This is a genomic window from Acinetobacter sp. XS-4, assembly GCF_023920705.1.
Lineage (GTDB): Bacteria > Pseudomonadota > Gammaproteobacteria > Pseudomonadales > Moraxellaceae > Acinetobacter.
The window spans coordinates 3,055,296-3,112,966 of sequence record NZ_CP094657.1 but is presented as its reverse complement, the minus strand read 5'-3'; the positions used below and the strand labels follow the sequence as shown (position 1 = coordinate 3,112,966).

Sequence of the window (57,671 nt, the reverse complement as noted above, 5' to 3'; positions counted from 1 at the left end):
TCTGAAAGCTGGTAATCAACGATTTGTAAATGGAAATAGTTCCCTTGCAAAAACCTTATCGCATCATGAACGTGCTGAACTGGCAAAGGATCAAAATCCGTTTGCGATTGTATTAGGTTGTTCAGATTCACGTGTTCCAGCAGAAATGGTATTTGATCAAGGTCTTGGTGACTTATTCGTGATTCGTGTTGCTGGTAATGTGGTTGCTCCTTCACAAGTCGGTAGTGTTGAGTTCGCGGCAGAGCGTTATGATTGTCCAGTTGTTGTTGTATTGGGGCATAGCCATTGTGGCGCTATTCAAGCAACAATTGATACGTTAATGAATCCTGATCACCCACCATCATCTAACTTAATGTCGATTGTGAACCGTGTTCGTCCGTCAGTTGAAATTTTAATGCAGACTGATTTAAAAAATGATTTGAAAAAACTTTCATGTCATGCGGTACGTTCAAACGTTTTTGCTTCGGTCAATCAATTACGTCATGGTTCGGCTGTGTTAGAGAGCCTAATTGCGAAAGGTGAGTTGATTGTTGTTGGTGCAGAATATTCACTAGAAACTGGTGAAGTAACCTTTTTTGATTTCTGATTATATTAAAAATAATGCTTAAAGATAAAAGGTGCCTACAGGGCACCTTTTATATATGGATAAGCTAAATTAAGTAATTTTGACTGTGCTTGAGCATTGGGATGAATCAAGTCATTTTGCATAAGCTGTTTTTGACCAGCGACTCCATCAAGAAAAAATGGTAGTAATTTCACCTGATATTTTTGGCTTGCAACTTTATAATTATTTTCAAAAGCTTTGCTATAGGCAGCCCCATAATTTGGCGGAATTTTCATGCCAAAAAGAATAACTTGGGCTTTTTGTTTCTGGCTTAATTGAATGAGCTGATCCAGATTTTTTTGAATCATTTGAGGTGGTTGACCACGCAAGCCATCATTTCCACCTAATTCAATCACGATCACATTTGGCTTATAAGTCTGTAATAACTTAGGTAATCGGGCTAAAGCACCGCTGGTTGTTTCTCCACTAACACTTGCATTGACCACTTTATGTTGTTTGGGATACTGTTGGTCTAAGCGTTTTTGCAGTAATTGTACCCAACCTTGTTTGGGATCAATTCCGTAACCGGCACTAATACTATCTCCTAAAATTAAAATAGTTTTCGCCGATACAAGCATAGGCAGCATACTTAATGAGATGAGCATGATGCTTTTAGAACCAATCAAAAAAGATTTAGACATTTGTACTTCGACCCTGATTCTGAATACATAGGACTTTTTACATCATGCCACAACCCATCATTGCTGCCCATCAAGTTACACAAACTATTCAGATTAACCAAAATCAGTTTACGATTTTAAAAGATATCGATTTAGAAATTTTTGAAGGGGAGCAGGTGGCAATCACTGGGCGTTCTGGCTCAGGTAAATCAACATTGTTGGGAATTTTGGCAACTTTAGATCAACCGTCTGAAGGCGAAGTTTGGTTGTGCGGTCAAGCTGTTCATCAGCTAACAGAGGAGCAACGCGCCCAAATCAGAATGCAGCATATTGGCTTCGTATTTCAGTCGTTTCAACTCTTGCCTCAGTTGAGTGCACTTGAAAATGTAATGTTGCCCTTACGATTACGTAAAGATTTTGATTATAAAACCGCCGAGAAAAAAGCTTTAGATTGGTTGCATCGAGTAGGTCTTAGTCGTCAAGTTGAACAAACACCTAAAGTCTTATCTGGAGGGGAGCAACAACGCGTGGCGATTGCACGAGCTCTTATTGCAGAACCACAGATTATTTTTGCGGATGAACCGACAGGAAACTTAGATGGTCAGACAGCACAAGAAATTGAAAGTTTGCTCTTTGATTTAAACCGAGAGTTAGGTACGACTCTGATTTTAGTGACCCATGATCGTAATTTGGCTGCTCTTTGTCAGCGCCATGTTGAGTTAGATGATGGCCGACTAAAGACAGTACAGGGTGGTTAAATTATGCGTAATCTTCTAAAACCACTTTTGCTACAAAGTTTTCGTACGGGTGGATTATATCTACTCATTATTGCTCTATCGCTTGCGATTAGTGCAACCACAGCCCTGAAATTTAGTAACGACCAAGTTAAAAATGCAGTTAGTCTGCAAGCTTCGCAAATGCTAGGTGCTGATTTAGTTTTGTCGAATAATGAACCTATTGAGCAGCCATGGAAAAGAACAGCAGAGCAGCTTGGTTTAAAGCAAACCAATGTCACTCTATTTAGTTCTATGGCTCATACTCAAGATCAGTTTGTCATGGTCAATGTAAAGGCAATAGAACCTGCGTTTCCACTCAGAGGTCAGCTTGAAATTGCGCCAAAAACTCAAGCGATTCAATCAGGTGAAGTCTGGCTAAGTCAAAGAGCAGCGGACTTACTGAAAGTAAAAAGGGGAGATACTGTTTCTATTGCTGACGGTACCTTTCGTTTTAGTGGCGTGATTGTGCGTGATTCAAATCAAGAACTCGGTTTTTCAGGTTTTTCTCCAACGGTTATTATTCATCAGGCCGATATTGCTAAAACTCATGCGATTCAAACTGGCAGTAGAATCGATTATCGACTGTTAATGTCTGGTCAACCTGAACAAGTTCAGGCATTTTCAAAGCAATTTAAGCAACAGCATCAACCTTCTAAAGAATCAGATGAAACGGCAGGCTTGCGTTTACGTGATGCGAGTGAATCGAACAGTAGGTTGTTACGTCCGCTTGAAAACCTAGATACTTTTTTGCAATTAGCCAATATTTTAACGATTTTGTTATGTGGGATTGCCATTGCTTTAACGAGTCAAAGATATGTTCAGCAGAACCAAGATCATATTGCACTTCTCAGATGCTTAGGAGCCAGTAAGTTCCAAATTTTATGGGCCTATATTGGATTGCTTTGTATTGTCAGTGCGATTTCAATTGTGATGGGCAGCCTTTTAGGGTTGATAATGGGTTATGGCTTGCTGCAACTTATGCTGCAATTGATTCCTCAATTAGAGTTAAATTTTTCGCTAATACCACTTTTACTTGGGCCTTTACCAATTGCTATTTTTACGAGTGTGATTGTGCTACTTGGTTTTATTTTGCCAAGTATTTGGGAGCTTTTAAATACACCTCCAATTCGGGTGATTCGAGAAGAAGCCAAATCTCGAAAATCATTATTCTTTATGTTTTTTGCTGGCATTAGTAGCCTGATTGTTTTTAGTTTGGTGTTGAGTGAAAACTTGATGCTCAGCATTATGGTTTTGGCTGCAATTATCGTTCTTTGTATTTTGCTCTATACCGTTGTTTGGTTCTTACTTCGTAGTTTAAAAAAGATGAAAAATCGTTTGTCTTTTTATATTCGCTCACCCTCGCAAAGTGCCTTACAAATTACTGCACTGGCTTTAGGCTTAAGCCTCATTACAGTGTTAAGCGTATTAAGAACAGATTTATTACAACGTTGGCAGCAACAGCTTCCTGAAGGAACGCCTAATCAATTTGTATATGGTTTACCTCCATTCGATTTAAAACCTTTTGAGCAACAATTAAAGCTACATGGTTGGCAAAGCACGCCGCTCTATCCAAATATCCGAGGTCGACTGATAGCAAAGAATGATGTCCCTTTTTCAGAAGAAGCCATAAAACAAAATAATTCTTTGCGCCGTGAGTTAAATCTAACGCAATCGAATCAATTGCCGAATGACAATGCCATTACAAAAGGACAAACCCAGTTTAATGGCGTGGGGCAAGTTTCAGTCGAAAATAAAACTGCCGAAAGTTTAGGAATCCAAATTGGAGACAAGCTGACCTTTAGCTTGCCTGAAGGTACATTACAAGCCAAAGTTGTGAATTTCAGGAGTGTAGAGTGGGAAAGCTTTAGCCCTAACTTTTTCTTTATTTTTTCACCGAAAACTTTAGATGAAAATGCTGGAAGTTATTTAGGCAGTTTTTATGTACCTAAGCAAGACCAACCCAAAATGATCAATATTATTCAGCAGTTCTCAAATACAGTATTTATTGATGTTGATCGAATTTTAGATGAAGTAAAACGCTTAATGAATGTCTTGGTCAAAATTGTGACTGTACTAGCAGCTTTAGTCGGGTTTTCAGGCGTATTAGTACTGATCGCATGTTTAAACCTATTAATGGACGAGCGACGCCGTGAGGTTGCTTTACTACGCTCATTTGGTTTATCTAAAAATAAAATGAAGCAGATGCTTAGTTTTGAAATTGGGTTTCTTGGTCTGTTAGCAGGCATAGTGGCCTGCTGTTTTGCGGAAGTGATTAGTGCGATTGCTAGTTATAAAATGAATATGGCAATACAGTGGCATTTTGAAATATGGCTGATTTTACCCCTTGGCATGATGTTCGTTTGCGCGCTGATTGGTCGTTATCGACTCGGTTACCTTTGCAACTTACCGCCTTTACAAAGCTTAAGGGAATTAAATCAGCTGTAACTTACGGAATAATTCCGGGGTTTTGGATGATGATTTCATGCCATAGTGGAAGTAAAGGTGAGTTAAGTTGTACACAGTACATATAAAAACCACCCGTAATGATTACTGCGCCTAATAAGCCTAAAATCTTGAGCACATTTTTAAACTTACTGACGTAGCTTAAGTACCACATCAGTGCTAGAAATGCTCCAATAACCATGCCGCCAATATGCGCGGCATTATTAATACCCGTTGCGACAAAACCAAAAATAAGGTTAATTGCCATAATCATTAACAGTGCTTTTTTATCGAGTATATAAGCTTGATGCGGAAGCGGTGGAAATAAGGAAAGTACTGTTAACGCAGCACCTAATCCCATCACGGCACCCGAAGCACCTGCACTGACATGGGGAAGTAAGCTCTGGTCGAAATGTTGCAGTAATTCATGTCCATTTTGAATGGTCATATAACTACTTAAAAGGCTCCCGAATAAACCAGCAAGTAAATACATGCCTATAAAATAGAAGCGACTAAATAGTGACTCGGCAACATTACCGAAAATATATAAGGCCCACATATTGAGCATGAGATGAACTAAACCAAAATGAAAAAACATGCTGGTAAATAGACGTTCGGGCTGCCCAGAAAAAGTAAGTGGTGTAAAATCAGCTCCCCAATGAATAGCATCTTTCATGGCTGGATCACTAATATCGACGCCAGATAGAATTTGCCAGACAAACAAACCTACATTGATTGCAATGAGCAGGGCGGTCAGCCACCAAGTTTGTACATTGAGTTTACGATTAATGTGCGGAGGCTGATATTGAGTCATGCTATGCTTTTGTTATATATGAACATGCTTTACAGCTTAACATGAAAAAAGTTGAATACAGGAGATCAGGACGAACATGAAAGCTTTTATTGTTCGCGTGTTGTTAATTTTTATTGGGGCGATTCTCCTTATTCAACTTTGGATTTTTTCGAGTTTGGTCTGGTGGCGGACACATGAAGTGGATACCACCATGTTCATGCGAATTGATTATTGGTCTGATACATCTGAGCCAATTGTCCATCAGTGGCTTGACTATGATGATATTAGCGACAATTTCAAACATGCGATTTTAGCGGGTGAAGATGCAAAGTTTATCCATCATCATGGTTTTGACTGGCAGGGTATCCGTTTTGCCCTTGAGCGAAATAATGAAGAGGGTGAAGTAGTTGCTGGCGGTTCTACGGTGTCTCAACAGCTTGCAAAGAACTTGTTTTTATACAATAAGCGTTCATTTATTCGTAAAGGTCAAGAAACAGTCGCGACTTGGATGATGGAACGGATGTGGTCAAAACGCAGAATTCTTGAGGTGTATATGAACTCGGTTGAATTCGGCAAAAATCTATATGGTGTTGAAGCAGCCGCTCATCATTATTATGGTAAAAGTGCTAAAAGCTTAACGCGTGAACAAGCCGCTTTCTTAGCCGCTTTATTGCCAGATCCGAAATATTATCAAGATCACCGTAACGATCATAAACTACAATATCGAAAACGCGTTATTTTACGTTATATGAATGGCACCCAGATTCCTGAATAATGCTGTTTTAAAGATGTGTTAATTTTTTAGTTTTTACCAAATTGTCATATTTTTGCAGCATACTGGTTTATAGAGATTTTGGCTGGATAGAGAATAGAGTTAGACATGAATACAGCGATTACAGCAACAACGACCCCAATAGAATACAGTTATAATGACCGTTATATAAATCGTGAATTGTCTATTCTTGATTTCCATTTGCGTGTATTGGAGCAAGCGGTAGACCCTTTACATCCATTGCTTGAGCGAATGAATTTCTTGCTCATTTTCTCGCGTAATCTCGATGAGTTTTTTGAAATTCGTGTTGCGGGGGTGATGGAGCAATTTTCTCTAGGCAATGAAAGTCGTAGCCCTGATGGTCTTACCCCAAGACAGGTTTTACAAAAAATCTCTGAAACTGCTCATGCTGCGATTGAGCGTCAATATCGGATTTTAAATGAGGAAATTTTACCTAAGTTACGTGAAGAAGATATTTGCTTCCTACGTCGTGGTGAGTTAACTCCAGCCCAATCTGCTTGGGTAAAAAAATATTTTCAAGAACAAGTCGCACCTGTCCTAACACCAATTAGTTTAGATCCAGCACATCCGTTTCCTCGACTTGTTAATAAAAGCTTGAATTTCATTATTACCCTTGAAGGTAAAGATGCTTTTGGTCGTCAAATTGATTTGGCTGTTGTGCCTGCACCACGTTCATTACCACGCGTTGTACGCCTACCAGACGAATTAACAGGTGGTAAAGAGCATCACGTGATGTTATCGGCAATTATTCATGAACATGTGTCTGATTTATTCCCCGGAATGACAGCAACTGGGTGTTACCAATTCCGTGTTACACGTAATGCAGACTTGGCACTGAATGAAGATGTTGAAGATTTAGCTAAAGCATTAAAAGGTGAGTTAAGTTCTCGACGTTTTGGTCGCGCAGTTCGCTTGGAAGTAACTCATAATTGTCCACAGCATATTTATGAGTATTTACTTGAAGAGTTCGATTTAACCGATGAGCAATTATATAAAGTTGATGGTCCAGTAAACTTAGCTCGTCTGGTTTCAAATTTTAAACGCCCTCATTTACGTTATGACTCGCATACACCCGTTGTACCTAAAGTGTTTAAAAAGACTGAGAGTATTTTCTCAGCAATGCAGAAGCAAGATATTTTACTGCATCATCCGTTTGAATCTTTTGCGCCAGTTATTCAATTGTTACGCGAATCTGCACGTGATCCGCAAGTATTAGCAATTAAACAGACGCTATATCGTAGTGGTGCTGATTCTGAAATTGTGCAAATTTTGGCTGAAGCTGCCCGTAATGGAAAAGAAGTGACAGCAGTCATTGAATTACGTGCGCGCTTTGATGAAGAATCAAATATTGAAGTAGCAAACGTTTTGCAAGAAGCGGGAGCTGTTGTTGTTTACGGTATCGTAGGTTATAAAACCCACGCCAAAATGATCATGGTGGTACGCCGTGAAAATAATAAACTGGTGCGTTACGTTCATTTAGGAACAGGTAATTACCATGCGATGAATGCCCGAATTTATACGGATTATGGTCTCATGACCACAGATAAAGATCTGTGTGAAGATGTACACCGTATATTCCAAGAGTTGACCGGTATGGGCAAAATGGCGAAATTGAAAAAGCTATTACATGCACCGTTTACCTTACATGCACAGCTCATTAACTTTATTGATGAAGAAATTGCCAATGCTAAAGCAGGACGTAAAGCTCAGATCATTGTTAAAGTAAATGCATTAACTGAAGTCCAGTTAATCAATAAATTGTATGAAGCTTCTCAGGCGGGTGTTCAGATAGACCTGATCATTCGTTCGATTTGCTGTTTACGTCCGGGTTTACCTAACTTGTCAGAGAATATTCGGGTGCGTTCAATTGTAGGACGTTTCCTAGAGCATACTCGCGTTTATTACTTCAGTAATAATGGTGATGCACGTATTTACTGTTCAAGTGCAGATTGGATGGATCGTAACTTATTTAATCGTGTTGAAGCATGTTTCCCTGTTGAAGACCCAGCGTTGAAAAAGCGTATTTACCAACAAGGTTTAGTGAACTACTTACAAGATAATCAACAGGCATGGCTATTACAAGGTGATGGTACTTGGATTCGTGCTGAGCCAGCAGAGGGCGAAAAATTACATAATTCGCAAAGAGCGTTATTGGAAATCATTAAATAATGAGTTCGTAAGATTAAATAAAAGCCGACATTTTGTCGGCTTTTTTAATTGACTGAAATTCAAAGTAATTTAGTTAGTTTTTCTAAATGGTTGCTGGATAAACGATAATAATTTGAAGCACCGCAATATGTTTTGAAAATATGTGATTTTTTACATAAAACATTGAATTTTAAAAATATACAAATCACGAGAAATCTACTTTAATACGCCGCATTAAATATACTTAACTTTGGTAAATGAATAAGATGCAATGCTTTATTAGAAGTTTACTTATTAAAATACTTTTGGGGATAATACCAGTGACCGCTTACGCAGATCAGAAGTGTTATGGAGATATTATCGTATTTCAAAGATTTGATGATCAAGCGATATATCCTTATTTTATAAATTCTTCTTATGATAAAGCTAACAAAAGTGGAGAGAAAAATAAAAAAATAATCATCCAAAAAAGAAAATCAAAACAAGATGAGTTTTCAGCTCAAAAGAAAATTGAAGATATCCGCACCAAGAAAGTAGAAGAAAAGAAAAATTTTGACAGTAAAAAGCAACTTGATGCAGCTGTCGCTAAAGAAATTTTGGAAAATGGTGAAAAGAAATGGATGGTACAAGTGGCGCTAGCAGCTAATCAAAATAAGGCAAGTACGGTTCAGTCGCAGTTAGAAGCAAAAGGCTACAAGGTTGTAACCAGTGCAACGACTAAAGGAATACGCGTCATGGTAGACCCTGCAAATGACTATGCCATAGCACAAATTATTAGAGAAAAAATTATTGCTGATAATAGTTTGAATATGTCATCTGCTTGGGTTTTTAAGTGGGCATCTTTAACGCCGCAATAAAAAAAGGAGTCCTAAGACTCCTTTTTTTATTCATGTATTCTTGTGGTGATTTTCTGCATAATTTGCAGTAACACATCGAACTCACTTTGCAATGGTGTACTTTTACGAGTCACTAGCGCTAAAGTACGGCTCGGTGCATCTTCAATTGGTTTTGCAGTAATCTGATCATTAAACTTGATCATACTATTTTCAATTGCAATTTCTGGTAAAAGCGTAAAGCCTAAATCAGAAGAAACCATTTCAACTAGCGTTGGTAAAGAACTTGCTTTTAAACGGTTGTCGTTTTTACGCTCACCGATAGGGCACGCACTTAAAACGTGGTCACGTAAACAGTGACCTTCTTCAAGCAAAATTAATCTTGATAAATCAAGATCATCTAGAGAGTTTGCTTGAAGAGCATTCGCATCTTGCTTACTACACACAAGATACAAATTTTCTTTCGAAATTTCAGCGACTTTTAGGCCTCTAGTGTCAAATGGTAGAGCCAGAACGATCATATCTAGATTACCGTGTTCTAAACGCTCTACAATTTTTTCACTTTGTGCTTCATGCAAATGCAGCTGAATTTTAGGCAACTGCTGATGCACTTCATCAAGTAACCGTGTCAGGATAAAAGGTGCAATTGTTGGAATAACACCCAAATGCAAATCACCCGTTAACGGCTCACTCATTTCACGGCTCAAACGCATTAAATCTTGAGCATCTGCTAGTAGTACACGGGCGCGAGCAACGACTTGTTCACCTAAAGGTGTTAAACGCACATTCTGACGATCACGTTCTACCAGAACGCCACCTAATAAACGTTCAAGCTCCATGATGCCGCCTGATAACGTTGATTGAGTGACAAAAGAGCGGCGTGCTGCTTCAGTAAAATGCAAAGTTTCCGACAACGTAACTAAATATGATAGCTGTCTTAGTGAGGGTAATGCAGCCATAGTGTCCTAGTCTGATGATTTAAAATGATGCGCAAATAAACCGCTAAGCTGTGGAATAAAATGTGCAGGGATATCATGCCCCATTCCATCAATTAATTCAAACTTAGCACCGGAAATTGCTTTTGCTACAGCCTTACCGTGGCTAGGTGGAAGTAAGCGATCGCGAGAGCCATGTAAGACTAAAGCGGGTTGCTTAATTTTACGGTCCAGTTGAAGTAAGGAGCCTGTACATAATATTGCTAAAAACTGCTGAAGTACACCAGCAGGGTAGTAGCTACGTTGATAAAGCTTACGCGCGGTTTGTATTGCTTCAATCTGGTTGATATAACCAGGTGAACCAATCAGTTGAAATAGTTTTAAACTATGATTAACAATACCTTCTTCGTCACGCGTCTCGGGTTTACCAATTAAACTCAAAAGTTGTTTCGGAAAAGGTGGTGGTAAAAAAGGCTGATTATTGCTTGTAAACATAAGCCCTAGTTTCTCAACCTTTTCTGGATATTTTGCTGCAAGAATTTGAGCAATCATTCCACCCATTGATGCACCAATCACATGCGCTTTGCTCACGCCTAAACGATCAATGAGCATAGATACATCGTCTGCCATATCATGCAGAGTATAGGGTGCGCCCTGATTAGTTAACCCTAGGGCAAAGCGACCCATCAATTTAACAGTATTTAAGCGTTTACCTTCATGGCGTACTTTTGAAGAAAGTCCAATATCACGGTTATCAAAACGAATAACACGAAATCCTTGATCAATCAGCGATTTACAGAAAAAATCTGGCCAGAAAAGCATTTGGGCACCAAGGCCCATAATTAGCAAAATGGTTGGATGTTCTGGCTTTCCACCTACTTCTACATGTAACTCAATTCCATTGCCTAAGTTGACTTTGGTTTCTTGCATGAAAGATGTGTATGGTGAAATGTTAAACTGTAAGGCGCTATTCATGTTATTCATTCCTTAAAGGAATACTCTCTAACTGAGTATTCCTGATACAAACCTTATGCTTGGGCTGGAATAAGATCTGGAACAAGCTTAGTTAAAGTTAAGCGTTGTTTACCTGCGGTTGCACCTAACAATACAAAACCACGCAATGTTCCTTCATTGTCAATTGCTTTGGCAAGCATACCATCGTCGAATTCTTCTGTTTCCCAGTTCACTTCTACATCAACTGGAGCAGGCAAAACTGTGAGTGGAGCTGCTGGCGTTTTTACTGCAACTGGCATAGCAGGGTAGTGCACAGCAGTTTGTTGTCCACTAAGTGTTTTTGCGAGGGCACGAGCCTGCTGCATAATCGGCATTACATATGGAAGTAAAGTACCGTTTACTTCTGCGCAGTCCCCAATTGCGTAGATGTCTGCTTGGTTTGTTTCCAGTAAACCATTGGTAATAATTCCACGGCTCGTTTGAATATCCGCACTTTTAGCAAGTGAAATATTTGGCTGTAAACCAATCGCAGAAAGAACAAGGTCCGCAACCAATGTTTGTCCGTTTGCGAGTGTTATCGCATAGTCTTCGCCATTATTAATTTTGCTTACTTTTTCAACCGTGGTTCCGAGTGCAAACTTTACTCCAGCTTCCTCAAGATTTTGCTGAAAAGCAGAAGCAATATGTCCTGGAAGTAAACGGCCTAATGGTTGAGGAGCTAAATCAATCACTGTGATGTCATATTCACTATGCAGTAAGTCGTTGGCAAATTCACAACCAATTAAACCAGCACCTAAAATAACAACACGTTTGTCTTTGCGCTGAGCTAGATTTTCACGGAAAGCGCGGTAATCAATCAATGAGTTCACGACATGAATGTCATCGCTACCATCACCTGCAATTGCAAGGCGAATTGGGTTAGCACCTACGGCTAAAATCAGTTTTGAATAGGGTTGCTTTGACGTTACACCATCTTTTTCTAGAATAAGCTCATGATGCTCAGCTAAAATCTCTTTTACAAAAGTAAAAGGCTCAATACGCATATTGAGTTGAGTACCCATTTTAGCAGCATCACCTAATGGAATCTGCTCTGGTGCTTTTTTACCTGCAAATGCATTTGATAATGTTGGCTTTGCATAGTTCACTGCATCATCCGCACAAATCATCACAAGTTCTTGCTCTGGGCTAAGCTTACGGAACTCACGTGCTAAGGTATAACCCGCCATGCCTGATCCGATAATGACGATAGGATGCATTTTTTTCTCCAGAGTTAGAATTTTATTTAATACGGTGATTGGTAATATTCGTAAAAAAGACCATGTCTATCATGGCCTTTTACTTTACGTTCTTAGATTTCGATCATTTCGAAGTCAGCTTTTGAAACGCCGCAATCAGGGCAAGTCCAGTCATCAGGAATATCTTCCCATTTTGTTCCAGCTGCAATGCCGTCTTGTGGCCAACCTTCCGCTTCGTCATAAATCCATCCACAAACGATACATTGATATTTTTTCATGAGACTCTCCGCACTGATAAGTTTGCTCAAAGCTGCCTTTCAGTAAAACTATTCCATCTATTAATAATGTAACTACGATCCGGTCAATAATAACCAATGTGCCTTTGATCGGATATCAAATTTTTACGCAGTTCTACATTCAAAGTAAAGTAAATAACGGAGTTTAATCATTCGTAAGCAAAGATGAATGGCAGGTTAGGACAAATAACTGGTTATTTAGGCAAAACTTGGCCATAAACGAATAATAACTAATGCATTCTTATAATTAATTTTATTTTTTAAAATATCATGAAATAAAGAGTCCTCATCATTTAAAAGATTCATCTCATATGAAAGCTAAATAACAACAAACTATGACGCTACAGAATGTCATGATTAAAACCGAAAATTAAAATTTGCTGTCATTTCAGACGGTATAAATCAGGGAAGTGAAAAATGGAAAATTTAGTATATGAAGTTGAAATTGATGCTCCTATAGAAAAAGTGTGGGACATACTTTGGAATGGCGAGACATATAACGCATGGACGAAATTCTTTGCACCAGATTCGTCCATGCGTACTGACTGGCAAATAGGTGGAAAAACTTATTTTCTTGATGGTGAGGGAAATGGGATGGTTTCTACCATTGAACAAATGCAAAAACCGGAAATATTGATTTTTAAACATTTAGGCATGATTAAGGAGGGTAAAGAAGATTTAGAAAGTGAAGAGGTTAAAGGTTGGAGCGGTTCCTTAGAAAAATATTTTCTAAACCAAAAAGATAATATAACCACTTTAAAAGTTGAATTGGCCACCTTGCCCGAATATATGGGTATGTTGAAAAGTGGCTTCGTTCAAGGTTTCGATGTGGTTAAAAAAATGGCAGAAGCCAAATAGAGCTTCTTTTATTCACGTATAAACCAGTTTTTCAATAATCAAACGATGTAAGTTTAGGCCAAATATTTTTTATAAATTTTTATAATCAGATCATTAATTCGAGAAGGATAGGCTAAGCGATGATGTCCACCTTCAAAAGTTTCAATATTCATATAAGGAGCAAGTTTTTCTTGAACCTGATACATATCAAGTTGCTCATCTCCTAATTCTAAATAGGCCATTTTAGGATTAGAGAGTATGAGTTCTTCTTCAGAAAGCTGAGGGTAGTCTGCCCGAAAATTAGGCGTAAGACTTGGATTTGCCACAATCACAGCTAATTTATGTTGAGCGGCGGTTTTTAGAGCCCAATAGCCTCCAATGCTATGACCCACCAATAAATCTGGTTTGATCGTCTGAATAGCCTGATGGTAAAAGTACTCAACAGATGCATAACTTAAGTTACGATAATCGACGTCAATACAAAATTTTTCAGGATGTAAAATGGCATGGAACTTTGTTGATTCACGGGAAGAATCCAAGCCATGTAAAAATAGAATTTTCATTATTTACGACACAATCTCATTGATAAAATAAAAGGCAAATAGGGCCTTTCGAATATCGAGGTTATTTGGATTTTTTTATATTTTACTAAATGCTTTAAAAAATGATCTTAGCGATTGGTCTAAGTCACTTTGTCTTTAAAAAGTGGTGTTTTGTTTTATAAAATTGTCTTTTTTCAATTTTGTTTGATTGAAATCATTCGAAAAACTCCCGTAATCTGTTAGGATATAGCACTTAATTTTTACTTAATCGAGGCAGAGATGACGCAACAAAACGCTCAATCGACTTCTGAACCAACTATTTCCGAAAACGATTTAATTGCACAGCGTCATGCCAAATTAAAGCAAATCCAAGATGTTGCGAAGGAAACTGGAAAGAGTCCTTGGCCGAATACGTTTAAGCGTGAACATTACGCTGCTGATCTACAAGAACAATTTAAAGATCAGTCGAAAGAACAAATTGAAAGCGCTGAGCATGTCTATGTGAAAATTGCTGGTCGTGTCATGTTAAACCGTGGTTCTTTCATGGTTATTCAAGATATGACAGGCCGTATTCAGTTATATGTTGACCGTAAAGGTTTACCAAAAGATATTCTTGAGACTATTAAAGGTTTAGATCTTGGTGACATTATTGCTGCCGAAGGTTATATCGGACGTTCAGGAAAAGGTGACTTATATGTTCACCTTGAAGCTTTTGAACTTCTTACAAAATCTCTTCGTCCGTTACCAGATAAATTTCATGGCTTAAATGACACAGAAGTTAAGTATCGTAAACGTTATCTTGACTTAATTGTGAATGAAGAAACACGTAAAACTTTTGAAATCCGTGCCAAAGTTGTTGCAGGTATTCGAGCATTCTTAAACAATGAACGTTTCATGGAAGTTGAAACGCCAATGATGCATGTGATTCCGGGTGGTGCATCTGCACGTCCGTTTGAAACACATCACAATGCTTTAGATATGCCGTTATTTTTGCGTATTGCACCTGAACTTTATTTAAAGCGTTTGGTTGTTGGTGGTTTTGAACGTGTGTTTGAAATTAACCGTAACTTCCGTAATGAAGGTGTTTCAACACGTCACAACCCTGAATTTACAATGATCGAGTTTTATCAAGCTTACGCTGATTATAAAGACTTGATGGAATTAACTGAAAACATGCTTGAAAAGTTGGCCTTGGATATTTTAGGTACAACTGATGTGCCTTACCAAGGTGAAGTATTTAGCTTCAAAGGACCATTCAAGAAAATCTCTATGTCTGATGCGATTTTAGAGAATAACCCACAATTTACACCTGAAAATGTTGGTGACCGTGAGTTCCTTGCTCAATTTATTCGTGAAGAATTAAAAGAACAAGTTAAGCCTGGTTTTGGTTTAGGTAAGCTTCAAACGATTGTATTTGAAGAAACTGTTGAAACTAAACTTCGTCAGCCAACATTTATTACTGAATACCCAGCTGAAACATCTCCACTCGCTCGCCGTAATGATGACAATCCACATATTACTGATCGTTTTGAGTTTTTCATCGGTGGCCGTGAATTGGCAAATGGTTTCAGCGAGTTAAACGATCCAATTGATCAAGCTGAACGTTTCCAAGCTCAGGTTGCAGAGAAAGATGCTGGTGATGATGAAGCAATGCATTATGATGCAGAGTTCGTTGAAGCGCTTGAGTATGGTTTACCACCTACAGCTGGTGAAGGTATCGGTATTGACCGTTTAGTAATGTTATTTGCTGATGCACCAAGTATTCGCGATGTAATTTTATTCCCGCACATGCGTCGTAAAGAAGGTTAATGCTCTAAAGACAAAAAAGGCAGTATTTATACTGCCTTTTTTATTACTTTTATATCTCAAAAACTTACCTATCTATACTAATCTTAAGATAGCGTTAAAAAATGTAATTGCACAGTTTAACAATTGCAAAGTTGTGATAAAAAATTTAAGGTGTTGCTTATAAATAACTTTGAGAATTGGCTGGCATGTTTCTAAGAAAAACACTTTCAATTGCAATATTGGCAACTGCTTCATCCGCTATTTTTGCACAAGGTTTAGTGCTAAATAATGAGGACTTACGTACAGACTTAAATTGGTTGAATCAACAAGGTGTTATCAAGATTAGCACCTCAACTTGGCCGTTAAGTGGTGATGAAATCCAAAGAGCACTCTCTCAAGCACAAGTGACGCATCCAGCTCAACAAAAAGTTATTAATTCAGTTCTTGATGCATTAAAAGCAGATAACAATACGGTTAAAGTGGGTGCTTTTGCTGAAACCGATAGCAAAAATATTCCGCAAGCATTTGGTGATAACCAAAAAGCTCAATATCAAGGTTCTTTAGAGTTTAATGCAGGTGGTGAAAACTGGGATGCAAAAATCCGAGTAAATGCAGAAAAAGACCCACAAATTGATAATGGTCAAGATGTGAATGTTGAAGGCTCATATGTTGCTGGTAAACTTTGGAATCAGTGGGTTGTTGCGGGTCAAATTCCAACATGGTGGGGGCCTGGCCATGATGGTAGCTTAATTCGTGGTGATGCTAGTCGCCCAGTTTATGGTGTAACGGCTCAACGTGCTGTACAAAATGCCTTTGATACAAAATGGTTATCTTGGATTGGGCCTTGGCAATATCAAGCTTTTGCTGGTCAATTAGATGACTATAAATCAGTTCCAGATGCTAAGTTAATTGGCTTGCGTGTAACTGCACAACCATTACCATATATTGAGTTAGGCGCATCGCGTGCGATTCAATGGGGTGGTGATGGACGTCCTGAAAGTTTTAGTTCTTTATGGGATGCATTTGTCGGCAATAAAGATAATGGCGGAACGGGTGAGCCAGATCCATCAAACCAAATTGCTGGCTTTGATGGTCGCTTATTATTACAACCACTATTCCAAGTTCCAGTTAGCATCTATGGACAATATGTAGGTGAAGATGAAGCAGGCGGTTTGCCTTCTAAGAAAATGTACTTAGCAGGTGTGGACTATTCATCTAGCTACAATAACTTGCCTTATCAACTTTATGCAGAATGGGCAGATACACGTACTAATGGTGATGTAAGAGGTATCTCTTATGCTCATTCAACTTATAAAGATGGTTATTACCAACATGGTTACCCATTAGGTCACGCGATGGGTGGTGATGGGCAAATGTATTCAGTGGGTGGTGATATTCGCTTTGATGTCATGAACCGTTTAAGTGGTCGTGCAATGGTGGTTAAGGTTAATCAATCTAACTTGGCAATCAATAAAGCGTTCCCTAAAGATGATGAAATTAAAGCCCTTGATTTAACTTGGACACATTACATCAAACCTGATCTTCCATTAAAAATTAATGGTTGGGTAAGTGATTCTGATCTAGAAGGTAATGATGCAGGTGCATCTATTGGGATTGAAATTCCATTAGAACGTAAAATGTTCGGTTTCTAAGTTAGAACATGTTTTGGAAAAGAGAAGCTATAAATGCTTCTCTTTTTTTATGGTTTTTAGAGAAATCTAAAGAGCAGATCATGATTTGCTTAAGTTGGCTACACAAGCTACGATTGCTAAGTTGTGCAAGTGAATCAACATATTATATGTATATGATGAAATCGAATATCAATATGAAAAAACAAGCAAAAGAAATCGGTTTTAAATCACTATAATGCATAACTAATGCTATAAGCCATATAAAGGCTTGTGGTTGGATTATCTATTATGAAAAATTGGAGTTGTTATGGCACTCGTTCCTCCACATGGTCTTCTACGTGGTGGTTTAATACCACTTCTAGATTTTATGGGCAAAATGGATAGAGAAGGACGTGTTCATGACTGAATCAAGACTCACACATCTCAAGCAACTTGAAGCTGAAAGTATTCATATTATCCGTGAAGTTGCTGCTGAATTTGAAAATCCGGTTATGCTTTACTCAATTGGTAAAGACTCTGCGGTAATGCTTCATCTTGCGTTAAAAGCATTTTATCCAGCTAAACTTCCATTCCCATTATTGCATGTAGATACTGGGTGGAAATTTAAAGAGATGATTTCATTTCGCGATAACATGGCAAAAACACATGGCTTCGATTTAATCGTTCATCAGAACAAAGAAGGTCGTGAAGCTGGAATTAATCCATTCGATCATGGTAGTTCGAAATATACAGATATTATGAAAACCCAAGCTTTAAAACAGGCTTTGGATAAATATCAATTTGATGCTGCTTTTGGTGGTGCACGTCGTGATGAGGAAAAATCACGCGCGAAAGAACGTGTTTATTCATTCCGTGATAGTAAACACCGTTGGGATCCTAAAAACCAGCGTCCTGAACTTTGGAATCTTTACAATGGTAAAGTGAACAAAGGTGAAAGTATTCGTGTATTCCCTTTATCTAACTGGACTGAGTTGGATATCTGGCAATATATCTATTTAGAAAATATTCAAATTGTTCCTCTTTATTTCTCTGCTGTTCGTCCAGTTGTAGAGCGTAGCGGTACGTTAATCATGGTTGATGATGAGCGTATGCGTTTAAAAGAAGGTGAAGTTCCACAGATGAAGTCTGTACGTTTCCGTACGCTTGGCTGTTACCCATTAACTGGTGCAGTTGAGTCTGAGGCAGATACGTTACCTGAAATTATCCAAGAGATGCTTTTAGCCACGAGTTCTGAGCGTCAAGGTCGTATGATTGACCATGATGAAGCCGGCTCAATGGAAAAGAAAAAGCAAGAAGGCTATTTCTAAGACAATTTCTAAATTTGTGGAGTTTGAGCAATGTCTCATCAATCAGAATTAATCAGTCAAGATATCTTGACCTATTTGAAGCAACATGAACAAAAAGACCTTCTGCGCTTTTTGACTTGCGGTAACGTAGATGATGGTAAAAGTACTTTAATTGGACGTTTACTCTACGATTCAAAATTGATTTATGAAGATCAATTGCAAGCTGTAACCCGCGATAGTAAAAAAGTAGGAACTACGGGTGATGCACCAGACTTGGCATTGCTTGTAGATGGTTTACAAGCTGAGCGTGAGCAAGGTATTACCATTGATGTGGCTTACCGCTATTTCTCAACGGAAAAGCGTAAGTTTATTATTGCTGATACACCTGGGCATGAGCAATATACACGTAACATGGCAACAGGTGCATCAACAGCTGATCTTGCAATTATCTTGATTGATGCGCGTTATGGTGTGCAAACACAAACTCGTCGTCATACGTTTATTGCAAGTTTGCTTGGTATTAAAAATATCGTTGTTGCCATTAATAAAATGGACTTGGTTGAATATTCACCTGAACGCTTTACTGAAATTCAGATTGAATATGATGCTTTCGTAAGCCAATTGGGTGATCGTCGTCCAGCCAATATTCAATTTGTACCGATTTCTGCTTTAAATGGCGATAACGTAGTAAATGCTTCTGAGCATACAGCTTGGTACAAGGGTCAAACCTTGATGAGCATTCTTGAATCTGTGGAAATTAGTCGTGAATCAAACAAACACGAATTCCGTTTCCCTGTTCAATATGTGAACCGTCCAAACCTCGATTTCCGTGGTTTCGCCGGCACTGTTGCTTTGGGTGAAATCAACGTTGGCGATGAGATTGTTGCATTACCATCAGGTAAGCGTTCAACAGTTAAAGAAATCGTAACATTCGACGGAAATCTAGACCAAGCTGTTGCGGGTCAAGCGGTTACATTAACGTTGAATGATGAAATCGATATTAGCCGTGGTAACGTTCTAGTACGTGCAGGTGAGCAGCCATTAATTTCTCGTAGTGTTCGTGCTTCAGTAGTATGGATGAATGAACATCCACTGGTGAAAGGCAAGTTGTACAACGTTAAAATTGGTACACAGACTGTTCCTGCGAAAGTGACTAACATTCACTATCGTGTGAATGTAAATACGCTTGAACATACTCAAGTAGAAGAGCTTGAGTTAAATGCCATTGCAGATGTTGTTGTTGAATTCGATGCGCCAGTCGTATTTGATCAATATCAAGATTCACGATACACAGGTTCATTTATCTTCATTGATCGTTTAAGCAACGTGACAGTTGGTGCTGGTATGGTTGAGTCTGCGGTAGAGTGGACTGCGCATAGCAATCCTGTTACTGCTGAAGACCGTGCTGCGCGTTTAGGCCAAAAACCTGCGGTGATTGGGATTTCTGCACAGTTAATCGAGAAAGCTCAAGTTTTAGAAAGTTTATTGATTCAACAAGGTGTAGTTGCGATTGCAAAAGCCAACTTAACTGCTGAGCAAATTACTTTATTGCGTGAGACAGGTGTTGTGGTTATCACTACGGCTGTGGATGGCACAGATACAGAAGTTACTGCTGAAACCGTTGAAGAGGCAGCTGAAAAAGTTGTGGAATTAGTCCGTCTTTAATAGATTGAATTGATTTTGAAAAAACCCGCGTAAGCGGGTTTTTTATTGGGTTTAGAAAATACTTTGAGTTTTTAAAGTTAAATATTCTCTTAAATCTTTAGGATAGCTCTGAATCATCTTTAAAAATATATCTCGATCACCTTGATATAAGGCGCGTGTTGCTTCCTCATAATTTGGCATATTACCCAACATGGCAGACATAAAACGGTCGATGGCTTGTTTAGCGAGCATAATATTACCTTCAGAATTTGGGTTATTTAACTCTTTATCAATTAACTTACGAATTACTGCTGATGCACTCGCACTTTGTTGATCTAACCAATCCCAATGTTTTTTCTGTAAAGTGATTTCACGAGAAATTACTCCGAGTTTAGGTCGTCCAACTTTTTTAATTTCTTCTGGTTCAGCATAACGTTGTTGAAATTCTTGTTCCGAATCAGAAAGATCAAGATCAATTTGTTGACCTGTTTGATCATTAAAAATCAGAATATTTTCCATTGTTTTTGGAAGATCTTTAATTTTTTTTGCAAGTTCAATTAGGGAATCACTCGCAATAAGCGTGCTTCCAGTGAAAGCAGTATAGGTGATTTTAGTATTCATTTTAGCCGTATATTTTTATCTGGGTAAAATAATATTATCAGGGTAAAATTATTTTGGCAAATAATTAAAATTATAACTAAAGAATTATTTGATTTTATGAGTGTAATTTCTGAAGTTAGGACTATAAAAATAGTCAAGTTAATAGGCTATTTAAAATTTTACTCTGCTTTAGTAGTGCTTTTATGAGAGAATATGCCTTTAGTTTTATGTATAAGGACTCCTATGTTTGAGCAATCTCCTGAATCTTTAAGCGATATCGAAATTTTAGACATTTTACAGTCTATGAAAAAAGATAAGCTGGATGCGGAAGCAAATGAGATTATCCGTAATGGGGGAAAAGCTGGGCGTCAAGAAGCACATAAACAGGCTTTAGTTGCATTGAATGCAAACTTTGAAGAAAAGTTTGTAGAAGCTGCTACGCTGGCATTAGGTTTGAATTCAGGTCAGGCGAAAAAGATTCGTTATAAAAAAGACCGTATCCGTATTTTTAAAGCACGTGGTCTTGATTATTTAGCTATGGACGGGGCAGAAACCGCTCAGGTTTTAGCTCAAGTTGCTCAAGCGATTAGTCGTGAAGATGCGATCGTGACTGAAGGTCTACACAATATTTTTCCATTTTGGAAAGAAGGTTGGCCAATGGTGCAATTCGATAATGCCTATAAAATTTTAGAAGAAGACATTACATTGCATTTTCACATTGTGTTAGATCACTTAATTGAATATGTACAGAAATAAAAAAAGCCCCGATTGGGGCTTTTTTTATTGGATATGAATAATTAAAGCGTGCTAAAGAGTGGGAAAACACCAATCACTAAAGCAGTACCCATCAATACCATACAAGTTATAAATGCCCACTTGAAAGTGAACTTTTGATGGTCGGCAAAATCAACTTTAGCAAGACCGCATAACAAATAGGTTGATGGAACAAGAGGTGAGAGTAAGTGTACAGGTTGACCTACAATTGAAGCACGAGCAATTGCTTCCGCACTAATACCATAATGTGAAGCAGCTTCGGCAAGAATAGGTAAAACACCATAGAAGAAAGCATCATTCGACATGAAGAATGTCAAAGGCATACTCACTAAAGCAGTGATCGGTGCAAGATATGGACCCATGCTCGGAGGAATCATTGCGACGAATTCTTTAGACATCGCCTCAACCATACCTGTGCCAGATAAAATACCTGTGAAAATACCTGCTGCGAAAATCAAGCCTACGACAGCTAAGACACTGTCTGCATGCATTGCAATGCGTTTTTTCTGCATATCAACATCAGGGTAGTTAATGAGCATTGCAATACAGAACGCTAGCATGAACAACACAGACATAGGCAAAATGCCTTTGATCAAAGCAATCATAAGAATGATTGTGAGCACCATATTTACTTTACGTAAATGTGGACGAGTCGCTTCAGGATCTTTCGATACGGTAATATTGTCACCATGGTGAGTTTCAAGCTCAATAACACCTAAACGCTTTTGCTCGTAACGACCATATAAATATGCCAAGAAGAATAACCAGCCAATACTAATGACCATAGGAAGAATCATTGGTACGAAAATGTGGCTTGGGTCAACTTGCAGGGCGCTTGCAGCACGAGCTGTAGGGCCACCCCATGGTGTTAAGTTCATTACACCACTACATAACAGCATAAGTGCGGTCATGATGAGTGTGTTCATTCCTAAGCGTTGATAAAGTGGCAGCATCGCAGCCACACAAATCATATAGGTTGTTGAACCATCACCATCTAAAGAAACCATTGTGGTTAAGAACACGGTTCCTAGAGTGATTTTTAAAGGATCACCTTTAACCTTTTTCAAAATCCATTTAACCGGTGGATCGAAAAGACCTGCATCGATCATTAAGGCAAAATATAAAATTGCGAATAAAAGCATTACGCCAGTTGGCGCTAATTTTTTGATGCCATCTAGCATCATCTCACTGAGACCTTTGAGTTCAATATGATTCAAACTTTCAAAGTAGTGACCTAGGCCCCAAGCGATAAGAGAAAAAATAAATGGGATGAGAATTAAAGCAATAATAGGGCTTAAACGTTTGGACATGATTAAGTACATGAAGCACAAAATCATGCCAACACCAAGTAATGTCAGCATACAATCAATCCTTTGCCTATAGTTTTACTGAACAAGTTTATTCAAAACTCTGACCTTGGTTATTCTTATTAATTTTTATTAAAAAGACAAATAATATATTTAGTTTATTTGGTTAATATATATTCAGTTGGAGAGGTATATTTAGATGAAATACTGAACATATATATTAAGATTATAGTAAGCACATAATAAATGTAATTCATTATAATGGATTATAAAGGTTTTATAAAAATAAAAATTATATGATATTTTTTAAAATTATATATGTTTTAATGGGTGAAATGAGAAGAAGAACCATTTAAAGTCTTACTTTAAGTTAAGTTACATAAGTTTGGTGGTAATGTAAATTGGGGCTTAGTCGCTTCGTGCTAATTGGGATATATGGATTATTCTATTATTTTTCAGTATTTAAGATTTAATATAAGTGGTGATTTAAATAATATTGCTTTTAGATTAAAAGAGCAACTTGAATTTATGAATCTAAAATAATTATTACATATATTTGAAAAATTTATTTAGATTAAAAAATACCCCACATAAAATTGTGAGGTATTTAAATTAATATAAATCAGTTCTCATCAATTGATGTATGTATTTCGGTCTGTTCTAAAATTCGAGTTACAAGAAGTTGGTCAATTTTAAAATGATCGACATCGACTACTTCAAACTTGTATCCACCAAATTCTACAAAATCTGCTGGACGTGGAATTTTACGTAGGCGGTACATCATGAAGCCTGCTAATGTTTCATAATTTTCTTCATCAGGCATTTCATCAATTTCAAGTGCATGTCTTAAGTCATCAATTGGTGTACTGCCATCAATCAACCATGAGTTATTATCACGTTTAATGATTTGCTGCTCTTCCTCAATTGGAGTTACCCAGTCACCCATAACCGTAATCATAATATCGCTTAAAGTAATAACGCCTACGACAAGCGCATATTCATTTATTACAACTGCAAACTTTTCTTTTGTAGAGCGGAAACGATCAAGTAATTCCGAGAGGGTTAGAGTGTCGGGAATCATCAAGACAGTACGAATGGTTGATTCATTCAATTGAGTTGGGGATTGGTTATTTAAAATGCGAACCAGAAAGTCTTTGGCATCGACGTAACCAATGACCTGATCAATATTTTCATTACATACCAAAAATTTTGAATACGGATACTCTGCTAATTTTTGACGAATGCTATCTTCATGTTCATTTAAAGTAAAATAAACAACATTTTCACGTGTAGTCATGCTCGAAGGTACATTGCGTTCTTCTAATTCAAAAACATTCTCGATAAAGTGATGTTCTTGTTTTTGCAGTACACCTGCTTGAGCACCTGCATCCATTACTGCTGAAATATCATCAAAAGTAATGTTGTCTTCTCGGGTTGTATTCACTTTAAACAAACGGAATAGCAGGTTGGCAATTGCGTTAATTCCCCATGCTAAAGGTTTGCAAATCTTAATAAAAACCTGAATTGGATTAATAACACTAATTGCAATTTTTTCAGGTGCAATCATAGCCAAACGTTTTGGCATAAGATCGGCAAATAAAATAAACAGCGATGTCACTAAAGTAAAGGAGAGGGCAAAGCCGATTGTTTGTGTCCAAGGGCCTGCGTAGAAACGGTCCACTAAAGTGACGAAATAAGGACGAAAAGCAGCTTCACCCAAAATACCGCCTAAAATCGCGACTGCATTTAGACCAATTTGAGACGCTGCAAAAAAGTCAGCAGATTGTTCTTGTAAATCTAGTACTTGTTGGGCACGTTCTTCACCCGCTTCGGCTAGAATTTTTAGCTTAACTTTTCTGGCACCCGCTAGTGCAATTTCAGTTAAAGATAAAAAGCCTGCTCCGATGATAAGCAGTACGATGATAATGATATTTTGAAAGAGACTCACAAATCACCTGAGATTCATCATTATTATGACTATGTTTTAACATAAAAAAGCGCTGAGGTAATCAGATTGATTGCTCAGCGCCTGAAATCGACAATTAAATTAAAATTTATTTAATAGTGAGAAAATTGTGAATTGTTGGTTAGAAATTCACGGTTTTCCTCTTCAATCATTTGACGAGCAACAAATAAGATAAGTTGGCGCAGCCAGCGATGAGCAGGGTGATGATGTAACAATGGACACCAAGCCATTTTAAGCTCGAACTCTGGAATATAAAAAGGAGGATCCTTTATAACCAGTTTAGGGTTCTGTGTTTGTAGGCGCGCCATCCGTGTTGGGAGGGTGGCAATAAGGTCTACGTTTTGAGCAAGTAACGCTGGCATTTGGTAGTGGCGAGTAAATACAGAAATTTTACGACGCTGACCAATACGTTCTAATGCTTGATCAATCCAACCTAAACCACCTTGTTTGTCGGGGTTTACGCCAAAACCTACACCCATACCTGTTTTAGAAACCCAGATATGTTGTGCATCTAAATAGCTTTTCAAATTTAAATGCGTCACAGCAGGGTGTTTGTCATTCAGAATACAACTGAAACTATCACGCCAAACTAAAACTTGGTGGAAACTTTGTGGTATTTCATTAAATCTATTAATTGCGAGATCAACTTTACCTTGCTCCATGTCTCTATAAGACACATCACTTGGTGTAAGAAAATCAAGAACAACGTTTGGAGCTTCAGAGCGTAGCGCTTTAACAAGACGAGGAACTAAAGTTGCCTCGGCATAGTCCGATGTCATAATGCGGAAAACGCGATTACTTGTATAAGGGCGGAATTCGGTACGGGGTTCCAAAATCATGGAAAGATCAGCAAGTGCATCACGAATACGAGGTTGTAATTCAAGAGCACGTTCTGTTGGAGTCATCCCTTCAGAAGAACGGATAAGAAGAGGGTCATTAAATAAATTACGTAAGCGACGTAAAATATTACTCATGGCAGGCTGAGTTACCCCAAGTTGTTCGGCTGCGCGTGTAACATTTTTTTCACGAAGAAGTACATCAAGATATATTAATAGATTAAGATCTACTCGCTCCAGATTCATAAAAAAAATACCGAAAATAAAACCCTGAAATTGTTTCAAATTATGCCATATCTAATAACTATTGTGTGAAAAAATGATGAGAAAAACGACATTTTTTGTAGGAATTAAGTAGGTGTAAAAGGTACTTCAAAGGCTCGATTTTATTGTCTTTGCTATGTTTTTAAGTATGAAGGTGACAAATAGAATATATTTATATATAACTTATTACTTTCTAGCATGAAAATTGACTTTTAACATTGGCGAAATAGCCTAATTTACAATTGACTTTTAAGGTTAAAAATGGGTGGAAAAAACTTCAGAAATTGTATAAAAATAAGACTTACTAAGTTTTTAGAATAAAATTCTATACTCCTTTAGAATAATTTTATTTTTATAAACAAAGTGTTAAAGTTTTTGGTTTTATCTATAATATCGATTTATCGGTACATTTTTTAAATAAATACTGAAGATTAATAAAGGATATTGGATTAATTGATTGGCTAAGTCTAAGCTGTGTTCATGAAGAAGCAGCTGGTGTCATAAGAAATTTAAGTACATGACTCTATGCTTTAATCGATGAAATCCTAAAATGAATACAGGACAATATCATGACTACATATCAAACAGCGATTGATGCAATCCGCGAACTAAAAGCAAAATTCGGTAGCACTTGGCGCGATATTAGCCCAGAAGATGCTGCACGTATGCAAATGCAAAACCAATTCAAAACTGGTTTAGACATTGCTAAATATACAGCTGCGATTATGCGTCGTGATATGGCTGCTTATGATGCTGACTCAAGCAAATACACTCAATCATTAGGTTGCTGGCACGGTTTTATCGCACAACAAAAAATGATTGCGAACAAAAAATACTTCGGTACTACTGAACGTCGCTATATCTACCTTTCTGGTTGGATGGTTGCTGCTCTTCGTTCTGAATTTGGTCCACTTCCTGACCAATCTATGCACGAAAAAACTTCAGTACCTGCATTAATCGAAGAAATCTACACTTTCTTACGTCAAGCTGACGCAAAAGAATTAAACGATTTATTCCGTGCGCTTAAAAAAGCAAACGAAGCTGGTGATACTGCTAAAGCTGCTGAAATCACTGCTCAAATCGATGGTTTCCAAACTCACATCGTACCAATTATTGCGGACATTGATGCTGGTTTCGGTAACGAAGAAGCGACTTACTTACTTGCTCGTAAAATGATTGAAGCTGGTGCTTGTGCGCTTCAAATCGAAAACCAAGTATCTGATGCTAAACAATGTGGTCACCAAGCTGGTAAAGTAACTGTTCCACACGAAGATTTCATCTCTAAAATCCATGCATTACGTTATGCATTCTTAGAAATGGGTCTTGATGATGGTATCATCGTTGCGCGTACTGACTCTGAAGGCGCTGACTTGACTCAAAAAATCCCAGTGGTTAAAGAGCCAGGTGACATTGCTTCTCAATACATCGGTTTCTTAGACACTGTTGAAATTGACATTGCTGATGCTCAAGAAGATGAAATCTTGATCAAACGTAATGGTAAATTACACCGTCCTAAGCGTTTGGCTTCTGGTTTATATCAGTTCCGTGCTGACACTCAAATTGACCGTGTTGTACTTGACTGTGTATCTAGCCTTCAAAATGGTGCTGACCTTCTTTGGATCGAAACTGCGACTCCAAACGTAGAAGAAATCGCTCACATGGTTAACCGTGTTAAAGAAGTTGTTCCAAATGCTAAGCTTGTTTATAACAACAGCCCATCATTCAACTGGACTTTAAACTTCCGTCAACAAGCTTACGACCGTTGGGTTGCTGAAGGTAAAGATGTATCGAATTATGACCGTGCTAAATTAATGAGCGCTGAGTACGATGCTACTGAATTAGCTGCTGATGCAGACGCTAAGATCCGTACATTCCAAGCAGATGCTTCTCGTGAAGCTGGTGTGTTCCATCACTTGATCACACTTCCTACTTACCATACTGCTGCTCTTTCTACTCATGAGCTTGCACAAGGTTACTTCGGTTCTGAAGGTATGTTGGCTTATGTTGCTGGCGTACAACGTAAAGAAATCCGCGGTGGTATCGCTTGTGTGAAACACCAAGCAATGGCGGGTTCTGACATCGGTGATGATCACAAAGAAATCTTCTCTGGTGACAACGCTCTTAAAGCACATGATGATGCTAAAAACACAATGAACCAATTCGCAGCTCACTAAGAATTGATTTCATAAAAAACCCGCTCACATGAGCGGGTTTTTTATGATTAAAAAATAATTATTTTTTCAATACATAGTGCTCAGCTAAAGAGCCCTCAATTTTCTTACCTTCCATATCTAAAGCAGTTGCCGTATTTTCACCAATAAAGAATTTACGGTTTTCGGATTTATCATCTAAGGTAATGATTGAAGTATTATCTTTGTCAAAAGTAAATGAACCATGGGTTTCAAATGGTTTCTTATCACCTTTGCCAAGATAAGTTTCGGTCAATTCATAAGTTTTATTATCTTTTAACTCTAACTCAGTTTTGATGCCTTCACAGTCTGCACATGGAAGAGTGCCTTTATATGTGCCATCCCAATCTAGTGAGTTTTCAGCTGTATGAGCAGTATCTACTGCATTGTTATTCACTTCAGTAGTTTGTACTGGAGCAGAGGCTTGAGTTGTTGTATCCGCTTTATTTTCGTTTTTGCTACAAGCAACAAGAAGGGCACTTACAAGTGCAACTGATAATAATGTTTTTTTCATGATGAACTAAACCTCGGAAAATAAATAAAAAAAGCAAACAACAGGCTATGAAATATAAGCGCTTAATAAAAGTTTAAGTGTGTAATTTAATTTTAACAAAAGGTAAAGTGAGTAAATTTTGGAATAATTATTAAAACAAAAATAAAAAGTAGGTATTCACTAAAACGATTTAATGAATACCTTATAAATTACGATTGCGCTGAAACTCCACCTAGAGAGTCACATGCTGATTTATAGAGTTGGTATTGTTGCTTTAAAACTTCATCTAGCGGCATATCGAATAATTCTTCACCATTTTTGTAGCTCTCTACGTATGAAGTTGCTTTTTCTTTACTTACCGCTAAAGATTGCTGGTAGTAAGAATTAATCGAGCTTGTTGCAAGCTGGCTTGTCTCAACATTTTTACATTCGAAATTATGCAGGATCTTTTCTGCACGTTTGACCTCACTAGATTGGCCAAAAATACATCCAGTTAAAAAGACAAGTGGGGTTAACACGAAAAAAAGTTTCATGGAGAGCAAGTATGGAAGCAACGGTGGGCGCTATTGTATAAACAATTCCATAAGTTACTGTGGTTTTATGTTAGACATTGATGATTTTTTAACTCATTAAAATCAAAAAATTGTATCTAATTTTATCAGTCGGCTTATTTTCATATTTGGTGCGTATTTTGCTTATAACTTTAAGCACTTATTTTGAACATATGAACCAGAATGAATCAGGTACAAACGTTTTCAAAAAACTCTTTAGCACCATTTTGGTATGCGCAATTAGAACTCGGATTTTATTTTGAAAATTCACGCACCATAATGTATCACAGAAAGCATCATGGCCCTGTTAGAGTGCAAAAAATGCTCTGGCCTGAAAGAACTGGTGTATGTCATGCCATTATTGTCCATCCACCAGCAGGAATTGCAGGAGGTGATCATCTTACTTTTGAAATTGAAACCAAAGATCAAGCTCATGCGGTAGTAACTACTCCGGGCGCGGGGAAATGGTACAAAACCAATGGTAAGCAAGCTTTTCAGCATATTCATTTGCATGTGAAAGATCAGTCCATTTTAGAGTGGGTTCCACAAGAAACGATGCTGTTTGATGGAGCTCTAGCACATTCAGAAACTCATATTCATCTTGATAGTGACGCAAGTTTTATTGGATGGGATATGTTAGTACTTGGGCGGCAGGCACGTGCTGAGCGTTTTGTTCAAGGGAGTTATCACAACCAGTTTAAGTTGTGGCGAGAACATCAGTTATTGGTTGCAGATACATTATATTTTGAAGGAGAAGATCGTTGGCTGAGTTCATGTTTGGGTATGAATAATCAAGCCGTAATGGGAAGTTTTTGGGCCGTCGCTCCTGAAAAATATCGTTCATCATTTTACTTAGAACAGCAGCTAGAACTCATTCGTGAATTGATGATGCGTATGCAAGCACCTGTCACATTAACATTATTGGATGATGTAGTTTCGGCCCGCTTTCTGGGAAATGATGTCCGACACTGTCATGACGCTTTTGCAGCCATACGAGCAAGATTAAGACGTTATTGGTTTGATTTAGATGAAGAATTTCCAAGAATATGGAAAACTTAAGTTACGTTAAATTGCGTATTTAAAAAACAGTCAAAACAAGTATGCTACTTTTGAGCACGTATTTTGCTTAAACAATATAAATGCAATTTAGGAAAGAGAAATGGAACTCAATCCAACAGAAAAAGATAAGTTACTCATTTTTACTGCAGGTTTAGTGGCTGAGCGTCGTAAAGCGCGTGGTTTGAGGCTGAATTATCCAGAAGCTATTGCTTTTATTTCAGCAGCTTTACTTGAAGGTGCACGAGACGGTATGACGGTCAGTGACTTGATGCATTACGGTACTACCTTATTAAAGCGCGAAGATGTGATGGATGGTGTGCCAGAAATGATTGCTGAGGTTCAGGTCGAGGCAACTTTTCCAGATGGCTCGAAATTAGTCACAGTCCATCAGCCAATCGTATAAAAGGAACGCTTATGATCCCCGGTGAAATCATTACTCCAGATGCTGATATTGAACTGAATGTTGGGCGGCAAACTTTAAAAGTTGTAGTTGCCAACATTGGTGATCGACCTATTCAGGTGGGTTCCCATTTTCATTTTTATGAAGCAAATGATGCATTACAGTTTGATCGCGAAATGGCGAAGGGTTTTCGACTGAATATTGCAGCTGGTACAGCAATTCGTTTTGAACCGGGACAAACTCGAGAAGTGGAGCTTGTTGCTTTGGTTGGTAAACGAGAGGTTTATGGTTTCGCAGGCCGCGTCATGGGCAAGTTGGATTAAACATAACAACGATAATGAAAGAGATGAGTAATAAGTTATGAAAATGTCACGTCGTGCATATGCTGAGATGTTTGGTCCAACGGTTGGTGATCGTATTCGTTTGGCGGATACAGAGCTCTTTATTGAAGTTGAGCAAGACTTAACGACTTATGGTGAAGAAGTTAAATTTGGTGGCGGAAAAGTTATTCGTGACGGGATGGGGCAATCACAGCTTTTGGCTGATGAAGTTGCTGACACGGTCATTACCAATGCTTTAATTGTGGACTGGTGGGGAATTGTTAAAGCTGACGTGGGCTTAAAAAATGGCCGAATTTGGAAAATAGGAAAAGCTGGAAATCCAGATATTCAACCAGACATTACGATTCCTTTAGGGGCTGCAACAGAAGTGATTGCGGGTGAAGGACAAATTTTAACAGCAGGCGGTATTGATACCCACATTCACTGGATTTGCCCTCAACAAGTTGAAACTGCATTAATGTCTGGTACAACAACCATGGTCGGTGGCGGTACAGGACCAGCAGCCGGAACTTCGGCCACCACAGTGACTCCAGGGCCTTGGCATATTGCGACCATGTTACAGGTGATTGACGATTTGCCTATGAATATTGGTCTGTTAGGCAAAGGTAATTTAAGTTTACCTGATCCAATTCGTGAGCAAATTAAAGCAGGAGTAATTGGCTTAAAGCTGCATGAAGATTGGGGTTCAACACCAGCAGCTATTGATAACTGCTTGAGTGTGGCGGACGAGTTTGATGTGCAGGTGGCGATTCATACAGATACTTTAAATGAAAGTGGTTTTTTAGAAGAAACTCTAGCTGCATTTAAAAATCGTACCATTCATACATACCATACTGAAGGCGCGGGTGGTGGGCATGCACCTGACATTTTAAAAGCGATTGGGCAAAGTAACGTATTGCCATCTTCAACTAATCCAACGCGACCTTATACGATTAATACCATTGATGAGCATTTAGATATGCTCATGGTTTGCCATCATTTAGACCCAGCAATTGCTGAAGATATTGCTTTTGCAGAAAGCCGTATTCGCCGTGAAACCATTGCTGCTGAAGATATTTTGCAAGATTTAGGCGCGATTGCCATGATGTCTTCGGACTCTCAGGCGATGGGGCGCGTAGGTGAAGTGATTTTACGTACTTGGCAAACTGCCCATAAAATGAAAATTCAACGTGGTCCTTTAGAGGGTGACAATGAATTTCATGATAACAATCGCGTTAAACGCTACATCGCCAAATATACGATTAACCCAGCAATTACACATGGTTTAAGCCATGAAATTGGCTCGATTGAGGTCGGAAAACTTGCTGATTTAGTGTTGTGGAAGCCAGCCTTTTTTGGTGTGAAACCTTCGATGATTATTAAAGGCGGCATGATTGCAGCAGCACCAATGGGTGATATTAATGCCTCAATTCCAACCCCTCAACCAGTGCATTACCGTCCAATGTTTGGTGCCTATCCACGTGGTGTTCATAACACCTGCATTACCTTTTTATCTCAAGCAGCGATTGATGAAAAAGTTGCTGAAAAATTAAACCTCAAGAAGCTAATTAGTCCGTGTAAAAACACACGCGAAATTAGCAAAACTGACATGAAACACAACACATATTGCCCTGTTATGCATGTACATCCTGAGACTTACGAGGTACGAGCTGATGGAGAGTTATTAACGTGTGAACCTGCTGATGTATTACCCATGGCTCAGCGTTATTTCTTGTTTTGATGAGTTTTGTCGAGGTAATTTGCCTCGTTAATTTATACATATGAATGAAATAAATAAGGAGAGAAGAGCTAAATGAAAATTTATACACAACGCCTTGAACATATTTCTCCTGATCAAGCATTTGAAACGGTTGAACTGACTTTTGATACACGCCAAAAATCCCGCTTTAGGGCGAGTTTAGCGAGCGGTGTAGATATTGGTGCTGATTTACCACGTACTGGCATTTTGCGTAGTGGCTCATATATTGCAACTCAACAAGGTGATGTACTACGTGTAGATGCTAAGCCTGAACGTCTGATGCAAGTCAGTGCAACAAGCGATTTTGATTTGCTTAAAGCGGCTTATCACTTAGGTAACAGACATGTGCCATTAATGTTGACACCTACAGCTTTATATTTTGAGCCTGATCATGTGCTTGCAGAAATGGTAGAGGGGTTGGGGCTTACAGTTTCAGAAACTGATCATCCGTTTGAACCTGAAAGCGGCGCCTATGCACAGCATAGTCATGACCACCGCTTAAGCCCAATCAAAGCTTTGCATCATGTCCATTCATAACGCAGCGCAATTACTTCAATTGCTGACATTGTCTTCTACGGCACTGCCAGTTGGAGCATATTGTTATTCACAAGGTGTAGAAACAGCCATCGATATTGGCTTAATACACGATGAAACCTCGGCAATTGCTTATTTTGAAGAAGTGCTGGAAATGCTGTTAGTACGGTTTGAACTACCAGTATTAAAACGTCTCATGCAACATCATGATGACCCAGATCAGTTTCTGGTTTGGGCAAATTTATATAAGGCAAGTCGTGAAACTAAAGAGCTTTTGGCAGAGTCTCAACAGCTGGCATTTTCTTTGAATGCGTGGATTAGAGATGTTTTAAAAAAAACTGTTGAAGTTAAAAAGCAGTTTGGTTTTGTGCCTGTTTATGCACAGCTCTGTGGTCGACTTGGGCTTAACGATGTTGACGTGCTCACAGCTTATACCTTTACCGTTTTAGAAAATCAGGTTCTGGCTGCGGTAAAAACTGTACCTTTAGGGCAAATGGCCGGACAAAGAATTTTATGGCACTTACATGGTTTGGTGCCCCAAGCTGTGGAAAAAGCTTTGCAACTTGTTGATGAGCAATTGAGTAGTGCTTTGCCCCGTTATGCAATGCTGAGCATGAAACACGAAACACAATATTCACGGTTATTCAGATCTTAAGTTTAGGAAAGAAGGATAAAAATCATGACAGAACGTAGTCCATTACGAGTTGGAATTGGCGGACCGGTAGGTTCGGGTAAAACTGCGCTTACACTTAATTTATGTTTAGCCTTACGTAATAAATACAACATGGCTGTGGTGACAAATGATATTTACACCAAAGAAGATTCAAACTTTTTAACCCGTAACGAAGCGATGTCGCCAGATCGTATTGTGGGGGTAGAAACAGGTGGTTGCCCTCATACGGCAATTCGTGAAGATGCTTCAATTAACTTGGCTGCAATTGATGATTTGTGTGAAAAGTTTGAAGGCTTGGAGCTTATTATTATTGAAAGCGGTGGTGATAATTTAGCTGCAACATTTAGTCCGGAGCTTTCTGATTTAACTCTATATGTGATTGATGTCGCAGGCGGAGAAAAGATCCCTCGTAAAGGTGGGCCCGGCATTACCAAATCAGATTTACTGATTATTAATAAAACTGACCTTGCACCAATGGTCGGCGCAAATCTTGATGTGATGGATCAAGATGCGAAACGCATGCGCGGAGAAAAGCCATTCTTATTTTCAAATATGAAAACCCAAGATGGTCTTGAAGAAATCATTCAATTTATCGAGAAGCAAGGGCTGTTTAAAGCTTAAGGAGAGATTATGAACTTCATTAAAAAATGGGGCATAGGGCTCCTTGCATTATTGCCAGCACTTGCAATGGCACACCCAGGACATGATCATGAACATTCGGGTTTTATGGCGGGTTTTATTCATCCATTTACTGGTTTAGATCATTTAGTCATGGCTTTGGCTTTTGGTGTTCTACTCTGGTCAGCAGCTAAGCAATGGAAAATTGCAGGTGTTATAACTTTAAGTGTTACTCTAATTGTTGGCTTTTTAATTGGTGCTCAAGGCTTAGTCCCTGTAAATGTTGCTGAATATGGAATTGTTGCTTCTTTAGTCGTTACAGCAATTGCACTATGGACAAAATCAAATCGGATTTTACCTATCGCTGCTGTATTACTTGCGAGTTTTCATGGCATAGCGCATGGTGTTGAATTAGCACACTCAGGCCATGTCGTTGCATTAGTAATGGGTATGGTTTCAGCTATGGCTTTAATTTATTGTGGTGGATTAGCATTAGGTGCTGCGCTTACACGATATGTGCCATATGGCAAAAAAATTGTAGGTGCTTGTGCGGCAATTGTTGCAGTGATTGGGTTAAGTTAGTCATCATTTCGAAAATAAAAGGTAGCGCTAGGCTACCTTTTTTTATTCACCTATTTTCTGATAAAGCCCTGCATGAACGGTACCAGCTTTCGTTGTTTTAACTTGTTGCCATGTTGAAGGGAGGAGAAGCTGAGATAAATCTCGGTCAGCCTCAACATAAATATACCCATTCTTTTTAATATGGGGCTCTGCTAAGTTTGAGAGCTCTTGCCATAAATCTAGACTATAAGGTGGATCTAAAAACACCACATCGAACTGTTCTTTTAAACGGGGTAAGGCTTGCTGAGCAGTTGCATTAATTAAATGACAGTTTTGGGCTTTTAATAGCTCAACATTATCTTTTAAAAAACGTGCCTGAGTTTTGTCTGGTTCAATCATATAAACTGACGCAGCACCACGTGACAATGCTTCAAAACCTAATGCGCCAGAGCCTGTGCAAATATCAAGCACATGCGAATTTTGAATATCCCACATGAGCCAGTTAAATAGAGTTTCACGTACCCTGTCTGGAGTTGGGCGTAAACCCTCAATGTTAGCGAAGGGAAGTACTCGTCTTTTCCATTCGCCACCAATAATGCGTAATTGATTTTTCATTATTCATCGATCTCATTGGTTGCAGGACGAGCTGGTGTAGCCTGTGGTGTTGAGGCTGCAGGTGTAGTTGACGTAGCTGCTGCTGGACTAGAGCTTTCAACACCGTTTGAGAGTTCACCTGGCTTAATTCCAGCGGTCATCAGCCCACCATTGACTTGATGGTTTGCTGGTCGGACTGGGTTTTTCTTACGAGTTAATAACCAGTAGTCAAAAATAGGTTTCGCAAGTTGAGCAGCAGAACCACCATGACGACCATTTTCCCAAATCACGGCAATTGCAATTTCTGGCTTATCAGCAGGTGCAAATCCAACGAATAAACCATGGTCAAGTTGGCGTTCGCTCAAGGCTGATTCATTGTAGCGTTTACCCTGTGCAATACTTTTAACTTGTGCAGTTCCTGTCTTTCCTGCAATTTGATAGAGAGGTGTACGAATGCCTCGGCCAGTACCTGATTGAATTACGTCAATCATGGCATCGCGCATTTGAACCCAGTCTTCATCCGTTCCATTGAAGTTAATTTTGCCATCAGGTGCATTACGTACAGTAAATGGTTTTGCACCATGAGTTGAACGTAAAACATGAGGGGTGACATGAGAACCATGATTGGCTGTAATTGCAGTCGCCATAGCAAGTTGTAAAGGTGTAGCTGTAAATGCACCTTGACCAATACTCACAGAAATTGTTTCGCCCTTCATCCATTTGGCTTTGCGAGTACGCATTTTCCATTCAGGATTTGGATAAAGACCTTCGCTTTCACTTGGTAAGTCGACACCTGTTTTTTGACCGAACCCAAATTGACGCATCCATTGGTTCATCTGATCAATACCCATTTGATGGGCAAGAATATAAAAATAGGTATCACATGACATAATGATGGCTTTATGCATGTTTACGATGCCATGACCAGTTTTTTTCCAGTCGCGGAATTTATGAGAATCACCAGGTAAGTGGAAATAACCAGGGTCAGAAATTGCTGTTGACCAGTTTACAATACCGTAGTGTAAGCCACCCATTGCTTCCATTGGTTTAATGGTAGAACCTGGTGGATATGCACCTTGTACAGCACGGTTATAAAGCGGTTGATCTAAACTATCACGTAAAGAACTATAATCTTTATGATTAATACCAGTCACAAATAAATTAGGGTTGAAACTTGGACTAGATACTAAAGCCAGAATTTCACCAGTACGAGGGTCGATAGCGACAATGGCACCACGACGGCCTGCGAGCTGTTGAGACGCAACAACCTGTAAACCATAATCTAAAGATAAATAGAGATCATTGCCACGAGTAGGGTCTTTGCGGCCTAAATGGCGCAATATGTTGCTGTGGGCATCTGCTTCAACAGATTCATAACCTGGTGTGCCGTGTAGCAAATCTTCATAGCTTTTCTCAACTCCAATCTTTCCAATTAGGTTAGTTCCAGCATATAAATCTTTATCAATACTTTTTAATTCTTTATCGTTAATACGCCCGACATAACCAATCACATGAGCAAATAATTCACCATGCGGGTAATAACGGGTCATTTGCGTTTCGATTCTTACGCCAGGAAATTTATATTTAGCTTCGCTGAACTTTGCAATATTGGCTTCAGTTAAATTAAGTTTAATCGCGACACGTTCAGTTTTTCGAGCAGTTTTTATACGACTTTTGAAGCGGTCAATATCTTCTTGTGTGAGATCTAAAATAGGCTGTAGCTGTTCTACAACATGGTCGGCATCTTCCACATCTGTTTTACTTAATGTTGCTGTAAAAACAGGATAATTATCTGCCAGTAATACACCATTTCGATCATAGATATAACCACGAGCTGGTGGAAGTGGTTGTAAGCGAATTCGGTTTTTATCAGATGCAGTAGAAAATTCGTCGTAGTGAAAAATTTGCAAATAAGCGTATCGGCTAATCAGCACTAATAAGCAAACGATAACCAGACCTACGGCAAAAAAGATTCGTCCTCGATAAATGCGCTTTTCTTGCTGGATATCTTTTAAAGGAAAGTGCTGCTTCATAAGGATCGACTTAATGACATAGGGTGGAAAAATAGCTGCTTATTCTAACGCAAGAGCGTTTAAAATATTGCATAATTTTCAAAGTTTCAGTGCATTTCGATAAGATACTTTTTGACTTTGTAGACAACAAAATTGTAGATACTTGTATATAAGAAGCAAAATAATTCTGTTAAAGTCTCTCATTCAATAGAATAGGGTTGTTCTCACCATACGATTAGGGAAAATGGAGAAAATAATGAGAAAAATTTATCCCTTACTTGCAGTTTTGACGGTAAGTAGTTGGGCCCATGCTCAAGACTATTCGTTTCTTCCAGAAGCAAAATTAGCAGGACATACTGCATCTACGTGGAATGTGGGTGCTGGTTTTACACAAAAACTATTACATTTAAACGGCGAATGGGTAAACCCTTATGGTATTGCCTATGCAAAAGTTGGCGCATTTTTGAATGGTGACAAAACTGCCGGCGGCCAAGTCGGGTTTCGATATCCTTATTATCTTACTGGCACCGATAAAAATGGCTACTATATTGGTTTTTATGCTGGACATCTCGATAGTAAAGAGGTCGATGGTGATTATAAATCCCGTTTAGGTGCTGGTGTCGATTTGGCCTATGTATTGTTGAATTCAGAAAGAATTAGTACTTTTAGTGTGGGTATTGGTGCGGCGGAAAAATTAACTGACCAGAATGGAGCAGTTGCTGCGGATACGAAACCACAAATTCAATTTTCTTATTCTCTAAGTTTTGGTTTATAAAACAAAGCAGTTTATCGTTAACTCGCCATAAGCAGAGCACAAATAAATACGAGAGTCTTACATGTTAGAGTACGTCAGCGGATTGTGGCAGACCTTTTTACACAGACCTGATTTTTGGGCCGTTTTAAGTATCATTCCAGTCACTGCCTTTGTTACATGGGCACACGTTTGGATGGCTTTAAAAATGGTGTTTTACCCAATTAAATTTTGGGGATTCCATTTAGGTCCATTACCAGTCGGTTGGCAAGGTATTGTGCCACGTAAAGCTGGACGTATCTCAGGTATTATTACCGACAATACTTTATCTAAGTTAGGTTCATTGCGTGAATTTTTAGAAGCAATGGATCCTGAAGATATGGCACGCATTATTGGTGAGCAGGTTGGATTTGAACTTGAACACTTGATTGATGAAGTCATGATCGATCGTAATGCCGTACTTTGGGAAAATTTACCTTATTCAATTAAACGTCGTATTTATGCTCAGGCACATAAACAATTACCAGGCGTGTTAAGAGAATTAGTGACTGAGCTGACCATGAATGTCGAGTCACTGGTTAATATGCGTGAAATGGTTGTGAGTCAAATGGAAGGTGATCGCCGTTTGATGGTACGCATGTTCTTAAAAGTTGGACAAAAAGAAATCAACTTTATTTGGCATATTAGCGCTTTAATTGGGATGTTCTTTGGTATTTTCCAAATGATTGTTTGGTTTGTCGTACCTTGGCACTGGACAGTCCCGTTTTGGGCTTCAATTTGGGGCTTTTTAACGAACTGGATTGCAATCTGGATGGTGTTTAACCCTCTTGAACCACATTATATTCGTTACCCACAGATTTTTAGATTAACAGAAGATCGTAAGTTTCCTTGGATTGTACCTGTTCTTAGAATTGGGACTTATAATTTTCAAGGTGCTTTCATGAAGCGTCAAGAAGAAGTCTCTGATGTATTTTCAAGCGTAGTAACAGAAGATTTGATTACGTTAAAATCGATTATGACCGAAATGATGTACGGGCCACGTAAAGATAAAACCCGTCGTATTGTGAAGCGTCATATTAACGAAATTATGGAAACACCGTTAGTTCGTACATCTTTACAGCTTTCTTTAGGGCCAAGAGAGTACGCAAGGTTAAAGACGGACTTGATTGATCGTTCAATTGAAATTACGATGGGACCCGTATGTGACCCTGCGCTGAACGCAAGCCGGGCACAGAAGATTTTTCAAATGTTTAAAGAGCGTATTCGCGAACTGACACCAAAAGAGTTTCAGAATTTATTGCGTCCTGCATTTCAGGAGGATGAGTGGATTCTTATTGTACTAGGTGGGGTAACCGGATTTATTGCTGGTACAATACATTTGTTTGTGGCTTTCTTATAATTCGACGTCGGGCAGGATCTATTGAAGATTAACGAGACTTTTTCTGCCGGACTTCATATTCATTGTTTTAAATGAGGATGTTTTTTATGCGCATTATTTTACTCGGACCACCTGGAGCAGGCAAAGGGACTCAGGCTCAGTTGATCTGTAAGCGCTACAATGTCCCACAAATTTCAACCGGTGATATGCTCCGTGCTGCAATTCGTGAAGGTACTGAATTAGGTCTAAAAGCTAAAAGTGTAATGGAATCTGGTGGTTTGGTTTCAGATGAACTTATTATCGGTTTAGTAAAAGAACGTATTGCTCAGCCTGATTGTGTAAATGGCTGCATTTTCGATGGTTTTCCACGTACTATTCCACAAGCTGAAGCTTTGGAAAAAGAAGGGATTAACATTGATCACGTGATTGAAATTGATGTTCCTGACGAAGAAATCGTACAACGTCTTTCTGGTCGTCGTCAGCATCCAGCTTCTGGCCGTGTTTATCATACAGTTTACAATCCACCTAAAGTGGAAGGTAAAGATGATGAAACTGGTGAAGATCTTGTTCAACGTCCAGATGACCAAGAAGAAACAATCCGTAAACGTTTAGCTTCTTATCATACAGAAACTGAGCAATTGGTTGGTTTCTATCAGAGCCGTGCTGCATCTGGTGAGAATGCACCGACTTATGACAAGCTTAATGGTTTACGTACAATTGAAGATGTACAAACAGACTTGTTTAATATTTTAGATAAATAATTAAAATATTATTTGTGACAAGGAGCTCTCATCATGAGGGCTCTTTTCTTTCATTCAGTACAGGAGAACAATATGAAAATCATATTGATTTTGGTGGTATTGCTAAGTCTGGCACTCGTCATATTTTTGAGTTATCAGAGCTATAAAATGCTTAGGCAGGTACAAAAACAAGCAAAAGAAGAGCGTAATCAAAACAAGCGTCTCAAATAAGTTTGATTGGGTATAGGTTACATACCCAACCATATTCTAAGCTTCAATATTTTTAATCGTCATTTGCTTTTGTGCACCAAATTCAAAACGATCAGGCCAGTTACAGACATCTGCAACTACACATTCAGCACATTTCGGTTTACGAGCGATACAACAATAGCGACCGTGCAATATGAGCCAGTGATGTGAATCTAAAATAAATTCTTTAGGAATAACCTTAATTAAACGGTGTTCAACTTCAAGTACATTTTTCCCTACGGCTAAGCCAGTTCGATTTCCCACTCGGAAAATATGGGTATCAACGGCCATGGTAGGCTGTCCAAAAGCTGTATTTAAAACAACATTTGCGGTTTTACGTCCTACACCGGGTAAAGCTTCCAAGTCTTTTCTGTTGCTTGGAACTTCGCCGTTAAATTGCTCCATTAAAATCTTACAGGTCTTAATGACATTTTCAGCTTTAGCGTTGTAAAGGCCAATTGTTTTAATATATTCCTTTAGACCATCTACGCCTAAGTTATAGATTTTCTCAGCAGTGTTGGCTACAGGGTAAAGTTTATCAGTTGCCTTATTTACACTCACATCGGTAGCTTGAGCTGACAACATAACTGCAATGAGTAACTCAAAAGAAGATGAGTATTTTAACTCGGTTTGAGGAGACGGCCGTTGTTCACGAAGGCGTTCAAAGAAAATTTGAATCTGCTTTTTCGTCATATTTTTGACAGCCATTCAGACCTCCTGTAGTTGCATGAGTTGCTGTTGTAGTTCTTCGAGTTGAAGACGCTTTTTAGCATCTTCACGCACACCTAGCTGTTTTTCCAGTTTCTTAATTTGTGTACGAATTTTAGCTAACTCAATTGTAGTTTTAGCATCAGTTGGCACAGTCTCTTTAGGTTTCTCGATGAGTTCAATTGATGGTAATTCATCAAGTGCCTGAGAAAACTGCGCAAACAGTTGAGTATCAATTTCAGCGCGCACCACAGGCCCTTTACGGTGACTGCGACGCTTTTCTTCACGTTGAATATGTGCGTAATAGCGTTGTCTTAAATCATCTTGCTCTGCATTACGCTGTTGTTCATTTGGTAAGGCTTGTGTGTCTTCAACCAAATCAATGCAATCTACTGGACAAGGTGGAATGCATAGCTCACAACCAGTACATAAGTCGGTCAAGATGGTATGCATGAGCTTACCACTGCCAATAATAGCATCTACAGGACAAGCACTAATACATTTGGTGCAACCAATACATTCATCTTCGCGAATAATTGCTTTCATTCGCTGTGGGCGACCATCTGTTTGTATAGGCCATACACTACTTTCAGCAGTTAATGGAGAGCGATCTAATAGATTTGCCAGTGCATCAGCAACCGGTTGTCCACCTGGAACACATTTATTTGCTTCTTCACCTTCAGCAATCGACTTTGCGTAGGGTAGACATCCATCACGATGTCCACATAGGCCACATTGTGTTTGTGGTAATAACGCATCAATCTCGCGTATGAGAGAAATAGATGAATTCATAGTGGGCAATAGCTTGGTTAAAACGATGCGATAATGAAGAAAAACCTAAGTAAGGTCAATGGATTTTAACGAATTTATCGGGTTTTTAATTGACCTAAAATGTCGCCAATATTGCACAATAATAGATCAATAAAAGTAAAAAGTTAAATTACTATTTCTTATCTTTAGGAAGTTTTTCTAAAAATAAGTTTTTGATAATTAAGATGAATAAAATAATTTAAAATAACTATTGTTAAAATTGATGGAAAGAGATTTAATATTTTGCTGCTAAATGATGCATTTAATAATGTATTGCACCAATTTAATTCATTACTATGCTGAGGACCGTGCATTGAAATACAACAATCTGAATGAATTCCTGAATTACGTGCAAGCGCGTGATCCGCATCAACCTGAATTTTTGCAAGCTGTCGAAGAAGTCATGACGAGTTTGTGGCCATTTATTGAAAAAAATCCAGAATATGCGGAACAGGGATTGTTAGAACGCCTTGTTGAGCCAGAGCGTGTGATTCAATTCCGTGTTTCATGGATGAATGATCAAGGTCAGACTCAAGTTAACCGGGCTTTCCGTGTTCAATACAATTCAGCAATTGGTCCATTCAAAGGTGGAATGCGTTTCCATCCATCGGTCAATCTATCAATTTTAAAGTTTTTAGGTTTTGAGCAGACTTTTAAAAACTCACTTACAACCTTACCAATGGGTGGGGGAAAAGGTGGTTCAGATTTCGATCCTAAAGGTAAATCTGATGCTGAAATTATGCGATTCTGTCAGGCACTCATGATTGAGCTGTATCGTCATTTAGGACCGAATACTGATATTCCTGCGGGAGATATTGGTGTGGGTGCGCGTGAAGTCGGTTATATGGCAGGCATGATGAAAAAGCTGAGTAATGACACCGCTTGTGTTTTTACTGGTAAGGGAATTTCATTTGGTGGTAGCTTGATGCGTCCTGAAGCTACTGGCTATGGTACGGTTTATTTTGCAGAAGAAATGCTCAAAGCGCGTGGACAATCTTTTGCTGGTAAAACTGTTTCAGTATCTGGTTCTGGTAACGTTGCACAATATGCAGCAGAGAAAGCGATGTTCTTAGGGGCGAAAGTTGTTACTTTGTCTGACTCTAACGGAACAGTTTATTTAAAGAATGGTTTTACAGATGAGTTGCTTGTTGAAGTAATGGAGCTGAAAAACGTTAAGCGTGGTCGTATTTCTGAGTTTGCTTCTAAACATGGTTTTGAATATTTTGAAGGCAAAACGCCTTGGCATATTCCTGCCGATATTGCTCTACCATGTGCTACGCAAAATGAATTAACGGGTGAAGATGCTAAAACACTTATTGCAAATGGTGTAATTTGTGTGGCTGAAGGCGCTAATATGCCATCTACACTTGAAGCGGTTGAGCACTTCATCGACGCTAAAATTTTGTATGCACCAGGAAAAGCATCTAATGCTGGTGGTGTTGCAACGTCTGGTTTAGAAATGTCTCAAAATGCAATTCGTTTAAGCTGGACACATGCTGAGGTCGATGAGCGTTTACATGCGATTATGAAAGATATTCATGCTAATTGTGTAAGATACGGTACTAAAGAAGACGGTACTGTTAACTATGTTGATGGCGCCAATATTGCAGGCTTCGTAAAAGTGGCTGATGCAATGCTTGCTCAAGGTATTTTCTAAAAATAGAAATAAAAAATCCGATGCAAAAGCATCGGATTTTTTAGTCTAAAAACTTATTTTTTAGGTTTTTTAACTAATTCTTGCTCAACAACCATATCTAATACATCTGCTTGACTAGATTGGTCTGCTGCTGGATTTTTCACTTCAAAACGTTTCACACGTAAAATTACGCGTTGGTCTGAATTGTGTTCAAAACCTTCAATTTGGCCATAATATAATGACCAGTTTTTGTCAGCGTAAGTTTTAACGCCTTTGTCATCATATTTAATTTCACGAACTTGCATACAAGTTTGTGGTGCAACGCCAGTACATGATTTAGTTTGTGGAGCAACTTCTAGAAAAACAGTTTTTCCTTCAGATTGATATTTTGCTTCAGGTGTCATTTTACCCGTAAAAGTATATTTTTGACCTTGAGCATCGGATACTGTCAATGTTGGTTGATCAACATTTGTAGTATTGAGTTCAAACGGGATCGCACGTTTTTGGAAAAGGCTGCTAGAAAATTGTTCCTGTTTCATTAAAGCAGGTTCACACGCCATCATAGTTGACATTACTTCAGCCGTTACGATGGTATTGTTTTCAACTTTCCAAGTTGTTCCTTGGCGGTTACAACCCGTTGCAATAGATAAACGATCATTTGCAAAGTTAAGAACGATTGGTTTTTTTGTATTTTCAGGCTGATAAGACCAAGAGTAGTCTGTTAAAGCTTGAGTATTCACTGCTTTTTGACCTTGGAAAATATGCTTTTGACCAGTTTTATCTGTCACGCTTAAAATCACCTGACCATTATTGTTGCTAATTTCGATTGGTAATTTCGCGTCATTAAAGATGCTATTAGAAAGTTGTTCTTGTTTCATTAGATCATCTTGGCAAGCCATCATGGTTGAAACAAGGTTAGATGTAACAAGTTGGTTGCCTTCAACTTTCCAAGTACCGCCTTGGCCATTACAACCTGTATTGATTGCTAATTTGCCATCTACATTAAAGTTAAGGATAAGTGGTTTAGAAGCTTTTACATTTTGATAAGTCCAAGCATATTCACCTAAAGTGGCTGCAAGGTTTTGTTGTTGCTCAGATACAATTGGAGCAGGAGTATTCGTAACAGTTTGACACGCCATCAAAGAAAAAGGTAATAACGCAAGAATTAAATATTTAATTTTCATTTAAAAACTTCAAGTAAAAAAACAACAGCAATAAGCTTAAAACATTCTTAAAAAAAGAAAATGTAAACATTTGATTGTTTCGGTTTTTAAAATGTATAAGTTTGTAAGTTATTCTAATTTTCAACAAAAATAATGCTATACCCCGCGAAACGGGGTATTTGCTAATAATTAATCAAAACGATAGATATCCATGCCTAGTGAGCCCATTGTGAAGCTGCTGTGAACAATCGTAAAGCGATTGCCTGTGCCCATAGCAAAAAATAGCGGGGCAAAATGTTCAAGGGTAGGATGATTACGTTTTACAAAAGGCAATGATTGCCAGTCCAGTACGCCATCATAATCTTGATGGGTAAGTTTATTCACAACAGCATTTCTAAAAGTTGAAGCCCATTCAGGAACTTTAGAGTTGTCTCCTTGCCAAGATAACTCTGCAAGATTATGGGTAATACTACCTGAACCAATCAGTAAAATTTGTTTGTCACGTAAAGGTGCGAGTGTTTGCCCTATACGATAAATTTCTTGTGCGGTTAAATTGGTTGGCAAAGAAATCTCGACGACAGGAATGTCAGCATCAGGATACATATGTAATAGAGGCATCCATACACCATGGTCACGAGGGCGCGTACTATTCGCATGTGCCACAAGATGAGCATCTGCCAGTAATTTTAAAATTTCTTCAGCGAGTTCTGGTTGCCCAGGTGCACTGTAGCGAATTTCATATAACTCTTTAGGAAAGCCGCGGAAGTCATGCCATGTTTCGGGACGCGTCGAAATACACACCTCAAGTGCTTTACTTTCCCAATGCGCAGACATCACAATGATTGCCTTCGGTGTGGGAAGATTTGCACCTAAACGATGTAGAGCAGGTCCTACTTGTTCTGGGTCAAGTGCAAGCATGGGTGAACCATGTGAAATAAACAGTCCGGGAAGGGTTTGTAGTTCCATTGCATTACACCTGAGTTAAAAAGCAGAATAATAGTTATTATGCCAAAATCAGGACATCTTAAAAGTATCCTGATTTCAACGGATTGTTCCTAAAATGAAACGGTTGTTGTTTTATGCACGGTGATAGGGATGATTATGATTAATAGTCATCGCCCGATATAGTTGCTCAATTAATAAAACACGTACCAAAGGATGAGGCATTGTGAGTTTTGAGAGTGACCAATGCCATGCGGCAGCTTTGCGTACTTGATCTGATAAGCCATCTGGGCCACCAATCGCGAGTACTACATCATTGCCTTCAAGCATCCACTGTTTCATCGTGTCAGCCAGCTTTTCTGTGCTGAGTTCTCGACCACCGACTTCTAGGGCAATTAAAGTTTCATTCGGTTTTAAAGCATTTAAAATACTTTCGCCTTCAATTTGGCAATATTTTAAAATATCTGCTTCTGAATCATTCTTACCACGTTTGGCCATAGGTAGTTCAATGACTTGGGTTTGCACAAAAGGTTGGATGCGTTTGAAATAATCTTCAAAACCAGTGAGAACCCAAGCAGGCATTTTTTGACCAATGGTCAGAATACGAATTTTCATATTATCTATTCATTCAAAACAGCTTGCGCATTATACCTGAGGAAGAGATAAGTTCGGGGTAGTAAAATAGGCATAAAAAACGCAGTCCAAAAAACTGTGTTGGACTGCGATCAAATGATCACCTGTCTGGAGTTCAGATGATCATAGAGAATAAAAACAAGGCTATCTATAAAATAATAGATACCAAAGAATACTTAATTTAATTAAATACTCTTAATACCTATTATGAGGATGGTTGGATATTTTTCAATCAAATTGTGTAACAAAAAAAAGAGAGCCGAAGCTCTCTTTTTTCGTATTTTAATTAGTGACGTGCTGCTTTTGAGCCTTCCACCGGTTTTACAATCGGTGTTTTAGGTAAAGGTTTTGGCATCGAAACTAATGCTAAAGGCAAGATGTCATCAATACTTTTCACAGCTTTGATTTCTAAACCTTCTTTAACATTGGCTGGAATTTCTGCCAAATCACGAACGTTATCTTGTGGAATAAATACAAGTTTGATTCCACCGCGGTGTGCTGCAAGAAGTTTTTCTTTTAAGCCACCAATACGCATTGCACGACCACCTAAACTTGTTTCACCAGTCATTGCAATATCCGGACGAATTGCAATACCTGTAAATGCTGATACAAGGGCAGTTGTTAATGCTAAACCAGCAGATGGGCCATCTTTTGGTGTTGCACCTTCTGGTAAGTGAACGTGTACATCCGTTTCTTCAAAACGAGAAGCTTCAATACCTAGCTCATCGGCACGTGTACGTACTAAAGTCATTGCTGTGGTAATAGACTCTTTCATTACATCACCAAGTGAACCGGTTGTAATGAATTTACCTTTACCTTTTACCGCTGCAACTTCAATGGTAAGTAACTCACCACCTACAGATGTCCAAGCTAGACCATTTACGCGACCTACTTGCGCTTCTTCTTCTGCAATACCGAAGTCAAACTTATGTGGACCTAAGTATTCTGGAAGGTTGGCAGAAGTTACATCAAGTTGTAAGTTTTTAGACTTTTTACTTACTGCTTCTTTTACCACTTTACGCGCAATTTTAGACACTTCACGTTCTAAACTACGTACACCAGCTTCACGTGTATAGCGCTGAACAATATCACGAATCGCTTCTTCATGAATTGTTAACTCTTTAGCACGTAGACCGTTGTTCTTAATCGCTTTTGGAACAAGGTAACGTTCAGCAATATTAACTTTTTCATCTTCGGTATAGCCCGGTAGACGAATAACTTCCATACGGTCAAGTAATGCCTCAGGAATATTCATGCTGTTTGCAGTACAGATGAACATCACTTCAGATAGGTCAAGATCAAGATCTAAATAGTGATCGTTGAACTTACTGTTTTGTGATGGATCTAATACTTCAAGCAATGCAGAAGCAGGATCGCCACGGTAGTCTTGCGCCATCTTGTCAATTTCGTCGAGTAAGAACAATGGGTTCTTTACGCCAACTTTTGTTAAAGACTGCACGATTTTACCTGGCATCGCACCAATATAAGTACGACGGTGACCACGAATTTCAGCTTCGTCACGTACGCCACCAAGTGCCATACGAACGAACTCACGACCGGTTGCTTTCGCAACTGACTCACCAAGCGAAGTTTTACCTACACCAGGAGGACCTACTAGACATAGGATCGGACCTTTGAGTTTTTTAACACGAGACTGAACAGCTAAGTATTCAACAATACGATCTTTAACGTCATCTAAGCCGTAGTGATCTGTATCAAGAATCTCTTGAGCTTTCGCAAGGTTAATGCTGACTTTGCTCGCCTTATTCCACGGTGTATCTAAAATTACTTCTAGATAGTTACGTACAACAGCTGCTTCACTAGATGCAGGTTGCATTGCTTTAAGCTTACGGAACTCAGCTTCAGCTTTTTTACGTACGTGTTCAGGTAAATCAGCTTCAGCAAGACGTTTTTCTATTTCAGCAACGTCATCTTCAGCGCCACCATTCATGTCAGAAAGTTCACGTTGAATGACTTTCATTTTTTCATTTAGAAAGTATTCACGTTGGTTTTTTTCCATTTGGCGTTTTACGCTGTCATGCAAAGTTTGTTCAATTTGCTGTTCGGCAGATTGATTTACCAAGTAGCTCATAAGCTCTTGCAAATGTGCTTCAAATTCATCGTGCTCTAAAAACTTCTGTTTAATTTCAATATTTAGAGGTACACGTGTTGCCACGAAGAACATAAGCTGTAGCAAGTCTTCAATTTTATTAGCAGCTGCAACGAGTTCACGTGCATTACGTAATTTTGCTTCAGCATATTGAGCAAATAAATTACGCAGCTCTTGTAAACGAGTCTCTTGAGTAGCTTTATCTACGTTAATTGTCATTGGACTTAAGCTATGTTCAGCAGTCAAATGGCTATCTTCATCGATAATTTTTTCAAGCTTAGAGCGCTGTAACCCTTCAATCAGTACTTTGATACAGTTTTCATCATTCTCATGATTTACGACCTGAACAATCTTAGCGACAGTTCCGTACTGATAAAGGTTATCGTGATCAATATCTTCTGTAAGCGAATCTTTTTGCGCAACTACAAATACTAAATTGTCACTGTTACGAGCCACATCAACTGCATTGATCGATTTTTCACGACCCACGAATAACGCAATTTGCATGTGTGGGTAGACCACTACATCACGTAACGCTAAAAGTGGTAATACACTTGGAACCTGAGGCTCTAAGTCAGTTTTTTCATTCATAATAAGTTCAGACATGGGCACTCCTAATGAGTGACAACGAGGTTGCCATGTTTTTTATAGTGATGTGTATTTCAAAAATTACAAGGGCCTCTCTATAGAAAATGTGGAAAAAATGACTAATTTAGTCAACTTTTTTATTAAAATATTATGAATCAACGGATTAATTCTTAAGAAGAATAAAATTTTCTAGAAAGGATAAGTAATTTAGCTTAATAATTATGAAATATTCATATAGTAGAAAAGACGTTTGGATGGAAAATAACCATTTTCTTGTGTCATTTGTCGGCATTGTATAATTAACAATAATGCAAAACTTATTTAATGTTGAACATTAAATAGCCGTGTTAATATAAATTGGTAAAGCGGTCTGTCACGTAGAAGTAACCATCCTTAGGGTGGTTACTTTTATGATTTTGGGGGACATAAAATTAAAGATTGATTTTAATTTTCATATAAAAATTATCTTTTAAAATAATAAATATGTTGAGGGGTGAGTAAAGCATCTAAGGGTTGATCCCAACTTTGACGTTTTAAAGTATGCTCAATAAATTGAAATTGATGAGCCAGTCCTAAGCGGTAAGGTTTATGTTTTGCACTTGCCAATGTACGGTCATAATAGCCGCCTCCCATACCAATACGTGTACCGTATTGATCACAAGCTAAAAGTGGCATTAACAGTAAATCAAGTTTTGATACATGTTTTCCTCTTGTTGCCATAGGTTCTTTCATACCCAAGGGATGATGCGAAAAACGCCGATTTAAATATTGGTTTCTAGATATTTTTACCCAAACTAAACGTTGATTCATAGAACAAATCATAGGTAAATAAACTTGTTTATTTTTTTGAAAACATAACTTTATGAGAAGATCTGTATGAACTTCTCCGAAGGCATGTAAATATAAACCAATTTTTTTTGATGAATGAAAAATAGCAAGACTGTTTAAATGATGGAGAACATTAAGCTGAGCTTTTTTTTGCTCCAATGGGGTTAAAGAGCGTCTTTTAGATCTTAAATTTTTTCTAATAAAACTAAGTTCATTCATGTGTAAATCTAACAAAGATTTGAGATCAGTCGAGCAAAATTATACCTATTTTTCTTAAGATTTATGAAAATAGAGGAGTAATTAAGAAATAACTTTAAATTTATTTGGTTAGTTAATTGTCATAAAGTGATGTGATGTATCTTCTTTAACGTTAAAAAATTCTATTTCTTTACGTATTACCAGTATTTATTTACATTTAATGAGATAAGAATATTTAAAAAGAGGAATGTGAAGTTGTTAAGCCTATGAAGTTAAAAATTTTAACCATTACAATAAGCGCTGTATTGATGTTGGGCGGGTGTACAAAACAAACAGAACCTGAAGCTGCTGAAGTAGACTATAAAGCTCAATTTGAAGAGTCTGACCGTAAAATTGGAGAGTTTTTAGATCAATTAGATAATCCGAAGACACCACAAGAAGTTAAAGTCAAAATCTTGTGTCATGATTATCCTGAGGTTTATAAGACCCAATATATGCCTGCATTAATCAAAATTTCACCTAAACCTTATACCGAAGAAAAATTGTTGTCAGATTTGAAGAGTGCAACTGACTACTACAAAGACGCCTTGGCAATTAGTTGTAACCAATAAGTTAATAAATGCTTTAAATCTCAAAAAATCCGATAAGTGTGAATTGATTGGCATTATTGAGTTGTGTTAAATTTCATTCTGTCTTTAATGGTTGCTAATTTAGGGGTTCTAGATATGGAAATCTTGAAATTCTTGCAGAGTTTTAATACGGTCGGTACATACTTAACGATTGCTTCAACCGTTTTAGCTGGGCTTATTCTTTATTTTTACGTAATTAATCCAGCGTGATCTTTTAAAAAGAAATAGTAAGAAATCTTCTATTTCTTTTTTTATAATTAAATTTTGTTATAAGTTTCAAACTATAAAAATAAGGTAGGGTCATGAAGTTTAGATTGTTTTTTCTTAGTTTTTTGGCTTTAGGTTGCCATGCAGACGAAAACGTAAGTGATCCTGAGATTTGTAATGTCGTAAAAAAAGTTGCTTATACTGTCATGGAGGCACGTCAACAAAAAGTTCCATCTCAAGATTTGCAACAGATAGCAAATGGCCTCGAAGATCCAAAAGCAAAACAACTTTATCAAGATTTAATTAATTCGGCTTACTCTGCCAAAGTATTTAGAACCAGTTTCTTTAAAAGAAAGGCAATAGAAGATTTTCAAACAGGCTGGTATGAAGAGTGTCTTAATAGAAATAAAAAATAATATTAGAGAGGGAGGGAGTTAATTAGCTAAGCTGCAATTTAATGTTTAAAAAGAAAATTTTAGACTGAAAGGTCTGTATGGAAAGCTAAATTAAAATAAATATTTTGAATTTTTCTTAAATGTTAAAACTAAATGCTCCGAAGATGCCGCTGCATGTGTCGTTACCCTGAACCCGATGAGTTCAAGGTGGACGCGACGTATACTTGCTGGGTTTCCTACACGAAGGTAGGCATACACTCTAAATATACAGAACACATCCATAAGTTTAAGTATCGGCAGGGGAATAGACCCGCTGGCGAACACCCCAGAGACAATTTAAGTATAACCGATCTGATCATGTTGGCAATCCTATAATCCTCAGGAACTGTAAACTTAGTTTGCGTTTGATGAAGCTTTGTACATTAATATGCATAAAATCATTTTCAATTGCGCTTAATAGCCTAAATAAAAAACGCCTTGCATCTATTCTTCGTAGAGCAAGGCGTTTTTGTAGGGATAGTTTATTAAACAATTTGTTCAACATCATCCAATATTGTTTGCAGTAAGCGTTCACAGTGAGTGTATTCTTGCAAAGACTTATTAAGGCTCAGTACTTCTTGAGTCAATTGTAGAGCAACCATAATGACCAGTTTATTGTGCTCAACACGTGGTGCACTACGACGCATCTCATTAAATTTCTCATTGAGAAGGTCTGCGGCACGTTCAAGTTCATCTTTTTTATCTAAAGTAGTCGCGAGTCTAAAGGTCTGCTCAATCAGCCTAAGCTCTACCATGACTTGTTCACTCATGATTGGGTCTCCTCACCAGTTTCAGCATTAGGATGAGCAAGCTGCTGAATTTCTTGAGCATGCTGATCTTGGGCAGTGCCTAAAATTCCTAAACGTTGAATAATGGCTTCAACTTTTGATTTAGCAAGCTCATTTTTTTGTAACAAACGATCACGATCTTGTTGTAAATCATGAAGCTCTTGTTGCGTTTGACGCTGGTGGGCTTGTAACTTTTCTTTTGCAACACGTAATTCATTGCGTTCGGCAAGAATTTCTTGAAAACGATTTTTTAAATCAGTCGTACTTTTTTCTAGTCGACTATAACGCTCGGCAAGTGTGTTAGCATCCTGATTCAATTGTTGAAATTGACCTTTTAACTGAGATAGTTGCTCAGTTACCGACTCAATTTCCTCTTGTTTTTTAGTGATAATACTATTTTTTTGCACAACTTGTGCGTGATGCTCTGTTTCAGCCAGTTCTTTAGCTTCTGAGAGTGTCGCATGTTCACTCTCTAAATGATGTAAGCGTGTTTTTAATACGCTAATATGCGCTTGTAGCCGCTGTAATTGTTCTAACATAACGAGGTCGCACAGAATTGCAATCAAAGGTAATATATACAAAGTATAGAGATTGGATAAACGAATGCAAGACGATATTTCAGGCTGGACAGATTGGAACGCTCATTTTGAAGGAATTGAAGAAATTTCAAGCCCTAGTGAGTTACATGGTCTATTAACAGGTATTGTTTGTGTGACAGAAGCGCCAACGCGTGAAGAATGGTCACAAATTTTAACAACCCTTAATGTGCCAGAGTTAAGTGAAGATGCTCTAACGCTTTTAACTGATGAAGCAGAAGACGTTATTCATGCTTTATCTGAAGACGAATTAGATTATTTACCTATGCTTCCTGACGATGACCACCTACTTCAAGAGCGTGTACAAGCTTTATCAGATTGGTGTGCAGGCGTTGTATTAGGTTTTGGATTGGCATCGGGTCATATTCGTCCTGATGAACTTGAGTTGATTGAGAACCTTCAAGATATTGCAGCAGTTGAATTTGAAGACTCTGATAATGATGAAGAAGGCGAAAGCAGTTACGAAGAGTTGTATGAATTTGTACGCTTAATTCCTGTAAGTTTGTCTATTGGCAGAAAAAAAATTACTGTGACTGAAAGCTCTTTATTGAAAAACTTTCATACGAAAAGTAAATCTGCTGCTGTAGGCACAGAACAAAATATTGTAGAAATGTTTACTCCACATCGCCCAAGCTAATTGAGGCGATGTGTTATTGGTTGTATTTTATTTTTTGACTTTAAAATTCTAAATCAAGTAGATCATTATGAAATTGCCTCAAGCTGATTTTCGACATCGTAGAGACCGTCTGGCAGAAAAAATGGGTCCAAACAGCATTGCAATTATTGCAACGCGTGAGGAAATGTACCGTAATCGTGATGCGGACTATAAATTCCGTGCCGATAGTAGTTTTTTCTATTTGACGGGCTTTGCTGAGCCTGAGGCAGTTGCTGTCATTGAAACCTTCGACGATGAAGACTATAGCTATAGTCTTTTTTGCCGTGAACGTAATCGCGAGATGGAAATCTGGAATGGTTTCCGTGCCGGAGTTGATGGTGCAGTTGAAGACTATGATGCTGATGAAGCATATGTAATTGATTTACTTGATGAAGAAATTATTGAAAAATTATTAAATAAAGAGCGTCTTTATTATCGGATTGGGCACAATGCTGAGTTTGATGCGCGGGTCAGTCAGTGGATTAAAAAAGCAGATGACGAACACCGACATGAGAGTGCTCCAGCTCAATTGCTCCAGCTTGACCGTATTGTTGATGAAATGCGTTTAGTTAAGTCACCACAAGAACTTGAGCTGATGCAAATTGCTGCAAATATTAGTGCTGAAGCGCATACACGTGCGATGCAAACGGTACACCCAGAGATGATGGAATATGCTCTTGAAGCCGAACTCAATTATATTTTTGGGAAAAATGGCTGTGTTCCGTCTTATAACAGTATTGTTGGCGGTGGGGCTAATGCTTGTGTTTTACACTATGTTGAAAATAACAAGCCACTCAAAGATGGTGATTTAGTCTTAATTGATGCTGCATGCGAATATGAATTCTATGCTTCAGATATTACCCGTACTTTTCCGGTCAATGGTAAGTTTAGTGCTGAGCAAAAAGCATTATATGAAGTTGTATTGGCTGCCCAATATGCAGCGATTGACGCAGTGCGTATTGGCAATTCATACCGTGAGCCTCATGAAGTAGCAGTTAAAATTTTAACTGAAGGTCTAGTTAATTTAGGTTTGCTCATAGGTGATGTTAACGAACTCATCGAAACCGAAGCATACCGTCAGTTTTATATGCATGGCACAGGTCATTGGCTAGGAATGGATGTACACGATGTCGGGTCTTACAAAAAAGGTGAAGACTGGCGTCAATATGAAGAGGGTATGGTCATTACAGTTGAACCTGGTTTATACATCGCACCAGATGATGAAACTGTAGATGAAAAATGGCGTGGTATTGGTATTCGTATTGAAGATGATGTGGTCGCAACCTCGAAAGGACCACGAGTTTTAACTGCTAATGTGGTTAAAGATATTGCAGATATTGAACATTTAATGGCGCAAGCTAAAGCATAATTAAACGTATTCGCCAAAGGAGCAAAACTCGATGCAACAACAAGTGATTATTGTAGGTGGGGGAATGGTGGGTTTGAGCCTTTCACTCATGCTCGCGAAGGCTAATATTGCGGTAAAGCTATTAGAAGCTGTGAAATACCCAAACTATGATGATCAAAATGTTGCTCCTTACCATTCGAGTTTTGATGCGCGTAATACGGCTTTATCGCGTCGTAGCGTACAGATTTATCAGAAGCTAGGGTTATGGGATGCATTACAGCAACATGCGACCCCAATTTTGCAAGTCCACATTACTGAGCAAGGCAGTTTTGGTAAAGCACGTTTAATTGCAGAACAAGAGAAAGTCGAAAGCTTTGGGCAGGTAATTGAAAATGCTTGGCTTGGTCGTGTGCTGTTAACTCAAGTGCGCCAGCAACCTTTGATTGAGCTAATTGATGGCGTACAGGTTACGGCCTTAACTCAAGATGCCGAACAAGTACATATTGAAGCTTTACGTGGTGAGGAAACCTTAAAACTTGAGTCAAAACTATTAATTGCGGCTGATGGACGCGATTCTTTTTGTCGTCAGGCAATTGGCGTGGGTGTGGATGTTCATGATTATGATCAGGTTGCGATTGTGACTACGGTTCAGACATCCAAGCCACATGAGCATGTAGGTTTTGAACGGTTTAGTGCATTGGGTCCTTTAGCTTTATTACCTTTACCCGGTGAGTACCGCCGCTCAGTGGTATGGCCTGTTAAAAAAGGCACCGAAAATGAATGGCTAGGTGATGAAAATGACCAGCACTTTTTAAGTGCCTTGCAACAAACTTACGGTGACCGAGCAGGTAAGTTTGAAAAAACGGGTAAACGTTTTAGCTATCCTCTTTCGCAAGTGCTTGCACATAAACAAGCTGTTGGTCGCGTTATTTTAATGGGTAATGCCGCACATACAATTCATCCAGTTGCAGGGCAAGGTTTTAATTTATGCTTACGTGATGCAGATGTTTTAGTGCGTTATTTAGTGAACCAATTAACCACTTCTAATGATTTAGGTAACCCTGATAACTTACTTGCCTATGAGCAAGCTCGTTTATCAGATCAGCAGCGCGTGATTAAGTTCTGTGACACTGTAGTTCGTGGTTTTAGTAACCAAAACCCATTATTAAAATTAATTCGTAATACAGGATTAATTGCATTTGATGTCATTCCGGGTATAAAACCATTGGTGGCTAACTATGCAATGGGGTTAAAAGCATGAGTGAAGTGTTGGATGTCGTCATTGTTGGTGGTGGATTGGTTGGTGGTTTAACTGCTTTATTACTTGCGCAAGGTGGGGTGCAACCCACAGTGCTTGATGCGGCTCCTGTACTTGATGTTGAGAAAACATTAAGCGTGATGAATCCACGTGTTTTAGCACTTAGTCAAGCGACCATTCATTTGCTTAAAACGGTAAATGTTTGGGGTGATCTTGCCCGTCAAATGCCCTATACAGGCATGCAGGTCTGGAATCTTAATGGCTACGGTGAAATTAACTTTGGCCAAGAGTCACAACAAAAACCGATGTCAGAGCAAGCCTTGGGTTCTATGGTGGAGCCAAGTGTACTGAATGTCGCTATTCAGCAAAAAATGTTGCAGCAGCTTACAGATTACCGTACTCAAGTGCGTGTTACGCGTATTGAGCAAGGTGTTGGATGTTGGCATATTCAATTAGCAGACGGTACTACGCTTAAAACTAAACTGCTTATTGGTGCAGATGGTGCAAATTCATTTGTACGTGAACAGGCTTTTATTGATCTCGACGTACTAGATTACAAACAAGCAGCTATTAGCTGTGCAATTAGAACAGCAAAGCCCCATCATTATGTTGCCCGCCAAATTTTCTTACCTACCGGACCATTGGCATATTTACCAATGGCAAGTCTTGAAGAAACTGAAAATGGATACTGGCAATCGATTGTCTGGACGCTACCAGATGATTATGCCGATGAATATTCAGCTTTAAACGATACTGCGTTTATGCAGCTTTTAACTCAAGAAAGCCAACACATGTTAGGTGAGGTGTTAGAGGTTCGTTCAAGAGCACAATTTCCACTCAAAGCTCGTGCTGCAAAACAATACGTAAAAGCAGGATTGGCTTTGATTGGTGATGCAGCACATGTGATTCATCCACTTGCTGGGCAAGGGGTAAATATTGGCTGTCTTGATGCGGCAGTGCTGTGCGATGTGTTGCTTCACGATTTAAAACGTGGTGTATGGGCACATGAGCAAACTTTAATGCGCTATGAGCATCGCCGCAAAGGTCAGAATGATGCAATGATGCATAGCATGTCGGCAATTGGTTGGCTTGAAAGAAGTGAGCTATTTCCAGTCGTGTGGGCTCGTAATATGGGTCTTAAGCAAGTTGAGCTGACTTCGGTTTTAAAAGACCGATTTATGCAACAAGCAAATGGTTTAGGGGCTTTACAAAGTACCCGCTATAGGCAGTAAAATATTTACTGGGTCTATACTCTACTGAGCGAATTAAATACCAGTAGATATTTTTTGAACAATCATTTATATATCATTACCAATTTGGTCAAAAAAGATACGGAATTGACTAATTTGGCTCTT

The 57,671-nt window shown here is 38.5% G+C and carries 59 protein-coding genes and 1 other RNA gene (1 of these 60 only partly in view); 34 read left to right on the top strand and 26 right to left on the bottom strand.

The annotated features are described in order from the left end of the window. Positions 1-586, top strand: the 3' portion of a protein-coding gene (locus tag MMY79_RS14465) for a carbonic anhydrase (protein ID WP_252609702.1). Its footprint begins 29 nt before the window's first position; the window shows 586 of its 615 coding nt (coding positions 30-615); its start codon lies beyond the left edge, outside the window; the stop codon is at positions 584-586. Positions 587-621: 35 nt separating this feature from the next. Here MMY79_RS14465 and MMY79_RS14460 read toward each other — a convergent pair whose 3' ends face one another. Next, on the bottom strand, positions 622-1,245 hold the full coding sequence (locus tag MMY79_RS14460) for an arylesterase (RefSeq protein ID WP_252609699.1): 624 nt from the start codon (positions 1,243-1,245) through the stop codon (positions 622-624). A gap of 44 nt (positions 1,246-1,289) precedes the next feature. Between MMY79_RS14460 and MMY79_RS14455 the strand changes: the two genes are divergently transcribed. Together MMY79_RS14455 and MMY79_RS14450 are read left to right on the top strand one after the other, a co-directional pair. Then, positions 1,290-1,982 carry an ABC transporter ATP-binding protein gene (locus MMY79_RS14455; protein ID WP_005303339.1) on the top strand — a complete coding sequence of 231 codons (693 nt, stop codon included), beginning with the start codon at positions 1,290-1,292 and terminating at the stop codon, positions 1,980-1,982. A 3-nt stretch (positions 1,983-1,985) separates the two neighbouring features. Further along, positions 1,986-4,445, top strand: a complete 2,460-nt coding sequence (locus MMY79_RS14450) for an FtsX-like permease family protein (protein WP_252609697.1) — start codon at positions 1,986-1,988, stop codon at positions 4,443-4,445. A gap of 1 nt (position 4,446) precedes the next feature. Here the strand turns inward: MMY79_RS14450 and MMY79_RS14445 are convergent, their stop codons facing one another. Beyond that, positions 4,447-5,256, bottom strand: a complete 810-nt coding sequence (locus tag MMY79_RS14445) for a rhomboid family intramembrane serine protease (protein WP_252609695.1) — start codon at positions 5,254-5,256, stop codon at positions 4,447-4,449. Positions 5,257-5,332: 76 nt separating this feature from the next. On the opposite strand from MMY79_RS14445, the gene mtgA reads away from it, so the two are divergent. Beyond that, positions 5,333-6,010: a monofunctional biosynthetic peptidoglycan transglycosylase gene (gene mtgA / locus MMY79_RS14440; RefSeq protein ID WP_252609693.1), complete on the top strand. Its 678-nt coding sequence runs from the start codon at positions 5,333-5,335 to the stop codon at positions 6,008-6,010. 105 nt (positions 6,011-6,115) lie between these two features. Then, positions 6,116-8,197: a polyphosphate kinase 1 gene (gene ppk1, locus MMY79_RS14435; RefSeq protein WP_252609691.1), complete on the top strand. Its 2,082-nt coding sequence runs from the start codon at positions 6,116-6,118 to the stop codon at positions 8,195-8,197. A 59-nt stretch (positions 8,198-8,256) separates the two neighbouring features. Here the strand turns inward: ppk1 and MMY79_RS14430 are convergent, their stop codons facing one another. Further along, positions 8,257-8,385: a hypothetical protein gene (locus tag MMY79_RS14430; protein ID WP_252609680.1), complete on the bottom strand. Its 129-nt coding sequence runs from the start codon at positions 8,383-8,385 to the stop codon at positions 8,257-8,259. Between the two features lie 57 nt (positions 8,386-8,442). Here MMY79_RS14430 and MMY79_RS14425 point away from each other — a divergent pair, with 57 nt between their 5' ends. Continuing rightward, entirely contained in the window at positions 8,443-9,033 is a 591-nt protein-coding gene (locus tag MMY79_RS14425; protein ID WP_252613530.1) for an SPOR domain-containing protein, read from the top strand. Between the two features lie 26 nt (positions 9,034-9,059). On the opposite strand, the gene oxyR is transcribed toward MMY79_RS14425, so the two are convergent. The 4 genes from oxyR to rubA all read right to left on the bottom strand — a co-directional run bounded on the left by oxyR (position 9,060) and on the right by rubA (position 12,411). After that, positions 9,060-9,968: a LysR family transcriptional regulator OxyR gene (gene oxyR, locus MMY79_RS14420; protein WP_252609679.1), complete on the bottom strand. Its 909-nt coding sequence runs from the start codon at positions 9,966-9,968 to the stop codon at positions 9,060-9,062. A 6-nt stretch (positions 9,969-9,974) separates the two neighbouring features. Beyond that, a complete protein-coding gene (gene estB, locus MMY79_RS14415) occupies positions 9,975-10,919 on the bottom strand; it encodes an esterase EstB (RefSeq protein WP_252609678.1) in 945 nt (314 codons plus the stop codon). 53 nt (positions 10,920-10,972) lie between these two features. Beyond that, positions 10,973-12,154 (bottom strand): rubredoxin reductase RubB, encoded by a 1,182-nt coding sequence (gene rubB, locus MMY79_RS14410; RefSeq protein WP_252609677.1) that lies wholly within the window; start codon positions 12,152-12,154, stop codon positions 10,973-10,975. A 92-nt stretch (positions 12,155-12,246) separates the two neighbouring features. Further along, the gene (rubA, locus tag MMY79_RS14405; RefSeq protein WP_000760495.1) at positions 12,247-12,411 is read right to left on the bottom strand and encodes a rubredoxin RubA; all 165 of its coding nucleotides are present in this window, start codon (positions 12,409-12,411) and stop codon (positions 12,247-12,249) included. A 435-nt stretch (positions 12,412-12,846) separates the two neighbouring features. On the opposite strand from rubA, the gene MMY79_RS14400 reads away from it, so the two are divergent. Next, positions 12,847-13,287, top strand: a complete 441-nt coding sequence (locus MMY79_RS14400) for an SRPBCC domain-containing protein (RefSeq protein ID WP_252609676.1) — start codon at positions 12,847-12,849, stop codon at positions 13,285-13,287. A 53-nt stretch (positions 13,288-13,340) separates the two neighbouring features. Here the strand turns inward: MMY79_RS14400 and MMY79_RS14395 are convergent, their stop codons facing one another. After that, the gene (locus MMY79_RS14395; protein ID WP_252609675.1) at positions 13,341-13,829 is read right to left on the bottom strand and encodes a YqiA/YcfP family alpha/beta fold hydrolase; all 489 of its coding nucleotides are present in this window, start codon (positions 13,827-13,829) and stop codon (positions 13,341-13,343) included. Positions 13,830-14,087: 258 nt separating this feature from the next. Here MMY79_RS14395 and lysS point away from each other — a divergent pair, with 258 nt between their 5' ends. The 5 genes from lysS to cysN all read left to right on the top strand — a co-directional run bounded on the left by lysS (position 14,088) and on the right by cysN (position 20,178). Then, positions 14,088-15,617 (top strand): lysine--tRNA ligase, encoded by a 1,530-nt coding sequence (gene lysS / locus MMY79_RS14390; protein ID WP_252609674.1) that lies wholly within the window; start codon positions 14,088-14,090, stop codon positions 15,615-15,617. 185 nt (positions 15,618-15,802) lie between these two features. After that, positions 15,803-17,248: a capsule assembly Wzi family protein gene (locus MMY79_RS14385; RefSeq protein ID WP_151743947.1), complete on the top strand. Its 1,446-nt coding sequence runs from the start codon at positions 15,803-15,805 to the stop codon at positions 17,246-17,248. Between the two features lie 286 nt (positions 17,249-17,534). Further along, on the top strand, positions 17,535-17,633 hold the full coding sequence (locus MMY79_RS14380) for a hypothetical protein (protein WP_004641805.1): 99 nt from the start codon (positions 17,535-17,537) through the stop codon (positions 17,631-17,633). Further along, a complete protein-coding gene (cysD, locus tag MMY79_RS14375) occupies positions 17,626-18,534 on the top strand; it encodes a sulfate adenylyltransferase subunit CysD (protein WP_004641806.1) in 909 nt (302 codons plus the stop codon). The genes MMY79_RS14380 and cysD overlap by 8 nt, the downstream gene beginning before the upstream one ends. A 30-nt stretch (positions 18,535-18,564) precedes the next feature. Beyond that, positions 18,565-20,178 (top strand): sulfate adenylyltransferase subunit CysN, encoded by a 1,614-nt coding sequence (gene cysN, locus MMY79_RS14370; RefSeq protein ID WP_252609665.1) that lies wholly within the window; start codon positions 18,565-18,567, stop codon positions 20,176-20,178. A gap of 51 nt (positions 20,179-20,229) precedes the next feature. Here cysN and MMY79_RS14365 read toward each other — a convergent pair whose 3' ends face one another. After that, positions 20,230-20,778 carry a DUF2239 family protein gene (locus tag MMY79_RS14365; protein ID WP_252609663.1) on the bottom strand — a complete coding sequence of 183 codons (549 nt, stop codon included), beginning with the start codon at positions 20,776-20,778 and terminating at the stop codon, positions 20,230-20,232. 222 nt (positions 20,779-21,000) lie between these two features. On the opposite strand from MMY79_RS14365, the gene MMY79_RS14360 reads away from it, so the two are divergent. Next, the gene (locus MMY79_RS14360; RefSeq protein WP_252609661.1) at positions 21,001-21,513 is read left to right on the top strand and encodes a hypothetical protein; all 513 of its coding nucleotides are present in this window, start codon (positions 21,001-21,003) and stop codon (positions 21,511-21,513) included. A 41-nt stretch (positions 21,514-21,554) separates the two neighbouring features. On the opposite strand, the gene MMY79_RS14355 is transcribed toward MMY79_RS14360, so the two are convergent. The 3 genes from MMY79_RS14355 to MMY79_RS14345 all read right to left on the bottom strand — a co-directional run bounded on the left by MMY79_RS14355 (position 21,555) and on the right by MMY79_RS14345 (position 25,886). Further along, entirely contained in the window at positions 21,555-22,892 is a 1,338-nt protein-coding gene (locus MMY79_RS14355; protein WP_252609659.1) for a CitMHS family transporter, read from the bottom strand. A 568-nt stretch (positions 22,893-23,460) separates the two neighbouring features. Beyond that, entirely contained in the window at positions 23,461-24,786 is a 1,326-nt protein-coding gene (locus MMY79_RS14350; protein WP_252609657.1) for a hemolysin family protein, read from the bottom strand. A gap of 110 nt (positions 24,787-24,896) precedes the next feature. After that, on the bottom strand, positions 24,897-25,886 hold the full coding sequence (locus tag MMY79_RS14345) for a LysR family transcriptional regulator (protein ID WP_003653025.1): 990 nt from the start codon (positions 25,884-25,886) through the stop codon (positions 24,897-24,899). Positions 25,887-26,473: 587 nt separating this feature from the next. Between MMY79_RS14345 and MMY79_RS14340 the strand changes: the two genes are divergently transcribed. Further along, on the top strand, positions 26,474-28,078 hold the full coding sequence (locus tag MMY79_RS14340) for an isocitrate lyase (RefSeq protein WP_252609648.1): 1,605 nt from the start codon (positions 26,474-26,476) through the stop codon (positions 28,076-28,078). A gap of 58 nt (positions 28,079-28,136) precedes the next feature. Here the strand turns inward: MMY79_RS14340 and MMY79_RS14335 are convergent, their stop codons facing one another. Together MMY79_RS14335 and MMY79_RS14330 are read right to left on the bottom strand one after the other, a co-directional pair. Then, positions 28,137-28,607, bottom strand: a complete 471-nt coding sequence (locus MMY79_RS14335) for a copper resistance protein NlpE (protein WP_252609646.1) — start codon at positions 28,605-28,607, stop codon at positions 28,137-28,139. Between the two features lie 188 nt (positions 28,608-28,795). Continuing rightward, positions 28,796-29,119, bottom strand: a complete 324-nt coding sequence (locus MMY79_RS14330) for a hypothetical protein (protein WP_224973617.1) — start codon at positions 29,117-29,119, stop codon at positions 28,796-28,798. Positions 29,120-29,320: 201 nt separating this feature from the next. Here MMY79_RS14330 and MMY79_RS14325 point away from each other — a divergent pair, with 201 nt between their 5' ends. The 8 genes from MMY79_RS14325 to MMY79_RS14290 all read left to right on the top strand — a co-directional run bounded on the left by MMY79_RS14325 (position 29,321) and on the right by MMY79_RS14290 (position 35,082). Then, positions 29,321-30,196, top strand: a complete 876-nt coding sequence (locus MMY79_RS14325; protein WP_252609644.1) for an urease accessory protein UreD — start codon at positions 29,321-29,323, stop codon at positions 30,194-30,196. A 100-nt stretch (positions 30,197-30,296) separates the two neighbouring features. Further along, positions 30,297-30,599: an urease subunit gamma gene (ureA, locus tag MMY79_RS14320; protein WP_252609634.1), complete on the top strand. Its 303-nt coding sequence runs from the start codon at positions 30,297-30,299 to the stop codon at positions 30,597-30,599. A gap of 11 nt (positions 30,600-30,610) precedes the next feature. Continuing rightward, on the top strand, positions 30,611-30,919 hold the full coding sequence (locus MMY79_RS14315) for an urease subunit beta (protein WP_013198608.1): 309 nt from the start codon (positions 30,611-30,613) through the stop codon (positions 30,917-30,919). Between the two features lie 37 nt (positions 30,920-30,956). Further along, positions 30,957-32,657, top strand: coding sequence for an urease subunit alpha (gene ureC / locus MMY79_RS14310; protein ID WP_252609632.1), 1,701 nt, complete (start codon positions 30,957-30,959; stop codon positions 32,655-32,657). 72 nt (positions 32,658-32,729) lie between these two features. Further along, a complete protein-coding gene (gene ureE / locus MMY79_RS14305; protein ID WP_252609624.1) occupies positions 32,730-33,212 on the top strand; it encodes an urease accessory protein UreE in 483 nt (160 codons plus the stop codon). Continuing rightward, positions 33,199-33,864, top strand: a complete 666-nt coding sequence (locus tag MMY79_RS14300; protein WP_252609622.1) for an urease accessory UreF family protein — start codon at positions 33,199-33,201, stop codon at positions 33,862-33,864. The genes ureE and MMY79_RS14300 overlap by 14 nt, the downstream gene beginning before the upstream one ends. Positions 33,865-33,888: 24 nt before the next feature. Then, the gene (ureG, locus tag MMY79_RS14295; RefSeq protein ID WP_002117800.1) at positions 33,889-34,503 is read left to right on the top strand and encodes an urease accessory protein UreG; all 615 of its coding nucleotides are present in this window, start codon (positions 33,889-33,891) and stop codon (positions 34,501-34,503) included. Positions 34,504-34,512: 9 nt separating this feature from the next. Then, the gene (locus MMY79_RS14290; RefSeq protein WP_252609620.1) at positions 34,513-35,082 is read left to right on the top strand and encodes a HupE/UreJ family protein; all 570 of its coding nucleotides are present in this window, start codon (positions 34,513-34,515) and stop codon (positions 35,080-35,082) included. Positions 35,083-35,124: 42 nt separating this feature from the next. Here the strand turns inward: MMY79_RS14290 and rsmD are convergent, their stop codons facing one another. Next, positions 35,125-35,676 (bottom strand): 16S rRNA (guanine(966)-N(2))-methyltransferase RsmD, encoded by a 552-nt coding sequence (gene rsmD, locus MMY79_RS14285; protein WP_252609618.1) that lies wholly within the window; start codon positions 35,674-35,676, stop codon positions 35,125-35,127. Then, complete coding sequence (gene mrdA, locus MMY79_RS14280; RefSeq protein ID WP_252609608.1) at positions 35,676-37,688, bottom strand: penicillin-binding protein 2; 2,013 nt, start codon at positions 37,686-37,688, stop codon at positions 35,676-35,678. The genes rsmD and mrdA overlap by 1 nt, the downstream gene beginning before the upstream one ends. Positions 37,689-37,923: 235 nt before the next feature. Here mrdA and MMY79_RS14275 point away from each other — a divergent pair, with 235 nt between their 5' ends. The 4 genes from MMY79_RS14275 (at position 37,924) to MMY79_RS19455 (ending at position 40,767) form a co-directional block, all read left to right on the top strand. Then, positions 37,924-38,442, top strand: coding sequence for a hypothetical protein (locus MMY79_RS14275; protein WP_004793942.1), 519 nt, complete (start codon positions 37,924-37,926; stop codon positions 38,440-38,442). 61 nt (positions 38,443-38,503) lie between these two features. After that, positions 38,504-39,817 (top strand): hypothetical protein, encoded by a 1,314-nt coding sequence (locus MMY79_RS14270; protein WP_016138897.1) that lies wholly within the window; start codon positions 38,504-38,506, stop codon positions 39,815-39,817. Positions 39,818-39,903: 86 nt separating this feature from the next. Continuing rightward, positions 39,904-40,557 (top strand): adenylate kinase, encoded by a 654-nt coding sequence (gene adk, locus MMY79_RS14265; RefSeq protein ID WP_252609605.1) that lies wholly within the window; start codon positions 39,904-39,906, stop codon positions 40,555-40,557. A gap of 72 nt (positions 40,558-40,629) precedes the next feature. Further along, positions 40,630-40,767, top strand: coding sequence for a hypothetical protein (locus MMY79_RS19455; RefSeq protein WP_336169372.1), 138 nt, complete (start codon positions 40,630-40,632; stop codon positions 40,765-40,767). Positions 40,768-40,803: 36 nt separating this feature from the next. Here MMY79_RS19455 and nth read toward each other — a convergent pair whose 3' ends face one another. Then, the gene (gene nth, locus MMY79_RS14255; RefSeq protein ID WP_252609595.1) at positions 40,804-41,493 is read right to left on the bottom strand and encodes an endonuclease III; all 690 of its coding nucleotides are present in this window, start codon (positions 41,491-41,493) and stop codon (positions 40,804-40,806) included. Next, a complete protein-coding gene (locus MMY79_RS14250) occupies positions 41,494-42,285 on the bottom strand; it encodes an RnfABCDGE type electron transport complex subunit B (RefSeq protein WP_252609593.1) in 792 nt (263 codons plus the stop codon). It abuts the gene before it with no gap. Positions 42,286-42,556: 271 nt separating this feature from the next. Here MMY79_RS14250 and gdhA point away from each other — a divergent pair, with 271 nt between their 5' ends. Then, entirely contained in the window at positions 42,557-43,960 is a 1,404-nt protein-coding gene (gene gdhA, locus MMY79_RS14245) for an NADP-specific glutamate dehydrogenase (protein ID WP_252609584.1), read from the top strand. 53 nt (positions 43,961-44,013) lie between these two features. Here the strand turns inward: gdhA and MMY79_RS14240 are convergent, their stop codons facing one another. From MMY79_RS14240 to MMY79_RS14220, 5 genes are all read right to left on the bottom strand, one after another. Then, positions 44,014-45,123, bottom strand: coding sequence for an META and DUF4377 domain-containing protein (locus tag MMY79_RS14240; RefSeq protein ID WP_252609581.1), 1,110 nt, complete (start codon positions 45,121-45,123; stop codon positions 44,014-44,016). A 168-nt stretch (positions 45,124-45,291) separates the two neighbouring features. After that, positions 45,292-46,068, bottom strand: a complete 777-nt coding sequence (locus MMY79_RS14235) for a class III extradiol ring-cleavage dioxygenase (protein WP_252609579.1) — start codon at positions 46,066-46,068, stop codon at positions 45,292-45,294. Between the two features lie 111 nt (positions 46,069-46,179). Beyond that, a complete protein-coding gene (gene rlmH, locus MMY79_RS14230) occupies positions 46,180-46,659 on the bottom strand; it encodes a 23S rRNA (pseudouridine(1915)-N(3))-methyltransferase RlmH (RefSeq protein WP_003652981.1) in 480 nt (159 codons plus the stop codon). Between the two features lie 304 nt (positions 46,660-46,963). Further along, positions 46,964-49,393, bottom strand: a complete 2,430-nt coding sequence (gene lon, locus MMY79_RS14225) for an endopeptidase La (RefSeq protein WP_252609577.1) — start codon at positions 49,391-49,393, stop codon at positions 46,964-46,966. A 444-nt stretch (positions 49,394-49,837) separates the two neighbouring features. Then, a complete protein-coding gene (locus MMY79_RS14220; RefSeq protein ID WP_252609575.1) occupies positions 49,838-50,422 on the bottom strand; it encodes a 5-formyltetrahydrofolate cyclo-ligase in 585 nt (194 codons plus the stop codon). A gap of 245 nt (positions 50,423-50,667) precedes the next feature. Here MMY79_RS14220 and MMY79_RS14215 point away from each other — a divergent pair, with 245 nt between their 5' ends. From MMY79_RS14215 to MMY79_RS14205, 3 genes are all read left to right on the top strand, one after another. Further along, on the top strand, positions 50,668-51,012 hold the full coding sequence (locus MMY79_RS14215; protein WP_252609573.1) for a hypothetical protein: 345 nt from the start codon (positions 50,668-50,670) through the stop codon (positions 51,010-51,012). 114 nt (positions 51,013-51,126) lie between these two features. Then, a complete protein-coding gene (locus MMY79_RS14210; RefSeq protein ID WP_252609571.1) occupies positions 51,127-51,240 on the top strand; it encodes a hypothetical protein in 114 nt (37 codons plus the stop codon). Positions 51,241-51,332: 92 nt separating this feature from the next. After that, positions 51,333-51,653 carry a hypothetical protein gene (locus tag MMY79_RS14205; protein WP_252609569.1) on the top strand — a complete coding sequence of 107 codons (321 nt, stop codon included), beginning with the start codon at positions 51,333-51,335 and terminating at the stop codon, positions 51,651-51,653. A gap of 130 nt (positions 51,654-51,783) precedes the next feature. Here the strand turns inward: MMY79_RS14205 and ssrS are convergent. From ssrS to MMY79_RS14190, 3 genes are all read right to left on the bottom strand, one after another. Further along, a non-coding RNA gene (gene ssrS / locus MMY79_RS14200) (6S RNA) lies at positions 51,784-51,967 on the bottom strand. A gap of 189 nt (positions 51,968-52,156) precedes the next feature. After that, on the bottom strand, positions 52,157-52,441 hold the full coding sequence (locus MMY79_RS14195; RefSeq protein WP_199967169.1) for a cell division protein ZapA: 285 nt from the start codon (positions 52,439-52,441) through the stop codon (positions 52,157-52,159). Continuing rightward, entirely contained in the window at positions 52,438-52,998 is a 561-nt protein-coding gene (locus tag MMY79_RS14190) for a hypothetical protein (RefSeq protein ID WP_016138884.1), read from the bottom strand. Before MMY79_RS14190 ends, MMY79_RS14195 begins: the two co-directional genes overlap by 4 nt. Positions 52,999-53,062: 64 nt before the next feature. On the opposite strand from MMY79_RS14190, the gene MMY79_RS14185 reads away from it, so the two are divergent. The 4 genes from MMY79_RS14185 (at position 53,063) to MMY79_RS14170 (ending at position 57,548) form a co-directional block, all read left to right on the top strand. Next, positions 53,063-53,692 carry a UPF0149 family protein gene (locus MMY79_RS14185; protein WP_252609568.1) on the top strand — a complete coding sequence of 210 codons (630 nt, stop codon included), beginning with the start codon at positions 53,063-53,065 and terminating at the stop codon, positions 53,690-53,692. A gap of 67 nt (positions 53,693-53,759) precedes the next feature. Next, positions 53,760-55,079, top strand: a complete 1,320-nt coding sequence (gene pepP, locus MMY79_RS14180; RefSeq protein WP_252609567.1) for a Xaa-Pro aminopeptidase — start codon at positions 53,760-53,762, stop codon at positions 55,077-55,079. 31 nt (positions 55,080-55,110) lie between these two features. Further along, on the top strand, positions 55,111-56,319 hold the full coding sequence (gene ubiH, locus MMY79_RS14175; protein WP_252609566.1) for a 2-octaprenyl-6-methoxyphenyl hydroxylase: 1,209 nt from the start codon (positions 55,111-55,113) through the stop codon (positions 56,317-56,319). Beyond that, positions 56,316-57,548 carry an FAD-dependent monooxygenase gene (locus tag MMY79_RS14170; RefSeq protein ID WP_252609565.1) on the top strand — a complete coding sequence of 411 codons (1,233 nt, stop codon included), beginning with the start codon at positions 56,316-56,318 and terminating at the stop codon, positions 57,546-57,548. The genes ubiH and MMY79_RS14170 overlap by 4 nt, the downstream gene beginning before the upstream one ends. The last annotated feature ends 123 nt before the right edge of the window (positions 57,549-57,671 follow it).

Bases quoted from the DNA above. Each gene is read 5' to 3' on its own strand.
- MMY79_RS14335 (WP_252609646.1), bottom strand. From the start codon at position 28,607: ATGAAAAAAACATTATTATCAGTTGCACTTGTAAGTGCCCTTCTTGTT.
- MMY79_RS14455 (WP_005303339.1), top strand. From the start codon at position 1,290: ATGCCACAACCCATCATTGCTGCCCATCAAGTTACACAAACTATTCAG.
- cysN (WP_252609665.1), top strand. From the start codon at position 18,565: ATGTCTCATCAATCAGAATTAATCAGTCAAGATATCTTGACCTATTTG.
- nth (WP_252609595.1), bottom strand. From the start codon at position 41,493: ATGGCTGTCAAAAATATGACGAAAAAGCAGATTCAAATTTTCTTTGAA.
- MMY79_RS14240 (WP_252609581.1), bottom strand. From the start codon at position 45,123: ATGAAAATTAAATATTTAATTCTTGCGTTATTACCTTTTTCTTTGATG.
- MMY79_RS14355 (WP_252609659.1), bottom strand. From the start codon at position 22,892: ATGCTGACATTACTTGGTGTTGGCATGATTTTGTGCTTCATGTACTTA.
- cysD (WP_004641806.1), top strand. From the start codon at position 17,626: ATGACTGAATCAAGACTCACACATCTCAAGCAACTTGAAGCTGAAAGT.
- MMY79_RS14190 (WP_016138884.1), bottom strand. From the start codon at position 52,998: ATGTTAGAACAATTACAGCGGCTACAAGCGCATATTAGCGTATTAAAA.
- MMY79_RS14445 (WP_252609695.1), bottom strand. From the start codon at position 5,256: ATGACTCAATATCAGCCTCCGCACATTAATCGTAAACTCAATGTACAA.
- adk (WP_252609605.1), top strand. From the start codon at position 39,904: ATGCGCATTATTTTACTCGGACCACCTGGAGCAGGCAAAGGGACTCAG.
- lon (WP_252609577.1), bottom strand. From the start codon at position 49,393: ATGTCTGAACTTATTATGAATGAAAAAACTGACTTAGAGCCTCAGGTT.
- rubA (WP_000760495.1), bottom strand. From the start codon at position 12,411: ATGAAAAAATATCAATGTATCGTTTGTGGATGGATTTATGACGAAGCG.
- MMY79_RS14235 (WP_252609579.1), bottom strand. From the start codon at position 46,068: ATGGAACTACAAACCCTTCCCGGACTGTTTATTTCACATGGTTCACCC.
- MMY79_RS14210 (WP_252609571.1), top strand. From the start codon at position 51,127: ATGGAAATCTTGAAATTCTTGCAGAGTTTTAATACGGTCGGTACATAC.
- MMY79_RS14205 (WP_252609569.1), top strand. From the start codon at position 51,333: ATGAAGTTTAGATTGTTTTTTCTTAGTTTTTTGGCTTTAGGTTGCCAT.
- MMY79_RS14395 (WP_252609675.1), bottom strand. From the start codon at position 13,829: ATGAAAATTCTATTTTTACATGGCTTGGATTCTTCCCGTGAATCAACA.
- MMY79_RS14250 (WP_252609593.1), bottom strand. From the start codon at position 42,285: ATGAATTCATCTATTTCTCTCATACGCGAGATTGATGCGTTATTACCA.
- MMY79_RS14220 (WP_252609575.1), bottom strand. From the start codon at position 50,422: ATGAATGAACTTAGTTTTATTAGAAAAAATTTAAGATCTAAAAGACGC.
- MMY79_RS14460 (WP_252609699.1), bottom strand. From the start codon at position 1,245: ATGTCTAAATCTTTTTTGATTGGTTCTAAAAGCATCATGCTCATCTCA.
- gdhA (WP_252609584.1), top strand. From the start codon at position 42,557: ATGATGCATTTAATAATGTATTGCACCAATTTAATTCATTACTATGCT.
- MMY79_RS14270 (WP_016138897.1), top strand. From the start codon at position 38,504: ATGTTAGAGTACGTCAGCGGATTGTGGCAGACCTTTTTACACAGACCT.
- rlmH (WP_003652981.1), bottom strand. From the start codon at position 46,659: ATGAAAATTCGTATTCTGACCATTGGTCAAAAAATGCCTGCTTGGGTT.
- rsmD (WP_252609618.1), bottom strand. From the start codon at position 35,676: ATGAAAAATCAATTACGCATTATTGGTGGCGAATGGAAAAGACGAGTA.
- MMY79_RS14380 (WP_004641805.1), top strand. From the start codon at position 17,535: ATGGCACTCGTTCCTCCACATGGTCTTCTACGTGGTGGTTTAATACCA.
- mrdA (WP_252609608.1), bottom strand. From the start codon at position 37,688: ATGAAGCAGCACTTTCCTTTAAAAGATATCCAGCAAGAAAAGCGCATT.
- MMY79_RS14450 (WP_252609697.1), top strand. From the start codon at position 1,986: ATGCGTAATCTTCTAAAACCACTTTTGCTACAAAGTTTTCGTACGGGT.
- MMY79_RS14400 (WP_252609676.1), top strand. From the start codon at position 12,847: ATGGAAAATTTAGTATATGAAGTTGAAATTGATGCTCCTATAGAAAAA.
- MMY79_RS14300 (WP_252609622.1), top strand. From the start codon at position 33,199: ATGTCCATTCATAACGCAGCGCAATTACTTCAATTGCTGACATTGTCT.
- lysS (WP_252609674.1), top strand. From the start codon at position 14,088: ATGACGCAACAAAACGCTCAATCGACTTCTGAACCAACTATTTCCGAA.
- MMY79_RS14195 (WP_199967169.1), bottom strand. From the start codon at position 52,441: ATGAGTGAACAAGTCATGGTAGAGCTTAGGCTGATTGAGCAGACCTTT.
- MMY79_RS14325 (WP_252609644.1), top strand. From the start codon at position 29,321: ATGAATCAGGTACAAACGTTTTCAAAAAACTCTTTAGCACCATTTTGG.
- ureG (WP_002117800.1), top strand. From the start codon at position 33,889: ATGACAGAACGTAGTCCATTACGAGTTGGAATTGGCGGACCGGTAGGT.
- MMY79_RS14185 (WP_252609568.1), top strand. From the start codon at position 53,063: ATGCAAGACGATATTTCAGGCTGGACAGATTGGAACGCTCATTTTGAA.
- MMY79_RS14330 (WP_224973617.1), bottom strand. From the start codon at position 29,119: ATGAAACTTTTTTTCGTGTTAACCCCACTTGTCTTTTTAACTGGATGT.
- estB (WP_252609678.1), bottom strand. From the start codon at position 10,919: ATGAATAGCGCCTTACAGTTTAACATTTCACCATACACATCTTTCATG.
- MMY79_RS14365 (WP_252609663.1), bottom strand. From the start codon at position 20,778: ATGAATACTAAAATCACCTATACTGCTTTCACTGGAAGCACGCTTATT.
- MMY79_RS14360 (WP_252609661.1), top strand. From the start codon at position 21,001: ATGTTTGAGCAATCTCCTGAATCTTTAAGCGATATCGAAATTTTAGAC.
- mtgA (WP_252609693.1), top strand. From the start codon at position 5,333: ATGAAAGCTTTTATTGTTCGCGTGTTGTTAATTTTTATTGGGGCGATT.
- MMY79_RS14315 (WP_013198608.1), top strand. From the start codon at position 30,611: ATGATCCCCGGTGAAATCATTACTCCAGATGCTGATATTGAACTGAAT.
- oxyR (WP_252609679.1), bottom strand. From the start codon at position 9,968: ATGGCTGCATTACCCTCACTAAGACAGCTATCATATTTAGTTACGTTG.
- ureA (WP_252609634.1), top strand. From the start codon at position 30,297: ATGGAACTCAATCCAACAGAAAAAGATAAGTTACTCATTTTTACTGCA.
- MMY79_RS14345 (WP_003653025.1), bottom strand. From the start codon at position 25,886: ATGAATCTGGAGCGAGTAGATCTTAATCTATTAATATATCTTGATGTA.
- MMY79_RS14340 (WP_252609648.1), top strand. From the start codon at position 26,474: ATGACTACATATCAAACAGCGATTGATGCAATCCGCGAACTAAAAGCA.
- pepP (WP_252609567.1), top strand. From the start codon at position 53,760: ATGAAATTGCCTCAAGCTGATTTTCGACATCGTAGAGACCGTCTGGCA.
- ureC (WP_252609632.1), top strand. From the start codon at position 30,957: ATGAAAATGTCACGTCGTGCATATGCTGAGATGTTTGGTCCAACGGTT.
- MMY79_RS14290 (WP_252609620.1), top strand. From the start codon at position 34,513: ATGAACTTCATTAAAAAATGGGGCATAGGGCTCCTTGCATTATTGCCA.
- MMY79_RS14215 (WP_252609573.1), top strand. From the start codon at position 50,668: ATGAAGTTAAAAATTTTAACCATTACAATAAGCGCTGTATTGATGTTG.
- MMY79_RS14275 (WP_004793942.1), top strand. From the start codon at position 37,924: ATGAGAAAAATTTATCCCTTACTTGCAGTTTTGACGGTAAGTAGTTGG.
- MMY79_RS19455 (WP_336169372.1), top strand. From the start codon at position 40,630: ATGAAAATCATATTGATTTTGGTGGTATTGCTAAGTCTGGCACTCGTC.
- ppk1 (WP_252609691.1), top strand. From the start codon at position 6,116: ATGAATACAGCGATTACAGCAACAACGACCCCAATAGAATACAGTTAT.
- ureE (WP_252609624.1), top strand. From the start codon at position 32,730: ATGAAAATTTATACACAACGCCTTGAACATATTTCTCCTGATCAAGCA.
- MMY79_RS14385 (WP_151743947.1), top strand. From the start codon at position 15,803: ATGTTTCTAAGAAAAACACTTTCAATTGCAATATTGGCAACTGCTTCA.
- ubiH (WP_252609566.1), top strand. From the start codon at position 55,111: ATGCAACAACAAGTGATTATTGTAGGTGGGGGAATGGTGGGTTTGAGC.
- rubB (WP_252609677.1), bottom strand. From the start codon at position 12,154: ATGCATCCTATCGTCATTATCGGATCAGGCATGGCGGGTTATACCTTA.
- MMY79_RS14425 (WP_252613530.1), top strand. From the start codon at position 8,443: ATGCAATGCTTTATTAGAAGTTTACTTATTAAAATACTTTTGGGGATA.
- MMY79_RS14170 (WP_252609565.1), top strand. From the start codon at position 56,316: ATGAGTGAAGTGTTGGATGTCGTCATTGTTGGTGGTGGATTGGTTGGT.